The sequence below is a fragment of the Undibacterium pigrum genome (genome assembly GCF_003201815.1).
GTDB classification, from domain to species: Bacteria; Pseudomonadota; Gammaproteobacteria; order Burkholderiales; family Burkholderiaceae_D; genus Undibacterium; species Undibacterium pigrum.
On sequence record NZ_QJKB01000001.1, the window covers coordinates 1 to 57,671 of the forward strand.

Annotated in this window: 51 protein-coding genes and 3 tRNA genes (1 of these 54 running past the window's edge); 42 read left to right on the forward strand and 12 right to left on the reverse strand. The window is 49.9% G+C overall.

Annotated features, from left to right (window positions below; genetic code table 11):
* Together DFR42_RS29465 and DFR42_RS00010 are read left to right on the forward strand one after the other, a co-directional pair.
* Positions 1-222: hypothetical protein (locus tag DFR42_RS29465; RefSeq protein WP_211324096.1), on the forward strand; the 222-nt coding region annotated here is incomplete at its 5' end.
* A 683-nt stretch (positions 223-905) separates the two neighbouring features.
* A complete protein-coding gene (locus DFR42_RS00010) occupies positions 906-1,340 on the forward strand; it encodes a VOC family protein (RefSeq protein WP_110252927.1) in 435 nt (144 codons plus the stop codon).
* Positions 1,341-1,424: 84 nt separating this feature from the next.
* Here the strand turns inward: DFR42_RS00010 and paaX are convergent, their stop codons facing one another.
* Positions 1,425-2,345 (reverse strand): phenylacetic acid degradation operon negative regulatory protein PaaX, encoded by a 921-nt coding sequence (paaX, locus tag DFR42_RS00015; RefSeq protein WP_110252928.1) that lies wholly within the window; start codon positions 2,343-2,345, stop codon positions 1,425-1,427.
* 197 nt (positions 2,346-2,542) lie between these two features.
* Here paaX and paaA point away from each other — a divergent pair, with 197 nt between their 5' ends.
* The 15 genes from paaA (at position 2,543) to DFR42_RS00090 (ending at position 18,514) form a co-directional block, all read left to right on the forward strand.
* Positions 2,543-3,532, forward strand: a complete 990-nt coding sequence (gene paaA, locus DFR42_RS00020; RefSeq protein ID WP_110252929.1) for a 1,2-phenylacetyl-CoA epoxidase subunit PaaA — start codon at positions 2,543-2,545, stop codon at positions 3,530-3,532.
* A gap of 28 nt (positions 3,533-3,560) precedes the next feature.
* Positions 3,561-3,845: a 1,2-phenylacetyl-CoA epoxidase subunit PaaB gene (paaB, locus tag DFR42_RS00025; RefSeq protein WP_110252930.1), complete on the forward strand. Its 285-nt coding sequence runs from the start codon at positions 3,561-3,563 to the stop codon at positions 3,843-3,845.
* A 47-nt stretch (positions 3,846-3,892) separates the two neighbouring features.
* A complete protein-coding gene (gene paaC, locus DFR42_RS00030) occupies positions 3,893-4,648 on the forward strand; it encodes a 1,2-phenylacetyl-CoA epoxidase subunit PaaC (protein ID WP_110252931.1) in 756 nt (251 codons plus the stop codon).
* Entirely contained in the window at positions 4,642-5,172 is a 531-nt protein-coding gene (gene paaD / locus DFR42_RS00035; protein ID WP_245936770.1) for a 1,2-phenylacetyl-CoA epoxidase subunit PaaD, read from the forward strand. The genes paaC and paaD overlap by 7 nt, the downstream gene beginning before the upstream one ends.
* 34 nt (positions 5,173-5,206) lie before the next feature.
* Complete coding sequence (paaE, locus tag DFR42_RS00040; protein WP_110252932.1) at positions 5,207-6,283, forward strand: 1,2-phenylacetyl-CoA epoxidase subunit PaaE; 1,077 nt, start codon at positions 5,207-5,209, stop codon at positions 6,281-6,283.
* Entirely contained in the window at positions 6,284-7,087 is an 804-nt protein-coding gene (gene paaG, locus DFR42_RS00045) for a 2-(1,2-epoxy-1,2-dihydrophenyl)acetyl-CoA isomerase PaaG (RefSeq protein WP_110252933.1), read from the forward strand. It begins immediately after the preceding gene.
* Positions 7,088-7,123: 36 nt separating this feature from the next.
* Positions 7,124-7,618, forward strand: a complete 495-nt coding sequence (gene paaI / locus DFR42_RS00050; protein ID WP_110252934.1) for a hydroxyphenylacetyl-CoA thioesterase PaaI — start codon at positions 7,124-7,126, stop codon at positions 7,616-7,618.
* Between the two features lie 60 nt (positions 7,619-7,678).
* Entirely contained in the window at positions 7,679-9,019 is a 1,341-nt protein-coding gene (gene paaK, locus DFR42_RS00055; RefSeq protein ID WP_110252935.1) for a phenylacetate--CoA ligase PaaK, read from the forward strand.
* A 37-nt stretch (positions 9,020-9,056) separates the two neighbouring features.
* On the forward strand, positions 9,057-10,259 hold the full coding sequence (pcaF, locus tag DFR42_RS00060; protein WP_110252936.1) for a 3-oxoadipyl-CoA thiolase: 1,203 nt from the start codon (positions 9,057-9,059) through the stop codon (positions 10,257-10,259).
* A gap of 15 nt (positions 10,260-10,274) precedes the next feature.
* Positions 10,275-10,874 carry a phenylacetic acid degradation protein PaaY gene (locus DFR42_RS00065; RefSeq protein WP_110252937.1) on the forward strand — a complete coding sequence of 200 codons (600 nt, stop codon included), beginning with the start codon at positions 10,275-10,277 and terminating at the stop codon, positions 10,872-10,874.
* Positions 10,875-10,923: 49 nt separating this feature from the next.
* Positions 10,924-12,969, forward strand: coding sequence for a phenylacetic acid degradation bifunctional protein PaaZ (gene paaZ / locus DFR42_RS00070; protein ID WP_110252938.1), 2,046 nt, complete (start codon positions 10,924-10,926; stop codon positions 12,967-12,969).
* Positions 12,970-13,212: 243 nt separating this feature from the next.
* The gene (locus DFR42_RS00075) at positions 13,213-16,047 is read left to right on the forward strand and encodes an ATP-binding protein (protein WP_110252939.1); all 2,835 of its coding nucleotides are present in this window, start codon (positions 13,213-13,215) and stop codon (positions 16,045-16,047) included.
* Between the two features lie 191 nt (positions 16,048-16,238).
* A complete protein-coding gene (locus tag DFR42_RS00080; protein WP_110252940.1) occupies positions 16,239-18,116 on the forward strand; it encodes a potassium transporter Kup in 1,878 nt (625 codons plus the stop codon).
* 57 nt (positions 18,117-18,173) lie between these two features.
* Positions 18,174-18,250, forward strand: a tRNA-Arg gene (locus DFR42_RS00085).
* A gap of 187 nt (positions 18,251-18,437) precedes the next feature.
* Positions 18,438-18,514: transfer RNA gene (locus tag DFR42_RS00090), tRNA-Arg, on the forward strand.
* Positions 18,515-18,624: 110 nt separating this feature from the next.
* On the opposite strand, the gene DFR42_RS00095 is transcribed toward DFR42_RS00090, so the two are convergent.
* On the reverse strand, positions 18,625-19,023 hold the full coding sequence (locus DFR42_RS00095; RefSeq protein WP_245936771.1) for a thioredoxin family protein: 399 nt from the start codon (positions 19,021-19,023) through the stop codon (positions 18,625-18,627).
* A gap of 146 nt (positions 19,024-19,169) precedes the next feature.
* Between DFR42_RS00095 and tsaB the strand changes: the two genes are divergently transcribed.
* From tsaB to DFR42_RS00115, 4 genes are read left to right on the forward strand one after another with little or no spacing between them, the layout of a single operon-like run.
* Complete coding sequence (gene tsaB / locus DFR42_RS00100; RefSeq protein WP_110252942.1) at positions 19,170-19,877, forward strand: tRNA (adenosine(37)-N6)-threonylcarbamoyltransferase complex dimerization subunit type 1 TsaB; 708 nt, start codon at positions 19,170-19,172, stop codon at positions 19,875-19,877.
* Between the two features lie 10 nt (positions 19,878-19,887).
* Positions 19,888-20,352 carry a ribosomal protein S18-alanine N-acetyltransferase gene (rimI, locus tag DFR42_RS00105; protein WP_110252943.1) on the forward strand — a complete coding sequence of 155 codons (465 nt, stop codon included), beginning with the start codon at positions 19,888-19,890 and terminating at the stop codon, positions 20,350-20,352.
* Positions 20,346-21,308: a uracil-DNA glycosylase gene (locus DFR42_RS00110; RefSeq protein ID WP_110252944.1), complete on the forward strand. Its 963-nt coding sequence runs from the start codon at positions 20,346-20,348 to the stop codon at positions 21,306-21,308. The genes rimI and DFR42_RS00110 overlap by 7 nt, the downstream gene beginning before the upstream one ends.
* Positions 21,309-21,313: 5 nt before the next feature.
* Entirely contained in the window at positions 21,314-22,291 is a 978-nt protein-coding gene (locus DFR42_RS00115) for a DUF1853 family protein (RefSeq protein ID WP_110252945.1), read from the forward strand.
* A gap of 85 nt (positions 22,292-22,376) precedes the next feature.
* On the opposite strand, the gene lplT is transcribed toward DFR42_RS00115, so the two are convergent.
* Positions 22,377-23,639, reverse strand: a complete 1,263-nt coding sequence (gene lplT, locus DFR42_RS00120) for a lysophospholipid transporter LplT (RefSeq protein WP_110252946.1) — start codon at positions 23,637-23,639, stop codon at positions 22,377-22,379.
* 189 nt (positions 23,640-23,828) lie between these two features.
* On the opposite strand from lplT, the gene radA reads away from it, so the two are divergent.
* Positions 23,829-25,214 (forward strand): DNA repair protein RadA, encoded by a 1,386-nt coding sequence (gene radA / locus DFR42_RS00125; protein WP_110252947.1) that lies wholly within the window; start codon positions 23,829-23,831, stop codon positions 25,212-25,214.
* Here the strand turns inward: radA and hpnE are convergent.
* Positions 25,211-26,581, reverse strand: coding sequence for a hydroxysqualene dehydroxylase HpnE (gene hpnE, locus DFR42_RS00130; protein ID WP_110252948.1), 1,371 nt, complete (start codon positions 26,579-26,581; stop codon positions 25,211-25,213). The two genes, radA and hpnE, sit on opposite strands and share 4 nt — an antisense overlap.
* Positions 26,574-27,407, reverse strand: a complete 834-nt coding sequence (gene hpnD, locus DFR42_RS00135) for a presqualene diphosphate synthase HpnD (RefSeq protein ID WP_110252949.1) — start codon at positions 27,405-27,407, stop codon at positions 26,574-26,576. The genes hpnE and hpnD overlap by 8 nt, the downstream gene beginning before the upstream one ends.
* 378 nt (positions 27,408-27,785) lie before the next feature.
* Between hpnD and DFR42_RS00140 the strand changes: the two genes are divergently transcribed.
* Positions 27,786-28,634, forward strand: coding sequence for a hypothetical protein (locus tag DFR42_RS00140; protein ID WP_110252950.1), 849 nt, complete (start codon positions 27,786-27,788; stop codon positions 28,632-28,634).
* 101 nt (positions 28,635-28,735) lie between these two features.
* On the opposite strand, the gene DFR42_RS00145 is transcribed toward DFR42_RS00140, so the two are convergent.
* From DFR42_RS00145 to hpnC, 3 genes are all read right to left on the reverse strand, one after another.
* Entirely contained in the window at positions 28,736-29,440 is a 705-nt protein-coding gene (locus DFR42_RS00145) for a M24 family metallopeptidase (RefSeq protein ID WP_211324098.1), read from the reverse strand.
* Positions 29,441-29,474: 34 nt separating this feature from the next.
* A complete protein-coding gene (locus tag DFR42_RS00150; RefSeq protein ID WP_170133377.1) occupies positions 29,475-29,687 on the reverse strand; it encodes a hypothetical protein in 213 nt (70 codons plus the stop codon).
* A 306-nt stretch (positions 29,688-29,993) separates the two neighbouring features.
* Complete coding sequence (gene hpnC, locus DFR42_RS00155) at positions 29,994-30,803, reverse strand: squalene synthase HpnC (RefSeq protein ID WP_110254158.1); 810 nt, start codon at positions 30,801-30,803, stop codon at positions 29,994-29,996.
* Positions 30,804-31,019: 216 nt separating this feature from the next.
* Between hpnC and DFR42_RS00160 the strand changes: the two genes are divergently transcribed.
* The 7 genes from DFR42_RS00160 to lon all read left to right on the forward strand — a co-directional run bounded on the left by DFR42_RS00160 (position 31,020) and on the right by lon (position 41,917).
* The gene (locus tag DFR42_RS00160) at positions 31,020-32,231 is read left to right on the forward strand and encodes an efflux RND transporter periplasmic adaptor subunit (RefSeq protein WP_245936772.1); all 1,212 of its coding nucleotides are present in this window, start codon (positions 31,020-31,022) and stop codon (positions 32,229-32,231) included.
* On the forward strand, positions 32,228-35,326 hold the full coding sequence (locus tag DFR42_RS00165) for an efflux RND transporter permease subunit (protein WP_110252952.1): 3,099 nt from the start codon (positions 32,228-32,230) through the stop codon (positions 35,324-35,326). Before DFR42_RS00160 ends, DFR42_RS00165 begins: the two co-directional genes overlap by 4 nt.
* A gap of 288 nt (positions 35,327-35,614) precedes the next feature.
* A tRNA-Leu gene (locus DFR42_RS00170) sits at positions 35,615-35,701 on the forward strand.
* 28 nt (positions 35,702-35,729) lie between these two features.
* Positions 35,730-37,079, forward strand: a complete 1,350-nt coding sequence (gene tig, locus DFR42_RS00175) for a trigger factor (RefSeq protein ID WP_110252953.1) — start codon at positions 35,730-35,732, stop codon at positions 37,077-37,079.
* Positions 37,080-37,096: 17 nt separating this feature from the next.
* On the forward strand, positions 37,097-37,723 hold the full coding sequence (clpP, locus tag DFR42_RS00180; RefSeq protein ID WP_110252954.1) for an ATP-dependent Clp endopeptidase proteolytic subunit ClpP: 627 nt from the start codon (positions 37,097-37,099) through the stop codon (positions 37,721-37,723).
* A gap of 270 nt (positions 37,724-37,993) precedes the next feature.
* Positions 37,994-39,259: an ATP-dependent Clp protease ATP-binding subunit ClpX gene (gene clpX, locus DFR42_RS00185; RefSeq protein ID WP_110252955.1), complete on the forward strand. Its 1,266-nt coding sequence runs from the start codon at positions 37,994-37,996 to the stop codon at positions 39,257-39,259.
* 237 nt (positions 39,260-39,496) lie between these two features.
* A complete protein-coding gene (lon, locus tag DFR42_RS00190) occupies positions 39,497-41,917 on the forward strand; it encodes an endopeptidase La (RefSeq protein ID WP_110252956.1) in 2,421 nt (806 codons plus the stop codon).
* 199 nt (positions 41,918-42,116) lie between these two features.
* Here lon and lexA read toward each other — a convergent pair whose 3' ends face one another.
* The gene (gene lexA, locus DFR42_RS00195; protein ID WP_110252957.1) at positions 42,117-42,773 is read right to left on the reverse strand and encodes a transcriptional repressor LexA; all 657 of its coding nucleotides are present in this window, start codon (positions 42,771-42,773) and stop codon (positions 42,117-42,119) included.
* Positions 42,774-43,036: 263 nt separating this feature from the next.
* On the opposite strand from lexA, the gene rpsF reads away from it, so the two are divergent.
* The 7 genes from rpsF (at position 43,037) to DFR42_RS00230 (ending at position 47,927) form a co-directional block, all read left to right on the forward strand.
* Entirely contained in the window at positions 43,037-43,405 is a 369-nt protein-coding gene (rpsF, locus tag DFR42_RS00200) for a 30S ribosomal protein S6 (RefSeq protein WP_110252958.1), read from the forward strand.
* Positions 43,406-43,433: 28 nt separating this feature from the next.
* Positions 43,434-43,733, forward strand: a complete 300-nt coding sequence (gene priB / locus DFR42_RS00205) for a primosomal replication protein N (RefSeq protein WP_110252959.1) — start codon at positions 43,434-43,436, stop codon at positions 43,731-43,733.
* A gap of 9 nt (positions 43,734-43,742) precedes the next feature.
* Complete coding sequence (rpsR, locus tag DFR42_RS00210; protein WP_110252960.1) at positions 43,743-44,027, forward strand: 30S ribosomal protein S18; 285 nt, start codon at positions 43,743-43,745, stop codon at positions 44,025-44,027.
* 26 nt (positions 44,028-44,053) lie between these two features.
* The gene (rplI, locus tag DFR42_RS00215) at positions 44,054-44,506 is read left to right on the forward strand and encodes a 50S ribosomal protein L9 (RefSeq protein WP_110252961.1); all 453 of its coding nucleotides are present in this window, start codon (positions 44,054-44,056) and stop codon (positions 44,504-44,506) included.
* Positions 44,507-44,673: 167 nt separating this feature from the next.
* Positions 44,674-46,062: a replicative DNA helicase gene (locus DFR42_RS00220; RefSeq protein ID WP_110254160.1), complete on the forward strand. Its 1,389-nt coding sequence runs from the start codon at positions 44,674-44,676 to the stop codon at positions 46,060-46,062.
* 143 nt (positions 46,063-46,205) lie between these two features.
* Positions 46,206-46,832: a DUF47 domain-containing protein gene (locus DFR42_RS00225; protein ID WP_110252962.1), complete on the forward strand. Its 627-nt coding sequence runs from the start codon at positions 46,206-46,208 to the stop codon at positions 46,830-46,832.
* 84 nt (positions 46,833-46,916) lie between these two features.
* Entirely contained in the window at positions 46,917-47,927 is a 1,011-nt protein-coding gene (locus DFR42_RS00230; protein ID WP_110252963.1) for an inorganic phosphate transporter, read from the forward strand.
* A 77-nt stretch (positions 47,928-48,004) separates the two neighbouring features.
* Here the strand turns inward: DFR42_RS00230 and DFR42_RS00235 are convergent, their stop codons facing one another.
* From DFR42_RS00235 to DFR42_RS00245, 3 genes are all read right to left on the reverse strand, one after another.
* Positions 48,005-48,763 carry a LytR/AlgR family response regulator transcription factor gene (locus DFR42_RS00235; protein WP_110252964.1) on the reverse strand — a complete coding sequence of 253 codons (759 nt, stop codon included), beginning with the start codon at positions 48,761-48,763 and terminating at the stop codon, positions 48,005-48,007.
* Between the two features lie 18 nt (positions 48,764-48,781).
* Complete coding sequence (locus DFR42_RS00240) at positions 48,782-50,107, reverse strand: sensor histidine kinase (RefSeq protein WP_110252965.1); 1,326 nt, start codon at positions 50,105-50,107, stop codon at positions 48,782-48,784.
* A gap of 258 nt (positions 50,108-50,365) precedes the next feature.
* Positions 50,366-52,606: a GGDEF/EAL domain-containing response regulator gene (locus DFR42_RS00245; RefSeq protein ID WP_110252966.1), complete on the reverse strand. Its 2,241-nt coding sequence runs from the start codon at positions 52,604-52,606 to the stop codon at positions 50,366-50,368.
* A 288-nt stretch (positions 52,607-52,894) separates the two neighbouring features.
* On the opposite strand from DFR42_RS00245, the gene aroC reads away from it, so the two are divergent.
* From aroC to leuB, 5 genes are all read left to right on the forward strand, one after another.
* On the forward strand, positions 52,895-53,977 hold the full coding sequence (gene aroC / locus DFR42_RS00250) for a chorismate synthase (RefSeq protein ID WP_110252967.1): 1,083 nt from the start codon (positions 52,895-52,897) through the stop codon (positions 53,975-53,977).
* Positions 53,978-54,352: 375 nt separating this feature from the next.
* The gene (gene leuC, locus DFR42_RS00260) at positions 54,353-55,756 is read left to right on the forward strand and encodes a 3-isopropylmalate dehydratase large subunit (protein ID WP_110252969.1); all 1,404 of its coding nucleotides are present in this window, start codon (positions 54,353-54,355) and stop codon (positions 55,754-55,756) included.
* Positions 55,757-55,774: 18 nt separating this feature from the next.
* Positions 55,775-55,897 (forward strand): entericidin A/B family lipoprotein, encoded by a 123-nt coding sequence (locus DFR42_RS00265; RefSeq protein ID WP_110252970.1) that lies wholly within the window; start codon positions 55,775-55,777, stop codon positions 55,895-55,897.
* A gap of 8 nt (positions 55,898-55,905) precedes the next feature.
* Positions 55,906-56,553 carry a 3-isopropylmalate dehydratase small subunit gene (leuD, locus tag DFR42_RS00270; RefSeq protein WP_110252971.1) on the forward strand — a complete coding sequence of 216 codons (648 nt, stop codon included), beginning with the start codon at positions 55,906-55,908 and terminating at the stop codon, positions 56,551-56,553.
* 57 nt (positions 56,554-56,610) lie between these two features.
* Positions 56,611-57,671, forward strand: partial view of a 3-isopropylmalate dehydrogenase gene (gene leuB / locus DFR42_RS00275; protein ID WP_110252972.1) — the 5' portion only. The gene runs 10 nt beyond the window's last position; only the first 1,061 of its 1,071 coding nucleotides appear in the window; it begins with the start codon at positions 56,611-56,613; the stop codon falls past the right edge of the window.

Sequence of the window (57,671 nt, forward strand, 5' to 3'; positions counted from 1 at the left end):
CTTCCCATCCCGAACAGGACCGTGAAACGATTACGCGCCAATGATAGTGCTGCAACCAGTGTGAAAGTAGGTTATCGTCAGGCTTTTATTCCGCAGACCCCCATTCAAGTAATTGAGTGGGGGTTTTGCTTTTGCGCGAACAGAAATAACAAACAAAAACAAGATCAAAAACAAGGTCAAGACCTCTCAACACTGAGGCACAGAGACACAGAGGGGCACTGAGAAAGGCGAGAATAGCAAAAAACAAAGAGAAATCTCTGCTTTTACTCGGGGGCTCAGGTTCTCTATTTTCCCATTGCTGAAACGTTCTCTTCCTCTCCGCACGGCCCGTCAACCAACGACACTGGGCTCCAGCCTTCGCTGGAGCGACGAATTTGAGGGCAACTCTCTTGCAACCTGTGCGGCTCGCTGCCAGAATCGCTACCATTGTTGAAGCTGTCGTTCAAATCTTTCCGTCCGCATGCTCATATCTTTGTTCTCCCAAAAAGCTTTGGCAAAATTCTTTGCACACTAATATTCATCGTTGGATAATTGGCCTCGAAATCGTCGCTCCTGCGCAGGCAGGAGCCCAGCGGCTTTCGTGGATAAATAGAGATGTTCGCTCGAATATTTGCATCTATCTCATCACTTAATTCATGCATATTGGAGGCATTCTTTTGAGTAACTGCTACTTGAGTATCATTTTCTCTTCGGCACGACCCTCCTGTATCGATTTACCCTCAATGCAAATCAATATGATTATTGAGCAATTTGATTCAGATAACATTCGCAAACGACAGGTCTGGAAAGACCCCATACAATTTTCATGATAACTTCTGTATGACGATGAATCTCCCGGATTGAAACTCGTCATATATCAAGTGTAGTGAACATGTGCATCAACAATTAAATGAGGACGCAAGCCTATGGCAATTAAACGTATGGACAACATCCTCATCGTTGTTGATGATCTGGAAGCCGTCAAAGCCTTCTTCATTGCGCTTGGCCTTACGCTTGAAGGAGAAACAACCGTTGAAGGTCCGCAAATAGGTAGCTTGATCGGTCTCAAGGATGTGCGCGCTACCCTTGCAATGATGCGGACTCCCGATGGGCAGGGAATTGAGCTGGATAAATTCCATACACCGGAAGCGATCAGGTTCGGGCCTGTGGATGCGCCGGTGAATACGCTGGGCTTGCGTCGCATCATGTTTGCCGTCGATGGTATTCACGATATTGTGGCCCGCATGCTTGAACATGGGGCAGAGCTGATTGGCGAAATGCAGTATGAGAATACGTATAAGCTTGCTTATATCCGTGGACCGGAGGGCATCATTGTTGCGCTCGCCGAGCAACTGCCCTGAGGCGTTACTATAAGCAGTTGCTTCAACAAACGCATCGCTTTCAATATGACATAAGGCAAAAGGACATAAAGCAAATTCATGGCTTTAAAAAAGCCCGCCAAACCTTTCCTGCAGACTCAAACCGCCATCCTGTCTATGTTCAGGATCCAGTGCCTGGCTCAATAAATATTCTGCTGGACGGAAACAAGCCCTGTATAAATCGCGGCATAACCGGTACGCCTCATCACCTAGCCAACCTTCGGGACGCAAACTGCTCGGCAAATTGGGATCGTGCAACTGGGTACGGCGGAAGCTATGTATCAACAGACTGCGGATGACAAAGGCCGCGTGCTCAGGCAGATGCTGTCCTTGTACCAGTTTTTTCAGTGGCGAGAATGCTTCAATAAAATTCTTGTAGGCGATATTCACTTCATCGAGTTGCCAGTGGCTGGCAATCAGTGATGGTAGCGGGCGGGCATTGGGCAAGTTCAAATCACTGCTGCGGCATACTGTACATAATCCGGCGAAGCCGTTACGTCCGAGCACATTTTGCAAGGCTGCAGTATCTGCCTGGGGATGGGCAAACACCCCGGCATTAATCATGCGAAAACCTTCCCACAGCAATTCTTTTTTCAGGCTGGCTTTATTGCCGGTTGATGTATCGTCGCCACTCATGATGACCAGCGTCCAGTAGTGATCCCATTTGCCAGTTTGTGGCACATACACGCGTTTGTACGCATGCTGGAACCTGGCATAGCTTGCGGTTGCCAACTGGTAAGTGCTGCGCCGGCCATCCCGTTTGGCTTCCAGCCAGCCTTCTTCGGCTAGTCTGAACACGCTGGTGCGTACTAATCTGTCATTAATGCCAAAATGACTCATTAATGAGATTAAACTACCAAGCCATATCGTACCGCCATGCGGGGCAATGGCATCTCCAAAGACCGTCATTACCAGGGATTTTGCCCTGGGCGGATTATTGGTAAGTTGCTGGTCTATCCAGGTTTGGATGGCAGTGCTGGTCTGCATGCGGCTGTGTAAGTGATGGTAGGTAAGTATTGGTTGTTGTCCAGATTTTACCTATGGTGTAGCTGATAAGGCGTAAATCTATCAAAAAATTAAAATGATACAAAAAAACTTCAACATCAATAAAAACTGTATCATATAATTGTTTGACGCAGATCAATCTTCCATGTTCGCATCCTCAGGGTGCCAAGGAGTGTTTCATGTATGCACAATTAGTCGAGACCGGCTTGAGCAAGCTCAAAACTGCAGAAGAGTTGAGTGATGCCGAGCGTGCTTTCCAGGAGCGCATCGATGCCGGTATCCGTATTGAAGCCAAAGACTGGATGCCAGATGCCTACAGAAAAACCCTGATACGGCAAATCTCTCAGCATGCGCATTCCGAAATCGTTGGTCAACTGCCAGAAGGCAACTGGGTTACCCGCGCTCCCACCTTAAAACGCAAAGCCATCTTGCTGGCCAAAATCCAGGATGAGGCTGGGCATGGTCTTTACCTTTACAGTGCTGCTGAAACTCTGGGAGTATCACGTGATGAGTTGCTGGCCGACCTGCATTCAGGTAAAGCCAAGTATTCTAGCATCTTCAATTACCCGACCCTGAGTTGGGCTGATATGGGGGCGATAGGCTGGCTGGTTGATGGCTCAGCCATCATCAATCAGATTCCCTTGTGCCGCTGTTCTTACGGCCCGTATTCACGCGCCATGATACGTGTATGCAAGGAAGAGTCCTTCCATGCGCGTCAGGGTTACGACATCATGATGACCTTGTGCCGTGGCACAGCAGAACAAAAAGCCATGGCGCAAGATGCATTGAATCGTTACTGGTGGCCAGCGCTGATGATGTTTGGACCCTCTGATGCGGCATCGGTGAACAGCGCTCAATCTGCGCAATGGCGTATCAAGCTTTTTTCCAATGATGAATTGCGTCAGCGCATGGTGGACCAGACCGTGCCACAGATTGAATACCTGGGACTCGAACTGCCTGACCCTGCTATCAAATGGAATGGAGAGCGCGGGCATTATGACTTTGGTGAAATCAACTGGGATGAGTTTTACCAGGTCTTGAAAGGCAATGGACCCTGTAACCGCGAACGCCTGCGTACCCGCGTCAAGGCTTATGACGATGGCGCGTGGTTCCGTGATGCCTTGCAGGCCCATGCAGACAAGCAGCAAGAAAATAAAAAAAGCGCTTAAAAGTATATAAGAGAGCAGGAGACATAGCATGAGCAAAGAATGGCCCTTGTGGGAAGTATTCATCCGTAGCCAGCACGGCCTGGCGCATAAACATGTAGGCAGCCTGCATGCACCTGATGCAGAAATGGCGATCAACCATGCGCGTGATGTCTACACACGACGAAATGAAGGTGTCAGCATCTGGGTGGCAAGGGCAGGCGATATTTTTGCCAGCAGCCCAGGCGACAAAGAAGCCTTGTTTGAGCCATCAAATAGCAAGGTATACCGTCATCCGACCTTCTTCCCCATGCCGGATGAAGTTAAGAATCTGTGATTGAACAAATCTACACATCATAGCCAACTAATTTCTGGAGAACTGAGATGTCAGAGAATAAGTTCAATCATGTTTTGCGTCTGGCAGACCATGCCATGATACTCAGCCAGCGTCTGTCGCAATGGTGTGGCAAAGGCCCTGCGCTGGAAGAAGACATGGCATTGACCAATGTGGCGCTGGATCTGATAGGCCAGGCCAGGCTCTGGTATGCCTATGCCGCAGAGCTGGAAGGCAAGGGACGTACAGAAGATGATCTGGCATTCTTGCGGGATGCACACCATTTTCATAATTTCTTATTGCTCGAACAGCCAAACGGCACTTATGCCGATACCCTGATGCGGCAATTCCTGTTTGACACCTGGCATTACCATTATCTGCAAGCACTGAAGCAATCTACCGATCAGCAGATTGCCGCCATCGCAGAAAAATCACTGAAAGAAGTCACTTACCATTTGCGTCGTAGCAGCGACCTGGTGGTACGTCTGGGTGATGGTACTGAATTGAGTCAGAAAATGATGCAAACAGCTCTCGAAGAATTGTGGCGCTTCACTGGCGAAATGTTTATGAATGATGAGATTGATGTCGCCATGCATGCGGCAGACATAGCTCCATTGCCTTCAGATTTGAAAGGCGCCTGGGATGCCCATCTGGCTGATGTCATGCATGCCGCCACTTTGCGCCTGCCTGATGCCAATAGCTGGATGCAAAAGGGCGGCAAGCAAGGTGTGCATACTGAACATATGGGTTATCTGCTGGCAGAAATGCAGTTCTTGCAGCGTGCCTATCCGGGGGCGCAATGGTAGCTTCTGCCATGGGCTATATGCAAAATCCACCTGTCAGTGCAGGGCAGATCTGGCAATGGCTGGGTGAAGTCAGTGACCCTGAAATTCCGGTTATTTCGGTGACGGACCTGGGCATTATCCGCGCAGTGGAATGGCAGGGGGGCGAGTGTGTCATCACGATTACCCCCACTTATTCTGGTTGCCCGGCCATGGATGTGATTGCTGAAGAAATATCCAAGGCTTTGCAGGCGCATGGTATCAAGCCACCCAGCATTGTTTACCAATTGTCCCCCGCCTGGAGTACCGACTGGATGACAGAAGCCGGCAAGCAAAAACTCAGTGGCTATGGAATCGCGCCGCCACAGCAACAGGTAGTGGATATCTCCTCCATACAACGTTATCGCGAAGTACAGCCAGCCATCGCTTGCCCGCAATGCGGCTCTGTCGATACCCAACTGGTCAGCCAGTTTGGATCAACTGCCTGCAAGGCGCTGTATAAATGCAAGGCTTGCCTGGAACCTTTTGATTACTTCAAACCGCATTGAGCGAATAATAAAAATAAAAAGGAGACAACAATACATGAGCAAATTTTACCCACTGACAGTCAGCCAGATACGGCCAGAAACCCGTGATGCCGTAGTCTTGAGCTTTGCCGTGCCTGCCGATCTGCAGCCGCAGTTTGCCTATCGTGAAGGGCAGCACCTGACCTTGCGCGCCAAGATCGCAGGCGAAGATGTGCGGCGCTCGTACTCTATTTGTTCTGCCGTACAGGATGGGCAATTACGGGTTGCCATCAAGCGCGTGCAGGGTGGCGCATTTTCCAACTGGGTACATGACAGCCTGCGTGCAGGAATGACTATCGAAGTCATGCCCGCCATGGGACATTTCAATCTGCCGCTGGCAGCGGAACATGAAAAGCATTATCTGGCATTTGCAGCGGGTAGTGGCATCACTCCCTTGTTGTCCATTATTAAGACTACGTTGCAGACAGAACCGCAAAGCAAATTTACCCTGGTGTATGGCAATCGCGCATCATCGACTGTCATGTTCAAGGAGGAACTGGCAGCGCTGAAAGACAGTTATTTGCAACGCCTGAACCTGATCTATATCATGAGCCGCGAGCAGCAGGATATAGATTTGTTTAATGGTCGCATCACCGCTGAAAAATGCCTGAATCTGTTTGATCAATGGATACGCATAGACGACATGGATGCTGCCTTCATCTGCGGGCCAGAAGAAATGATGCACGCAGTCAGCAATGCCCTGCAGCAGCGCGGTATGCCCAAGGAGCAGATCAAGGTAGAGTTGTTTGCCGCCAGCATACCGGCGCACCGGCATGTCGCCAGCGCCAAGCCTTTGCCCGGTAAATCATCCTGTGCCGTGACGATTATCATGGATGGTCATCACACCCATTTCGACATGGAAAAAGACAAGGAGTCTGTGCTGGATGCCGCCCTGAAGCTGGGACATGATATGCGTTATTCCTGCAAGGGCGGTGTGTGTTCTACCTGTCGTTCCAAAGTCGTGGAAGGTAAGGTCGATATGGACAGGAATTACGCCCTTGAAGATTATGAAGTTGCACGTGGATTTGTGCTGACCTGCCAGAGCTTCCCGGTCAGCGATACCCTGACCCTGGATTTTGATAGCGAGAATTGAATGGACTATTCCCATATTCTGTTTCACATCAGCGACGGCATTGCCCACCTGACCCTGAACCGCCCTGAAAAACTAAATAGTTTTAACGTTGCCATGCATCTGGAAATCCAGGATGCACTAGAAAAATTGCGGGCTGATGCTTCGGTGCGCGTCATGGTATTGACCGGTGCCGGGCGCGGCTTTTGTGCGGGTCAGGATTTATCTGACCGTAGCGTGAAGGGAGACAATGCGGCCGACGGTGCACCTCCAGATCTGGGTGAGTCAGTAGAAAAATATTATGCGCCGCTGGTACTGGCCTTGCGTGCTTTACCCATCCCGGTTATTTGCGCAGTGAATGGTGTAGCAGCCGGTGCTGGTGCAAACCTGCCGCTCGCCTGCGACATCGTATTGGCGGCACGTTCTGCCAGTTTTGTTGAAGTATTTTGCAAGCTGGGTCTGATACCCGATACTGGCGGCACTTATTTCCTGCCACGTGCCCTTGGTACTGCCAGGGCTATGGGCGCAGCCATGCTGGGTGGCAAAATCAGTGCGGAACAGGCAGAGCAATGGGGCCTGATCTGGAAGTGTGTGGATGATGATCAGTTGCAGACCGAAGCCATGGCTTTGGCCACGCATTTTGCATCTGCTCCCACCAAGGGCCTTGCTTTCACCAAGCAGGCAATCTATGCCAGCCCGCAGCATACTCTGGAACAGCAATTGATACTGGAAACCAATATGATGCGTGAACTGGGGCAAAGCGAAGACTATCGTGAAGGTGTCGCAGCGTTTGTAGAGAAGCGTGCACCCAAGTTTGTTGGCAAGTAAGTTCTATAAGTTTGATCTGCCCAAGGAAAAGTATAGATGAGCACAGAGATCAGTCAAGTAAGTAAGCAATTTGCCAAAAACAGCCAGCACATGGCAGAACTCACTGCCGCCGCCATGTTCGCCAGCGATGCCGCAACACGCGGACTGAATATGCAGATAACTCATGTGGCTGAAGGTACTGCAACACTCAGCATGTTGATCAGGCATGACATGCTGAACGGACACAAAACCTGCCACGGCGGTTACCTGTTTACCCTGGCTGACAGCGCATTTGCCTTTGCCTGCAATAGCCGTAACCAGGTGACCGTTGCTGCTGGATGTAGCATAGAATATTTGTCACCGGGAAGGGAGGGTGATCTCATAACCGCGACTGCGACAGAGCAATCACTGACTGGCCGCACCGGCATCTACGATGCACGTCTGATTAATCAGCATGGCCAATTGATCGCGCTGTTCCGTGGCAAGTCGCATAAGCTGAATGCGGAAGTTGTACCGGGTCTGGTATTGCAAGAAAACGCAATTCCAGATTGAATTTGTGTTTAGCCATCAATCATAGAAACGAAATCAGGATAAGTGAGCGGGAGACAAAACATGGCAGACAACACAGACAGAAAAACAGACGTAAAAAAAACTGCAGGTCTGGACGCGATAGAAACAGCAAGCAAGGACGAACTTCAGGCCCTGCAATTGCAGCGACTGAAATGGACCTTGCAACACGTGTATGACAACGTCCCGCATTACCGCGCCAGTTTTGATGCCGCGGGCGTACACCCTGATGATTTGAAAGCACTTTCTGACCTGGCGAAGTTTCCTTTCACAGGCAAGAAGGATTTGCGCGACAATTATCCCTTCGGTATGTTTGCAGTCCCACGTGAAAAAGTGGTGAGGGTACATGCATCCAGTGGCACTACCGGCAAGCCAACGGTGGTTGGTTACACGCAAAAAGATATTGATAACTGGGCAGACCTGGTAGCGCGTTCTATCCGAGCTGCCGGTGGCCGTGCAGGCGATATCGTCCAAGTCTCTTACGGCTATGGCCTGTTCACTGGTGGTCTGGGTGCGCATTATGGCGCAGAGCGCCTCGGCTGTACCGTCATCCCCATGTCTGGTGGACAGACAGAAAAACAGGTGCAACTGATACAGGATTTCCAGCCATCCATCATCATGGTCACGCCTTCTTATATGCTCAATATCATAGAAGAAATGACGCGTCAGGGCATAGATGCTGCCAACACTTCGCTGCGTATAGGCATCTTCGGTGCGGAGCCCTGGACCGATGCCATGCGCAGTGAAATCGAAACGCGGGCAGGTATTGATGCCGTTGATATCTATGGCTTGTCAGAAGTCATGGGCCCGGGTGTAGCCAGTGAATGTATAGAGAGCAAAGATGGCCCGGTGATCTGGGAAGATCATTTTTATCCAGAGATTATCAATCCTGAAACTGGCGAAGTCTTGCCTGATGGTGAAGAGGGCGAGCTGGTGTTTACTTCACTGAGCAAGGAAGCTTTCCCCGTCATACGCTATCGCACTCGCGACCTGACACGCTTACTGCCACCGACTTCAAGATCAATGCGTCGCATGGGCAAGATTACTGGTCGCTCTGACGACATGCTGATTATTCGTGGCGTGAATTTATTCCCTACGCAGGTAGAAGAGCTGATACTCAAACACCCGCAACTGGCACCGCAATATCAACTGGTAGTGACGCGTGAAGGACATATGGACAAGCTAGCTATCGTGGCAGAACTGCGGCCTGAAGTATCAGGCACTTTGTCTGAGCAGGATGTGAAACAATTGCACCAGCAGCTTGAGCATCATATCAAGACCTTTATCGGCGTCAGTTGCCATGTCAGCATACTGCCCGCCAACAGCATAGAACGCACCATGGTCGGCAAGGCCAGGCGCGTTGTGGACAATCGCAAGAAGGCTTGAGCATTCAAAGCAAATAAAATAAAAGGAAGACAAAAATATGGAAGCATGGATATGCGACGCTGTCAGGACCCCATTCGCCCGTTACGGTGGTGCCATGGCCAGTATACGTACAGATGATCTGGCAGCCTTGCCTATCAAGGCATTGATGGAACGTAATGCTGGCGTAGACTGGAAAATGGTAGATGACGTGTACTACGGTTGCGCTAACCAGGCCGGTGAAGATAACCGCAATGTTGGCCGCATGGCCGCACTGCTGGCAGGCTTGCCGGTAGATGTGCCAGCCAATACCATCAATCGCCTGTGCGGTTCCAGCCTGGATGCCATAGGCATAGGCGGGCGTGCCATTAAATCGGGTGAAGCATCACTGATTATTGCTGGTGGTGTGGAGAGCATGACGCGCGCTCCCTTTGTCATGGCCAAGGCCGACAGCGCTTTTTCGCGTGCAGCAAAGATAGAAGATACGACTATAGGCTGGCGTTTTGTGAATGCCTTGATGAAGGCAAAATATGGCATAGATTCCATGCCCGAAACTGCAGAAAACGTCGCCGAACAATTTGGCATTAACCGTGCTGACCAGGATGCCTTTGCTTTGCGCAGCCAGCAACGCTGGGCAGCAGCCCAAGCCGCTGGTTTTTTTGCCGGAGAAATTATTCCCGTCAGCATCCCGCAAAAAAAGGGCGACGCCATTCTGTTCACTACTGATGAACATCCACGTCCAGACACTGATATCGCCATGCTGTCCCGCCTGAAAGGTGTGGTCAAACCAGACGGCACAGTCACTGCTGGCAATGCATCTGGCGTCAATGATGGTGCCTGCGCTTTATTGCTGGCTTCAGATGCTGCAGTAAAGCAGCATGGCCTGACACCACGTGCCCGTATCGTCGGTATGGCGACAGCGGGTCTGGCACCACGCATCATGGGTTTTGGACCATCTCCAGCAACCCGTAAATTGCTGGCGCAGACAGGATTGAGCCTGGCGCAGATGGATGTCATCGAACTTAATGAAGCATTTGCGGCACAAGGTCTGGCAGTCACGCGTGATCTTGGCCTGGCTGATGATGCTACACATGTCAATCCAAATGGGGGCGCAATAGCGATAGGCCATCCACTGGGTGCATCGGGCGCACGTCTGGTAACTACGGCACTGAATCAGCTGGAGCGTATCAATGGCCGTTATGCTCTTTGCACCATGTGTATAGGCGTGGGGCAGGGGATCGCCCTCATCATAGAACGTGCCTGAAGCCAAGGAAGCGGCATGACTATATATGCAATCGATGGCTTGATACCAGTAGTGCATCCCACAGCGTATGTACACCCCAGTGCCACGCTGATAGGCGATGTGATCGTCGGGCCTGGCTGCTATATAGGCCCGTCTGCCAGCCTGCGCGGTGATTTTGGTCGCATAGTTCTGGAAGAAGGCGCGAATGTGCAGGATACATGCGTTATCCATGGTTTCCCTGATAGCGATACCGTAGTGGAGCAGGACGGGCATATCGGCCATGGCGCAGTATTGCATGGCTGTCGCATAGGAAAAAACGCCATGGTGGGCATGAATGCTGTGGTCATGGACAAGGCCGTCGTTGGTGAGTCATCCATCGTCGCTGCCATGTCCTTTGTCAAAGCTGGTATGGATGTGCCGCCACGCAGCCTGGTCATGGGCGCACCGGCGCGCATTGCACGCGTTTTGCGCGATGAAGAAATCGCCTGGAAGACTGAAGGCACGGCGCAATATCATGCCCTGACACGGCGCTCACTCGCCAGCATGCAGGAAGTGGAAGCGCTGACTGCCGTCGAAGAAAATCGCCCGCGCATTGCGCTGGCGGCAGGCTTGCCAACATATAGTACCAAGACCTGATGGTACCAAGACCTGATTCTGAATATCTGATTATTTAAGAGAGTAATCCATGAAAATTTTGCAAAGCTGGATAGCTGGTGTATGGACTGGTACAGAAGCGCAACAAGTCTTGCATAGCGCCATCGATGGCAGTGCGATTTATGCCAGCCATGCCGAAGCCCTGGACTTTGGCGCAGCGTTGACTTATGCAAGACAGACTGGCCTGAAAAACTTGCTGGCGCTGGACTTCCAGCAACGTGCAGCCATCTTGCGCACTCTGGCCAAATACCTGACTGAACACAAGGAAGAACTGTACGCCATTTCATCCCACACCGGCGCAACGCGTAGCGACAGCTGGATAGATATAGAAGGTGGTGCAGGTACCGTATTTGCCTATGCCAGCATAGGCACGAATGAATTCCCGTCCGGGAATGTGGTGCATGAAGGTCCTGCTATGCCACTAGGCAAACAGGGACATTTTTCTGGCACGCACATTCTTGTTCCGCGCCAGGGAGTGGCAGTGCATATCAATGCCTTCAATTTCCCGGTATGGGGCTTGCTGGAAAAATTTGCGCCCAGCTTTTTGGCAGGGATGCCTTGCATAGTCAAACCGGCGACAGCGACTTCATATCTGACCGAGGCGCTGGTCAGACAAATTCATGCCAGTGGCTTGCTGCCTGAAGGTAGTTTGCAACTGGTCATAGGCTCTACTGGTAACTTGCTCGATTTGCTGGAAGAAACCGATGTCGTCACCTTTACCGGTTCTGCGGCCACGGCAGCGCAATTGAAGGTGCATCCAAATATCGTGCGCCGTTCTATCCCCTTCAATGCTGAAGCTGATTCACTGAATTGCGCGATACTCGGGCCGGATATTGAAGCAGGTGATGAGGAACTGGATTTGTATGTCAAAGAAGTTGTGCGTGAAATGACAGCCAAGGCCGGGCAGAAATGCACGGCCATACGCAGGGCCATGGTGCCCGCTGCGCAACTGGATGCCGTAGCAGAAAAAATACGCTCCAGGCTGGAAAAAACCATCGTCGGTGATCCACGTCTTGATGGTGTACGCATGGGGCCGCTGGCCAGCCGCGCCCAGCAGCATGATGTACTCGCCAGTATTGAGCAACTGGCAGCAGGCAATCAAATCATCTGTGGCGGCACAGTGCCTGCGCAAATGCAGGGTGAAGGGCTGGAGCAGGGCGCTTTTGTTTCACCGACTCTGATCGTCTGTCGCCAGCCTATGGAAAATTCAGCAGTGCACGAGATAGAAGCCTTCGGCCCGGTAACGACCCTGATGCCTTATCAGGACATGCAGGAAGCTCTGGTGCTTGCTGCAAAAGGCTGCGGCAGTCTGGTAGCTACCCTGGTCACCAAAGACCCGCATATCGCCGCCATGGCGATACCGCACATTGCGGCACGACATGGTCGCCTGATGATCTTGAATGCCGAGTCAGCACCAGAATCAACTGGTCATGGTTCGCCCTTGCCACAATTGAAGCATGGCGGCCCTGGCCGTGCCGGTGGTGGTGAAGAACTGGGTGGCAGCCGCGCCGTCAAACATTATCTGCAAAGAGCTGCCGTGCAGGGTTCTCCTACCATGCTGGCGGCAGTGACGGCAGAGCATGTGCGTGGTGCTGCCTTACTGGAGTCTGACATTCATCCTTTCCGGCGTTATTTTGAAGACTTGCAGATAGGTATGTCTTTGCTGACCCACAGACGCACCGTCAGCGAAGCTGATATCGTCGCTTTCGGCGGTTTGTCGGGCGATTTTTTCTATATGCATTTTGATGAGATTGCTGCCAAAGAAAGCCCTTTCGGCAAGCGTATTGCGCACGGTTATTTTGTGCTGTCGGCGGCGGCTGGTTTATTCGTGTCTCCTGCACCTGGCCCTGTACTGGCCAACTACGGCCTCGACACCCTGCGTTTCATCAAACCGGTGGGCATAGGCGACACCATCCGTGCCCGCCTGACCTGCAAGCGCAAGATAGACAGGCAAAAGAAAGATGCCAAGGGTGTGGGGCAGGGAGTGGTAGCCTGGGATGTGGAAGTGACTAATCAGGATAATGAACTGGTGGCGTCCTATGATATTTTGACTCTGGTCGCAAAAAAGCAGGCATGAGGGGCATGAGGTTGATGTCTAAAGTTTAATTTCTTTGTGTTGTCGTATGCTGATTGCCCCGTGCCTCTGGATAAGATGCGCGGTTTTTTTTATTCTGGCGACAGCATAGTTTGTAAATATTGTTCAAAAGAGGTCAAAAATAGGGCCTAGCTGATGGATAAACTTCAAATTTCCCAGTGATCTGATACTATTTCTCTAATATCCGAAATCTGAAGATAATCCAACCTCAACCCTGTTCATCCCATGGAAATGTTCGTTACGAATGACGAAGTTAAGCAATGGGAATGCGAACGGCCTGGTTTGCAGGGCATGGAATTGTTGGAAATGCAATTGTGCCTGGCCTGGCATTTGCGACAGCGTGATACTTCACGCGCGCTAGAACTGGCCGATGCTGCAGACCAGTTGCTGAATACATTATTTCCTGATTATCCAGTTACAGATCCCGGCAATGAGCAATTGAAGTTGAAGCAGGCCAGGCTGTTACTGGTCAGGGCAGAGGCAGCATGGTTATACGGTGAGTTTGATAAATCAGAGCAATTATCAAAATCGGCATTGCAACTGGCTGCTGACAGTGAAGCTCAGGATGCGGCCAGAAACCTGGCTGACGCTCATTATTTACTGGCCTGCATAGGTCTGCAAAAAGGCGAAATACCGGTAGTCGAAACTGAAATTGGTCTGGCCATGCAGTTTGCGCGCCAGGCTGGAGATGGCACGCGGGAGATAGCAGCAGAATCCTTGCTGGCCAATCAACAGGTGTTACGCAATTTACCCCTGGCACAGGAGCGCTGGGGAGCAATCCGTAATCCACATAACCAGACTACTGACCCTGTCCTGCGCAGTTATATCAATGAATTCCTGATTTACACCTACTCGCTGACCAGTGATTTTGGACAGTCTGCCACGCGCGGCATACAAGTTTTTGAATTTGCAAAAAACTATGGGCAAAAGCGCCGCATGATCAGCGTTGCCAGCAATATAGGTGATGCTTTTAACAGTCTGAGTGATCACCAGTCTGCCTTGCAGTGGATACAGGAAGGCCTGGATCTGGCCAGGGCAGCAGGCTGGCCCAACAGCACCGCCAGCGGCCTCATACAAATGTCCGAAACCTTGCGACGCCTGGGGCGGCTGGAAGCAGCCAAAGAGATGCTGGAAAAAGCTTTGCCCATATTGGCCAATGTCGTTGGCTCACGTTCGCATTTGCTGGCGCTGCGTTATTTTGGCGACTTATCCCTCGACATGGGGGATTATGCGATGGCACAGAGAAGTTTTCATGAACTGATCTCCTGGGCCGATAAAAAAAATCATCTGGATTTTCGTATAGGTTCTCGCCGTGGTTATGCAAACGCCTTGTCCATGCAAGGGCAGGCAAAGGCCGCCCTGGATGCCGCACTCGATGCACTGGCCCTGGCGCGTCAAAGCACGGACAGTTACCGTCACATAGAAGTATTACGAGTACTTGCTGCACTGTATATGCGACACAGCTTGCCAGACCCGGCAGAGATGCAGGCACTGAGCGCCCCTTTGCATTATTTGCGACAGGCGCTGGATATTGCAGGCACCATCAGTAACTTTAATGTCCCAGCAGAATTGTATGAAGAAGTTGCAGATGCCTATGCAGCAGCAAAAGATTTTCATCAGGCCTTTGAATTTGCCCGACTTGCCCTGGCAGCACGCGAGAAAAACCATAACCGCGAAGCTGCGAATCGCCTGAATGCCATGCAGTTGAGCCAGCAAACCGAGCGCATGAAGGCTGAGAGTGAGCATTTGCGGCAACTGGCTGCTGCCGAAGCGCAGCGTGCCGAGGTCTTGCAGCAGACCAGTGTGGTATTGGAAAAACTCGGCACCATAGGCCAGGAGATCACAGCCAGCCTTGATGCGCCTGCTGTATTCGAAGCATTAAACCGGCATGTCCACGATTTATTGCATGTAACTGCCTTCGTCATTTATTTGATGGATGACGATCAGCAAAGCATGACTTCAGCCTACGGCGTGGAAAACGGCATACCGATAGAACCAGATACGGTATACATGGCCAGTGCTGTTTCCAACTCGGTACGCTGCGTCAGAGAACGTCGTGAAATTGCCATCGAACTCGCATCTGAAGATGAGCTATTGCCGACCCTTATTCCTGGTACGGAAATGGTACAGAGCATGCTGTTTGCGCCGCTGATTATCGGTGACAGAATACTGGGGGCGATGACCATACAATCCTCGCGCCAGCATGTGTATGGTGACAGGGAGAAGATGATTTTCCGCTCGCTATGTGCCTATGGTGCGATTGCACTGGGTAATGCTGACGCCTATTTACGCTTGCAAAAAACCCAGGAGCATTTGCTGGCACAAGAAAAACTGGCGGCGCTGGGTTCTCTGGTTGCCGGTGTCGCCCATGAACTCAATACTCCCATAGGCAATTGCCTGCTGGTTGCCAGTACTTTGCAGGATGGCAGTCGTTACCTGAGCAGCAAGCTGGCGGGACAAACCCTGCGCCGCTCTGATCTGAGTAATTTTTGTGACGAGGTCAAAACTTCGTCAGAAATACTGATGCGTGGATTGAGTAGTGCCGCAACCCTGGTCAGCAGCTTTAAACAGGTGGCAGTTGACCGTACCTCTGAACACAGGCGCAGCTTTGACTTGCGCCAGGTCTTGCACGACATTATCGCCACTCTGAATATACGCATTACCCAGACTGGACACAGCATAGAAGTGAACGTGCCTTATAACATCCATATGGATAGTTATCCGGGATCTCTGGGGCAAGTCATCAGTAACCTGGTGGAGAATGCCATTCTCCATGCTTTTGACAAAAGGCAGGCTGGGCATATGAGTATCAATGTCACCCTGGTGGAAGGGCAGCGGGTATTGATCGCGTTTAGCGATGACGGTGCTGGCATACCTGAAGAAAATCAAAAGCGTATCTTCGATCCTTTCTTTACCACCAAACTGGGCCAGGGGGGCAGTGGTTTGGGTTTGAATATTTGCTACAACATTACGACTTCCATTCTGCACGGACAACTCAGTGTAAAAAGCAGCTTGGGAGCAGGGACCAGTTTTTATCTGGATTTACCTCTGGTTGTATGAGCACATCATATGTGCTCAGTATTTTTATAAAATAACAATAATTGCAGAAAATTGCTTGGACAGTGGGATTTCCAGAAAAAGCAGCCGCCTGAATTTGATGCTTGTCAAGCGTCGTTTTTTTGTTGTGCTTACTTGAAAATCTGATCGAATTCACCTATTGTGCAATGCACCAATAATAACAAGGTACACAATTGGCTAATCAACACACTAAAAGCAGCCTTGCTGGCTTGACTCTGGCTGCTGTCGGGATCGTCTACGGCGATATCGGTACCAGCCCTCTCTATACGATGAAAGAGGTGTTTTCAAAAGAACATGGCCTCCCGCTCAATGAAGCGAACATTTTTGGCATTGTTTCTTTGATTGTCTGGGGGCTTATCATCATCGTCTCCCTCAAGTACGTCACCCTGGTATTAAGGGCAGACAATCGTGGTGAAGGCGGTATCATGGCCCTGACTGCACTTGCACTGGAATCCGTCAGCAAAAACTCCCGCCTGTATTTCCCGCTTACTGTACTCGGCCTGTTTGGCGCGTCGCTGTTTTATGGTGATGGCGTGATTACTCCGGCCATGTCGGTCTTGTCTGCGATGGAAGGTATAGAGGTAGCAACGCCCAGTTTCAAACCTGTGGTCGTGCCGATTACCCTGATCGTCCTGATCTGCCTGTATGCAGTGCAAAGCAAGGGTACTGCCGGCATAGGTAAATTATTTGGCCCCATCATGATATTGTGGTTCAGTGTACTGGCAATCATGGGCCTGTATAACATCCTGCGCATGCCCGCCATATTGGGTGCATTCAATCCCTGGCATGCACTGGTGTTTTTGAATGAGCATCGCTGGATTGCCTTCATTGCCTTGGGAGCGGTCGTGCTGGCCTTCACGGGTTCTGAAGCCCTGTATGCCGACATGGGCCATTTTGGTTCCAAGCCCATACGTTCAGCCTGGTTCTTCATTGTTTTTCCTTCGCTGACCCTGAATTATCTAGGGCAGGGTGCTTTGCTGGTCATGAATCCTGCTGCTGTAGAAAATCCCTTTTATAATCAGTTGGGAGCATGGAGTATTTACCCTCTGGTGATTTTGTCTACTATAGCTGCGGTAATCGCTTCGCAATCGACGATATCCGGCACATTCTCCATGACCAAGCAGGCAATTTCTCTTGGCTTCCTGCCCAGGATGGAAATTGTGCACACCTCATCCAAAGAAATCGGTCAGATTTATATTCCTGTCGTTAACTGGATGCAGCTTGCAGTCGTTGTCGGTGCCGTAATAGGATTTGGTTCTTCCTCTAACCTGGCATCAGCCTATGGTATTGCCAATACCGGCACCATGCTTGTGACTTCGCTGCTGACCTTCTTTGTCATACGCTATGGCTGGAAATACAATCTTTATCTTTGTATCCTCGCGACCGGTTTCTTCCTGACGATAGATATTTCACTGTTCTCAGCAAATGCGCTGAAGTTCTTCCATGGCGGCTATTTCCCTATCTTGCTGGGCCTGGTGATCTTTACTGTCATGCTGACCTGGAAACGTGGTCGTGAACTGGTGTTCGATAATCTGAAGAGACATGCGATTCCACTTGAAGACTTTCTGGAATCCCTGTTTGTTTCGCCACCAGTGCGCGTTGCTGGTACGGCCGTTTTCCTGCGTGGCGAGGCTGATGGTGTGCCACATGCGCTCTTGCATAATCTTTCCCACAATAAGATATTGCATGAAAGAGTGATTTTCCTGACCCTGCATAATCGCGATATTCCCTGGGTGCCCTTCTCTGAGAGAATCAAGGTCATCGATCTGGGTAATGCCTGTTATCAAATTGATGTTTATTATGGTTTCAAGAATGAGCCGGATATTCCGAATGCCCTGGCACTGTGCGCTCCATATGGTCTGACGTTTGAACCCATGGAGACTTCTTACTTCATTTCTCGCCAGACCATCATCTCCAGCCCCGGTAGTGGCATGGCAGCCTGGCGTGAGAGTGTTTTTGTCGCTATGTCCCGTATTGCCCGTGACGCTGCTGACTTTTATCAGATACCGAGTAACCGGGTGATTGAAGTGGGTTCGCAAGTGGAAATCTAAAAACTTGGCACAGGCGCTTATCAAATCAAAATGCCTGTGCTATACTCTCGGTCTTTCGCGGCTGTAGCTCAGCTGGATAGAGTACTTGGCTACGAACCAAGGGGTCGTGGGTTCGATTCCTGCCAGCCGCACCAGATTTAAAGGGACTAGATGCAAATCTAGTCCCTTTTGTCTTTTCTGCGATGGATTTCGATGAATGTTGATGTGCGGGCTGATTGCCTGATCTGCACCGTGCTAAAAGTGCATTTTTCCTTGAGGTAAAAATAATCTGAGCTTTGGGGCTTTTCATTTTCTCTCAGTCCGGCTATAATCTTGTTTTTCGCGGCTGTAGCTCAGCTGGATAGAGTACTTGGCTACGAACCAAGGGGTCGTGGGTTCGATTCCTGCCAGCCGCACCAGATTCAAGGGACTAGATGAAAATCTAGTCCCTTTTGTCTTTTTTGCGATAGAAACAAGCTGGCTTGATCTGCAGCATTGCTGCAGATCACTGACATATGCTTGGAGGTGCTTAGCTTGCGAGTATCAATTCCCGTATGTTCCAGTCTTCCGGGGCTTCCTGGTTCAGGGCGCTGCGTTTGACTTGCTGGGTGGGCGTTTCTTCTGCCATGGAGAGAATCAGGCGTTGCAACTGGGCTGCGTCCGGCAATACGGTGCCAAAAAAAATCACCTGATCTCGATGCTGTATCAGGATAGTGGGGAAGTTTTCTATATCCACCGCATCAACCAGGTGTGCCTGATCTTCTATATCTATCCAGGCAAAGCATTTGTCGGGATGCTTGCTCATCAACTCGTCAAAAGACGCTCGGTAAAAATTGCAGGTATCGCACCAGGCGGCACACAGGCAGGCAATTAACCAGTCTTTATTTGCCAGGTCAGCCTTTATTTCGGAAATATCTTCGGTATTCATGATGGTATTCATCACGTAATTTTAAACCATGTCATGAACTGAGGCATGAAGAAGGAAGCAATAAGGTATGACCAAGGCATGAGCTAGGTATGAGCTTTTGGCAAACAGCCAGTCTTGAAACTGGTGGAACACGGTAAAATACGCGCATGACCAGAATTTTAGCAATTGAAACCTCTACCGAGCTCGCCACAGCAGCCATATTGACTGATGGTGACATATTTATCCGCGAACTGAGCGGTGTTCAGACACATTCCCAGGGTATTTTGCCTGCCATACAGGCTTTACTTGCCGAGGCAGGTATACGCTTGCAGGATTGCGATGCCATTGCCTTTGGCTGTGGTCCTGGCGCATTTACCGGCATACGTACCGCTTGCGGCATAGTCCAGGGGCTTGCCTATGGTGCTGACCTGCCTGTGGTGCCAGTTGTGAGCCTGCTGGCGATGGCTGAAGCAGCGCGCGAGCAGGCAACCTCCAATGAATTTGTCTGCATCCTTGATGCACGTATGAATGAAGTGTACTGGGCGCAATATCGTTTTGAAGATACGGGCTGGACAGAAGTAAGTGCCCCAGCTTTGACGGGCCTTGATGCTGCACTGGCTGCCATCACCCTGGAAAATCCACAACTGGTGCTGGGTAATGGCCTGACTCTGCCTGAACCTGTGCAAACGCGATATCCGGGCTTGTTATGCATGCCGCATGCAAAACAGGTTGGCTTACTGGGGCTTAATGATTTTGCTGCAGGCCTTGGTTTGCCAGCAGAGCAGGCTCAACCACTGTATCTACGCAATAAAATCGCCCTGACTACGGCTGAGCGTGAGCAAGCCAAACTCCAGGCAACTAAAGCGCCAGCGTAATGGAGTGACTATGGATTTGACATTGATCACACCGCACTATGGCAGACTGGGGTTTGCTGATGTTGATAGCATCCTCACCATAGAAGAACGGGTATATGCCCACCCCTGGACGCGTGGCAATTTTACAGACTCTTTTTCCAGTGGCTATGAAGCATTTGGTTTCAGGGGCGCAGAGCAGGATTTGTTTGCCTATTTTGTGGTCATGCACATCTTGGATGAATTGCATTTGCTGAATTTTGCAGTTGACCTGCCATATCAGGGTCAGGGCTATGCGAAACTGTTAATGGATAAATTATTTACCTATGCTCAGGAGCATGCCAGTGCGTCGATTTTGCTGGAAGTAAGGCGTAGCAATGTACGCGCCATATCTGTTTATGAGGGAGCTGGATTCGCGGCCATTGGTGTACGTAAGGGCTATTATCCCGCGCATGATAATCAGCGCGAAGATGCAATCGTAATGCGGAGGATATGTTGATGCAGACTTTTGATGCGCATAGCAGGCAAAGAGCCTTGCATGAACTTGGCCTGGGTCCATTGTGGTTGCTAAGGGATGCAGAGCCAGTCGCACCAGTTGCGCTTGCGCCGGTCGTGGAGGTTCAAGCTGATACCAGGACTGATTCAGAGCCAGGGCCTGTTGTTGCGAAAGTTCCTGAACCAGTCATAGTAGTTGCCGCTCCTGTTGCAGATGCCGCCTGGGCGGAGCCTGAGCTTGTGCAGCCAAAGCAGTTGCCGGAGACGCAGTCTTTGGAGCAAGCTTTTGCAAGCGTGCCGGAAGCAGATGACTGGATGCCACAAGAAGTGTTTCCTGTCTCGCCTTCAGATGATGAGCGGGCTATGGTGCAGGAATCTGCAATTGCTACTTTATCCTGGGATGAATTGCAGCCCATGGTGGAGAGTTGCCGTCAGTGCGGCCTATGTCAGGGCAGGAAAAAAGCTGTATTTGGCACAGGTGACAAACAGGCTAAATGGCTATTTGTAGGCGAAGGCCCGGGTTATAACGAGAACCTGCAAGGCTTGCCCTTTGTTGGGGCTGCCGGTCAGTTGCTCGACAATATGCTCAAGTCGCTTGGCGTACCTCGCGGCGAGCAAAGCTATATCGCCAATATCGTCAAATGCCGCCCGACGGATGAGCAAGGCAAGGACAGACCGCCGACTGCCGATGAGATCGCTGCCTGCCTGCCATATCTGCACAGGCAGATAGACTTGATCAAACCACAAATCATCGTGGCGCTTGGCAAGACTGCCGCTGTGTCTCTGCTGGGTATGGATCTGGAAACTCCGGTAGGGCAATTGCGCGGCAAGGTGCATCGCTTCAAGGACATCCCTGTGGTAGCAACTTACCATCCCGCTTATCTCTTGCGTAAGCCAGCAGACAAGGCCAAGGCCTGGGCAGATTTATGCCTGGCCATTAAAGCTTTGCCCGTAAGTTGAAGCACATGGAGAGCGCACAAGCTGCATTTCACCGTCAGTGGCAGCATCTCCATAATCCCCATGTACGGGCGCTGGCCTGGATGCTGACTGCGCCGGGTTTGCTGGATAAGCATGAGCCTTTCTGGCAGGGCAGCTTGCTTGATGCTTCTTTTACAGACGCGGACATTTTGTCGCAATGGCTGACCGGCCTTGACCGTGATCCTGCCCCTTTGCTGGACTTGCTGCAACGACATCCATCGCGTCGTCTTGGTCTGTATGCAGAGCGGCTATATGAATTCTATCTGAGTGCTCATGGTTTCTTGCATGCACATGGTTTGCAAGTGCATGACAAGGGTGCTGGCACCATAGGCGAGTTCGATTTTCTATTGCAGACCAATGCGGGTTTGCAGCATCTGGAGCTGGCAACAAAATTCTATCTGTATCATGCCGATGCGAAGGCAGCGCCTGACTTGTATGCCTATCTCGGCCCCAACCTGGCAGACAGTCTGGGTGCCAAATTGCACAAAATCGTGGATCAGCAATTGAAATTGTCGCAGCATCCATTGGCACAGCGAGTCTTGTCGCAGCCTGTGCAAAATGCGCAGGCGCTGATCCTGGGCTGGTTGTTCTACCGTGATGAAAAACTAGTTGATACCTTCATTGCTGAGCATGGCCATATGGCGGGCCTAGCAAGGGATCATTATCGCGGTGCCATCTGGACGCAATCAGAAGTGCTGGCGCTGGATTTTGAATATGCCTTGCTGTTGGACAGGCTGGACTGGCTGGCACCTGCTCAGGTTGGCAAGGGAAGGGCGCAGGACAAGAATACTATACTGACCAGTATGCAAACTTATTTTGCCACTGCAAATACGCCGTTGATGCTGGCATTGCTACAGGATAGTCAGGATGGTTTGGATGTGATGCAGGAATATCGTCGTGGCATGGTCGTGCCGGATGACTGGTTTGAGCAGGCCGATGCCGTCCGACTGAAGCGCGCACCGTAGTAGTTGTCGCACACCTTCCCCTGGATGTGAAAATGCGCCTGAGTCACTTCATTATCAGGCGCATTTTTTTGTGTGCTTCGTTTGATCAATGCTTGTGTTCACCTATCAATGCCAGCGAATCATGCTCGCGCTGATTGGCTGCATGTTTGCGCATGACGCCATAGATGGTGCTGGATACAAACAAGCCAAACAACACGATGATGACCATGATGTCCATCTTCATCGAGTTAAGCAGTGTGTACAACGCCAGCATGGTCAGAACTGACAGGTTCTCATTGAAGTTCTGAACAGAGATGGAATGTCCGGCACTCATCAATACGTGACCGCGGTGCTGTAACAAGGCATTCATGGGTACTACGAAGAAGCCAGCCAGTGCACCCACCAGTATCAGCAATGGATAAGCAATCCAGATGGAGTGTACAAAAATCATGGTGATTACCACCAGACCCATGGCAACACCCATAGGCATCACATTCAGGGATTTTTTCAATGGCACAAAACGAGCCGCTGCTACTGCACCCAGAGCCACGCCTATGGCGACCACGCCTTGCAGAATGGCAGCTTTGTCCAGTGTCATATGCAGGGATTTTTCAGCCCATTTCAATACGATGAATTGCAGTGTGGCCGCCGTGCCCCATAACAGGGTGGTGACACCCAAAGTGATTTGTCCCAGCTTGTCTTTCCACAGGATAGTCACGCATTCTGCAAATTCAGTGACCAGTTTGATGGGATTGCGTTGCTGGTGTTTGTAACGCGCGCCTGTATCCGGGATGCGCATATTGAATAGTGCCGCCGCCGCATAGCAGGCAGTGACTACGCAAAGAGCAGCCTCGGAGGGAGTAGTGATATTGAAATCGATCAGCGGGAAGTCAAAGCTGATCAGTGCTGCAGACACTTTGCTATTTACCAGTGCGCCACCTAATACGGTGCCAAAAATGATGGACGAGACTGTCAGGCCTTCTATCCAGCCATTGGCAGCAACCAGCTTTTCTGGTGGCAGTAGCTCAGTGAGGATGCCATATTTGGCAGGCGAGTAAGCAGCAGCGCCAAAGCCAACGACAGCATAGGCAATCAGAGGATGCACATGAAAGAACATTAGCGCGCAGCCACCAACTTTAATCATGTTCGTGATGAGCATGACCTTACCCTTGGGCAGGGAGTCAGCAAAGGCGCCAACAAAAGGGGCCAGCAAGACGTAAGATAAAACAAAAAACAACTTTAACAGTGGCGGCATCCAATCGGGAGATTGCATGGTCGTCAACAGTGCCATTGCGGCTATCAGTAAGGCATTGTCGGCCAGCGAAGAAAAAAACTGCGCCGCCATGATCGTATAAAAACCGCTCTTCATGCTTTATTCATGCTTTATGTCTACCTGCTACAAAATGTCTCTGGCAGCTTTATACCATGAAAATTGTGGCGAATTAGTGAAATAAGGCAAGCTATTTGCTGAATACTGGTTAAAATATCAGTGTTTTTCTGGTCTGCATGTAGATGCGAACAGAAGTTGTAAACCCCGCAAATTTCCTCTGGTCTGAAGATGGCAAAAGCAAAAACCAATTATACCTGCACCGAATGTGGTGGTATTGTCAACAAGTGGGCCGGGCAGTGTCCAGCCTGCGGGCAGTGGAACACTCTGGTTGAAACCATCGTCGAATCTGTCGGCAACCGGTTCAGCACCAAGCCACAGGGGCTGGCACAGTCTGCGCCAGTATTAAACCTGGCTGAGATTGAAGCACTCGATATGCCACGTTTTGGGACCGATATCGATGAATTCGACCGTGTGCTGGGCGGTGGGCTGGTAGCAGGCGGCGTCGTATTGATAGGTGGTGACCCAGGCATAGGTAAATCTACCTTGCTGCTGCAGGCACTGGCTAACCTGGCTCAGAAAAAAAAGGTCTTGTATGTCAGCGGTGAAGAGTCCGGGGCGCAAATCGCATTGAGGGCCAAGCGCTTGTCGCTGGATGCAAAGGACTTGCAATTACAGGCCGAGATACAGCTGGAAAAAATTCTCAATACCCTGGCTGAACATAAGCCCCAGGTGGTGGTCATTGATTCTATCCAGACCATGTATTCAGATGCCCTGAGTTCTGCGCCAGGCTCGGTCGCACAGGTGCGCGAATGCGCAGCCCAGTTAACACGTGTTGCCAAGACCATGGATATCACCATGATACTGGTTGGCCATGTCACCAAGGAAGGCGCACTGGCCGGACCACGTGTGCTCGAGCATATCGTCGATACGGTTTTGTATTTTGAAGGTGATACCCATTCCAGCTTCCGTCTGGTGCGTGCCATCAAAAACCGTTTTGGCGCCGTCAATGAGCTGGGTGTGTTTGCCATGACAGAAAAAGGTTTGAAAGGGGTGTCCAATCCCTCTGCCTTATTCCTGTCGCAACATGATACCCAGGTGGCGGGTTCTTGCGTCATGGTCACGCAAGAGGGCACGCGGCCCTTGCTGGTGGAGATACAGGCGCTGGTTGATAGTTCACATGCACCGAATGCACGCCGTTTGTCAGTCGGTCTGGAGCAAAATCGGCTGGCCATGTTGCTGGCAGTGTTGCACAGACATGCTGGTGTGGCGGCTTTTGATCAGGATGTGTTTATCAATGCGGTGGGGGGTGTCAAAATCGCCGAGCCTGCGGCCGATCTGGCTGTGCTGCTGGCAATTAACTCCTCCATGCGCAATAAACCGCTGCCGCGTGGCTTGGTAGTGTTTGGTGAGGTCGGGCTGGCGGGTGAGATACGCCCAGCGCCACGCGGGCAGGAGCGCTTGCGCGAAGCGGCAAAGCTGGGCTTTTCCATCGCCATGATCCCCAAATCAAATGCACCCAAGCAAAAAATCGAGGGCCTCACTATTATAGGGGTGGACAGGATAGAAGAAGCCCTGTCCAGAATCCGCGATGTGGATAGCGAAATCCCCGATTAGTTTTTTGCTGCCTTGAAGTCTTTTGCGATAGCCTGGCTGGCAGCTATGCCACTGCGTACCGCACCTTCCAGCGTGGCAGGGTAGTCGCCTTTGGTATAGTCACCAGCCAGATACAAGCCAGGCCACGCAGTATGATTGACTGGCCGGTTCAAACCAGGTGCACAACTGAAGGTGGCGCGCTTTTCCGAAATGCATTGATGCCAGATAGGCTGCGCTAGTTCTGGCATACCCAGGCTTTGTGCCAGTTGGGCGGCAATATCCATCGCCAGTTCATGCCTGTCAATTTCTGTGGCAGCTTGCGAAACACTCACCACCACCGCCAGCAAGCCCGCCTGATCTGGCTGCAACTGACCACGGTCAAATACATATTGCCCCCATTTTTTCAGATCCGTATCGTCAAGCAAAGCCAGCATGGGGCGTGGCAGCCTGACGTTTGATGCATATTGCAGATAGCAGGTTGTGATGGGCTCGTAAGTTATAGCTGGCAAGGCTGTTGCCTGATCTTTGACTGGCAATGTGGCTAATAGCCTGTCTGTATTGGCAAAATCGCAGGCAAGTATGACTGCATCATAGAGCGGCAGTTGTGCTTGGTCCTGCTTCAGTTGAATTTGCCATTTACCTTCTTCGTTTGGCACCAGGCCTGTTGCAGTATGGGCTGCTAAAACTTGCCCGCCATGCGCACGTACGTAGTCAGCCGCTTTTTCCGGGAAGACCTTGCTCAGATCCAGTCGGGGTATCAGCATGTCAGAAGCTGCGCGTTTTGCCCCAAGGCTATCCCGCAGCACATTTAAAAATACCTGGGCCGAGGCGCGTTCTGGTGGTGTATTCAGGGCTGCGATGCAAAGTGGTATCCACATCAAGCGGCATAGCCGCGGTGTCTGATCAAATCGTTCCAGTAATTCCAGGACGCTGCAATCTTCATTCAGACGCCAGTCCATCCAGCGTGCGGTGGACGAAAACCTGGCCAGCGCCATTTTGTCAGCGAAGCTCAGGCCACTGGATTTGAGCAGCGCCAGTAATAAGTGTAGCGGGGCAGGCAAGCGTGGAGCGATAAAGGACATGCCATCTTCCAGCGCTGGATACACCATTTGCAGTGGCAAGTTCAATAGTGCAGTTTCGGTATCTACACCAACCAGTTGCATCAGGCGTAAACTCTGGGTATAGGCGCCTAGCAAAATATGCTGGCCATTGTCCAGTTCATGCCCATGCACTGTGACACCACGGGCACGTCCACCCAGATTGCGGCTGGATTCGAATAGTGTGACAGTGGCACCTTGTTGTGCCAGTTCGCAGGCAGCTGCGCAACCAGCCCAGCCAGCGCCAATGACGGCGACAGACTTGTTTTTCAGCGCATCTTTTTTAGCCACGGACGTAGGTTTTCCAGGCCAGCCAGAGTTTGCGTATCGGTGTCAGCGAAATGCGTTGATTGAGAACATGGAAGCCGTCACGCTGTATCTCCACCAGAAGGGCGCGATAAATCGCCGCCATGATGAGGCCAGTTCTTTGTGCCTTGCGGTCTTCCGGCGGCAGCAGAGCAAAGGCTTCTTCATACAGTTTTTGCGCACGCTCATACTGGAATTGCATCAGGGTTTCAAATTGCGTGCTGTGGCGGGCATTCAAAATATCAGCTGCAGTGACATTAAATTGCTGCAATTCATTGACAGGCAGGTAAATCCTGCCTTTGCGCGCATCTTCACCCACATCGCGGATGATATTGGTCATCTGGAAAGCCAGGCCCAGTTTTTCAGCAAACTCACGGGTTTGCGGATTGGTGATGCCAAAAATACTGGCCGACAAAATGCCGACAACGCCAGCGACGTGCCAGCAATATTTTTGCAGGGCATTGAAGTCGAGGTAGCGGGTCTGGTTCAAATCCATTTCCATGCCATCGATGATCGCCAGCAGGTGTGCGCCATCCAGCTGATACTCAGCCATATGGGGCAGTAGCGCCTTGGTGACCGGATGGGTAGGCTGGTTTGCCAGCATGGCCTGGACTTCCTTGCGCCACCAGCCCAGCTTGCTGCGGGCCACCATATCGTCGGTGCTTTCATCGACGACGTCGTCGACTTCACGGCAAAATGCATACAGGGCAGTAATCGCCCGCCTTCTGGCCTGGGGCAGGAACAGGAAGCTATAGTAAAAACTGGAGCCACTTTGTGCAGCTTTTTGCTGGCAGTATTCGTCTGGAGACATGCTTGGTTTTGTAATAAGTGGCGGCAGTGAAAGCCAAAAAAGTAGCTATGTTAACAAACTGTGGCAAAGCTCACAAATGTCGTGCGCAGTTTTAACGCCAAGATGGGCTGCTTCAGGTGGATTTTTGTCGCAGTCTACATGGAAAATACATGGAAAATGTGAAATCTATATTAACTGATACAGTTGAATGACAAACTCGCCCGCATTTTCAGCTAAATTTGAGGCGGTCAGCTGATATTGATTTTGTCGTAACATATTGTAATCGAAACGAAGAACTGCCTTCTTCATCATGACTGAACGTATAATAGGCGGCGCGTTATAGTGTGCCTTATTAAATGAGCACGGCTTTTGAGAAAATTAACAATCCGGATAAATATCTTGAATACTTCGAAATTTGCAGCAGTTGTAGTTAGCGTTGGCATAGTTCTCGCCGGATGTGGCGGTTTTGTCTATACCACCATAGGTGGTACTGTCACTGGCCTGGGTTCTGGCGATACAGTCATATTGCGTAATGAATCTAACTACACCCAAACATTGAGCGCCGATGGTTCTTTTCAGTTCAATGTAGCCAGTAATGGCAATTACGCGATTACGGTTGCGCAACAACCAAATACAGTTAATTGCACAGTCGTTAATGGCACAGGCAAAATGACTGGCGAAGCATCCGTCAAAAATATCGTAGTGACTTGCACGCCGAATGTTCCTCTGGGCGGCACTGTGGCGGGCTTGATTGATGGCGGTTCCCTGATCTTGCTTAATAATGCAACTTACAAGGCTACGGTCACGACGAATGGCAGTTATAAATTTACAGATTTTGCAGTAAATGGCGCCAGTTATGCAATTACAGTTGGCTTGCCGCCAGTATCTCAGTACTGTACGGTAGCAAATGGCACAGGTGTAGCCAGCAATACCAATTTGCCAGCGGCCTTGACATCAGTCGTCACTTGCGTGCCTGCCGTACCAGTCAAGTTTACAGTCAATGGCCTGACCGCCGGTACGATTTTGACTTTGGTGAATACAGTTGATGGCTATGCTGATAAATATGCAGTGAGCGCACCAGGTAATTATCTGTTTGGCTGGAGCTGGCTGACTGGCAAGCCTTTCAATGTCACTGTAGATACTCAGCCTACAGGCCAGACTTGTAAGGTGACAGGTGGCACAGGTGTTGTTGATGCTGCCAACCCTGCTGCTTCTGCAAATATCGTGATTGATTGCGCGAAGAGCTAAATAGTATTCAGTAGTAAATTGAAATAAGTAAAAGCTGGGCAGATATTTATCTGTCCAGCTTTTTTATTATTAAAACAAACACTGGAATTATTGCGGTGGGCTCACAATTCCTCCAGCCGGCCATGTTCATTGAAGTAAAAAATACCCTCGTGTTTGAAGCCCCATTTGCCGCCTTTCAGACGGATGAAGGGTTCAAAGCTGAAAAAGGAAATTTCACCTAGTTCAAGCTTGTTATCAGAATGGATGTATTGCCTGTCGTCACGATCAGTGACTATGCTATGGCCTACATTGTTACGATAATCCAGGTTGACGAAGCCATTTTGCCGTATGCGCAAATTGGCCCAGTCAAATAATTGGCCAAAAGTGGTTTTCGGTGTGACGGTTTCCAGCATTTGCGCATGCAGGTGCTGCTGGAAGCAAAGTCCGTTGCGAAATTCCAGTAATTGTGGGGTAGTGGTTACCCGGCCATTTTCTACCGCGAAAGAGCGGGCGCAGTCGCCCCAGTATTCTTGATGACTGGGACTTAAATCCACACTGATCAAATTGGCTTTGCCTACTACCTCATCTCCAGGCTGGTAATCACTGCCAGAAATAGAGACACAACTGCGTGAGCCTAACAAGACCAGTGCAGGGCATTGGTGATACCAGGTGTCGGCATAGCCAGATTCGCATAGCATGGCATAGGCTTTGTCTGCGATACTTTGCTCGCTGTCATCGGCTGTGATCATGCTTGCCAGGCGCGCCAGCACTGTCTTGGCTGCGTTTTGCACTTCCCTGTGTTTGGCAATTTGTGATGCTGTTGGCATGATATTTAATCGGCTGTCAGGCAAAAGGTATTACTTATGTGCTGGAATTGTTGCTGTGATCGTTGCTTGAATTGTTATCTGAGTCGTCGTTGTCTTGTTTGTCACTATCATTGGTGTCATCGTTGCCATCATTATCGCTGCTGGTGACAGCGCGCACGCCAGCGCGGGTGACATCTACTGCAGTTCCGACTACAGCACTACCAACTTTGACGGTTGTTGAGACAGCTGCATCCGCTATCGCAATCACGGTGCAGCCGTTCAGTGACAATAGAGATAGTAGGAAAGCGCATCGATATATACAAGTTCGCAAGTCTGGCTCCAGAGTAGTGCAGGCCCGGCGGCTCATTAAAGAGATGCCTGAGCCTGATTGTTTAGTGTGATTGATAGTTTGATTTTAAGTTCATTCCTGTATATCTCCTATTGCTATTGGACAAAAACAGGAAGGATTTATATGCGCAGACTATTTTTTGATACAGCAGAATATTAGCAATCGTTTGCTGCGGCTTTGTTATTGTTATGTGCTGATTTGTACTGCTTTGTAATGGCATGTGTTTTACATATTCTTTGCCCGCCAGGCCAGCTTTAGCCAGTCCGTCTTACCTAATTTTGGTCTGTGCTGGAATACATTGAAATCAACAGCTTCAATTTTTTCCAGTATGCGCAAGCCACCTTGCACCACCAGGCGCAATTCCCAGCCCAACCTGCCGGGCAGGCGGGTGGCAAGAGCACTGCCGGACAACATCAGATTTCTGGCGCGCGCCACCTCGAAGCGCATCATGTTGCGCCAGTCCTCATTTTGCATGCCGCTGGCGATGTGTTGCTCAGTGATACCAAACCGGCTCAGGTCATCAAGTGGCAGGTAAATTCTTTGTTTTTGCCAGTCTATGGCAACATCTTGCCAAAAATTGATCAATTGCAGGGCGCTGCAAATCGCATCCGAGTCCCGCAAATTCTCCTGGCTGGCTTCGCCATACAGATGCAGCATCAGTGTGCCAACCGGGTTGGCAGAGCGTGCGCAGTAGTCCAGCAGGCAAGTGAAATCAGCATATCTGGTGGTGACAACATCTTGTTTGAATGCAGACAGCAAATCGCGAAAAGGCTGCAAAGGCAGTGCATATTCGCGGATAACGCCTGCCAATGCCTTGAATAGTTGTGATTCGCTGCTAGTATTTTTTTCTATGCAGTCAAGTTCTTGCTCGTATTCAGCTAATTGTCTGAGTCTTTGTTCTGGGTTAGCGTCACCTTCATCGGCAATATCGTCTGCACTGCGGGCAAATGCATAAATGATTTTTACTGCTGGCCTGAGTCTGGCAGGGAGCAAGAGGGAGGCAACAGGGAAGTTTTCGTAATGGTTAACTGACATTTGCGACATTTATTGAGCTAAATTCCATGAAAAGTCTTAATGACTGAAAAGTCATTGGCAAAAACAAGATGCTTAACTATAATTACTAACCGCAAAGTCAGTTATTTGATAGTAGCATGCAGTATATATAAAAAAGCAATAAGAAATTAATTCATATTTTAGCTCTTACCCGTTTTGTTCCGGCCCGGAAAGCCTGCATAGTAAAGGAAAATTCCTGTGTTAATACCAGAAACTATTATCCATCCTCAAGCGAGGCAGTTTGCTGGAAGGCGCGCTGTCCCATTTGCCTTCGTCCTCGCTTCTGCGACACTATTGCTGGCTTGCTCCAAGCCTGCTGAGAAAACTGAAGATATACGTCCGGTCAGAACTATTACGCTTGCAAGTAGTAATATTGATATCAATGCTGAATTGCCGGGCGAAGTGCGTCCCCGCGTTGAGTCACGTTTAGGTTTTCGTGTTCCTGGCAAAATTGTTGCACGCAAGGTTGATACCGGTACCCTGGTGAAACGAGGGCAGGTGCTGATGCAACTGGACCCACAAGATCTTGCGCTGGCACAGGTTCAGGCCAAGGCGGGTTTGTCGGCAGCAGAGAGTAATCGCGATCTGGCAAGGGCAGAGCTGAAACGCTATCAAGAGTTGCGCTCCAAAAATTTCGTTGCTGCCGCAGTGCTGGATGGCAAGGAAGTGGCTGCGAAGTCAGCGCAATCTTCCTACGAGCAGGCGCTGGCAGCTTATAAAAACCAGTCCAACCAGTCTTCTTACACCAGTCTGGTGGCGGATGTAGATGGTGTGGTGACCGGTATAGATGCCGAGGTTGGTCAGGTGGTTGCCGCTGGTACACCAGTAGTGCGTGTGGCGCAATTGGGTGCGATGGATGTGGTTGTTGGCATACCTGAAGACAAGGTCAATTCCATTCGCCAGATGACGGATGTGAGCGTGCGCTTGTGGGCCAACCCTGGTCAGTCCATGCCTGGCAAATTGCGCGAACTGTCACCCATGGCAGACGCTGTGACGCGCACTTATACCGCCAAGGTCAGCCTTGATGGCGACAATAAAAATGTGCAACTTGGCATGACTGCTTATGTCAGCTTCAATGCAAAGAACCCTAATAACGCCATCAAAGTGCCTTTGACTGCCTTGTTCCAGGAAAAAAATGCATCGTCAGTGTGGGTAGTGGAGTCTGGCGTAGTCAGGCTGGTGCCTGTGCAAGTTGCCGGTTCATCCGGCGAAGAAGCTTTGCTGGCCGGTGGCGTCAAGCCAGGGCAGGTGGTGGTCACGGCAGGTGCCAATTTGCTTAAAAATGGCCAGAAAGTGACCATTCTTGGTGTTGAGGCAGCGCCAACTCCTGCCAAGACCGTTGCTGCCGCTAATAATGCAGCATCGGCAAATTCAGCAGCAGCGCCGGCAGCCGCAGGAGCTGCCAAATGAGTGATTCCTCACGTGGTTTCAATTTATCCAGATGGGCGCTGGAGCATATTCCGCTAACGCGCTATCTGATGGTCGTGCTGCTGCTGGGTGGCATACTCAGCTACGGCAAGCTGGGACAGGATGAAGATCCGCCGTTTACATTCCGTGCCATGGTTGTACGGGCTATCTGGCCCGGTGCCACTGCCTTGCAAATGGCTGATCAGGTGACTGACAAGCTGGAGAAAAAGCTGCAAGAGACACCCTATATAGACAAGATACGCAGCTACTCCAAGCCAGGTGAAACTTTAATCATCCTGCAATTGCGTGAATCTACGCCACCCAAAGATACGGCGCAATCCTGGTATCAGGTGCGCAAGAAGATAGGCGACATCCGTGCTACTTTGCCGCCAGGTGTACTTGGCCCTTTCTTCAATGATGAATTCGGTGATACCTACGGTTCCATCTTTGCCTTGTCTGGCGATGGTTTCAAGTATGAAGAAGTCAAGGAATATGCAGACTTTGTACGTCAGCAATTCTTGCGCATTCCATCCGTATCCAAGGTTGAATTGTTTGGTGTGCAGGACGAGAAAATCAATATTGAATTCTCGCAAAAGAAATTCTCGCAACTGGGCGTACCTTTTGATGCCATTGTAGGGCAAATCAATTCGCAAAATGGTGTTGAAGCCACAGGTGTTCTGACGACTTCCACGGACAATTTGCAAGTGCGTGTTTCCGGCGCCTTGATGACTGTGAAAGAGCTGGAAAACCTGCAGCTGCGCGCCAATGGCACGACTTTCCGTCTCGGTGATTTTGCAACCGTCAAGCGCGAATATAAAAATCCGCCGCAAGACAAGATGCGCTTCAACGGCAAAGAAGTTGTCGGCCTGGGTATTTCCATGGAAAAGGGTGGCAATATCATCGAGCTGGGCAAGCATTTGCAGCACGATGTTGCTGAAATCAAGGCCAAACTGCCAGTCGGTATTACCCTGGAACAGGTAACCAATCAGCCTGATGCCGTCAAATCATCTGTCGGTGAATTTATCCGTACTTTGATTGAAGCGGTGATTATTGTGCTGGCAGTCAGTTTCCTGGCCCTGGGTTTGCATACCAAACCCTTCCGTCTGGATATCTGGCCTGGCCTGGTAGTTGGTTTGACGATACCACTGGTGCTGGCGATTACTTTCTTGTTCATGCGCATACTGGATATCGATTTACACAAGATATCGCTGGGTGCCTTGATTATCGCTCTGGGTTTGCTGGTAGATGATGCCATTATCGCTGTAGAAATGATGGTCCGGAAAATGGAAGAGGGTTTCTCGCGCTTTGATGCAGCGACCTTTGCCTATACGTCCACGGCCATGCCCATGTTGACGGGTACGCTGATTACGGCTGCAGGTTTCCTGCCTATCGGCCTGGCAAAATCGGCTGCGGGTGAATATACCTTCTCCATGTTCTCGGTAAATGCCCTGGCTTTGCTGATTTCCTGGCTGGCTGCAGTTATCTTTACGCCATACCTTGGTTATCTGCTACTGAAGGTCAAACCGCATGCAGGTGGCGGTGGCAGTGAGCATGAAATTTTTGATACACCGTTTTATACCCGTTTCCGTGCGCTGGTAAACTGGTGCGTGACCTGGCGCAAGACCACCATCGTCATTACCCTGGGTGTATTCATGCTGGGCGTGTATGGTTTCAAATTCATTGAACAGCAATTCTTCCCGGACTCCAGTCGTCCTGAGCTGATGGTCGAATTGTGGTTGCCTGAAGGTTCTTCCTTCAAGGCGACTGAGGCGCAAGCCAAGAAGTTTGAAGCCTTCATGCAAAAGCAGGAGGGTGTAGAAAGTGTGACCAGTTATGTGGGTACGGGTAGTCCTCGTTTCTACCTGCCGCTGGACCAGATTTTCCCGCAAACCAACGTTTCGCAAATCGTTGTCTTGCCCAAGGATTTGAAGGCACGTTCCGCATTGCGCCTGAAAATTATTGAAGCCTTCAAGACAGATTTTCCTGAAGTGCGTGGCCGCGTGAAACTCTTGCCTAATGGTCCGCCAGTTCCTTATCCTGTGCAGTTCCGTGTGACAGGCCTGGAAGTAAACAAGGTCAGGGAAGTTGCTGACCGCGTCAAGGAAGTCATGCGCGCCAATCCAAATACGGTGGGTGTGAATGACAACTGGAATGAGTCAGTCAAGGTAGTGCGTATCGATCTGGATCAGGATAAATTGCGCGCTCTGGGTATTACTTCGCAAGCCGTCATGCGGGCAGCGAACACCATCCTGACAGGTTCTACCGTAGGGCAGTTCCGTGATGGCAACAAGCTGATAGATATCGTCGTGCGTCAGCCTGTGGATGAGCGTTCTACTATCGATGCACTGGGTAATGCTAATGTGCCAACGGGCAGCGGCAAATATGTGCCTTTGTCGCAAGTGGCGCGTATCAACCTCGTGTGGGAACCTGGCGTAGTCTGGCGTGAAGGTCGTGAATGGGCTGTGACTGTGCAATCCGATGTGGTGGATGGCATACAGGGTCCAACAGTATCGAGCCAGATTTCGCCTAAGCTGGATGAAATCAGGGCGAGTCTCTTGCCTGGCTATAAGATAGAACTGGCAGGTGCGGCAGCCGATAGTGGCAAGGCGCAGGAATCGATTGCAGCAAACGTGCCTCTGGTGATTTTTATCATCTTCACTTTGCTGATGCTGCAATTGCATAGCTTCTCCAGGGCCTTGCTGGTATTCCTGACCGGTCCTCTGGGTGTAGCGGGTGCGGCAATGGCCTTGTTGATACTGCAACGTCCTTTTGGTTTCGTGGCACAACTTGGTGTGATTGCGCTGTTCGGTATGATTATCCGTAACTCGGTGATCTTGATCGACCAGATCGAGCATGACATAGGCGAGGGTGTGGCGCCCTGGGATGCGATCGTGGAATCTGCAGTGCGTCGCTTCCGCCCCATTATCCTGACAGCGGCGGCAGCCGTGCTGGCGATGATACCTTTGTCACGCTCCGTGTTCTGGGGGCCGATGGCGGTTGCCATCATGGGTGGTTTGATTATTGCAACAGCCTTGACCTTGCTGTTCTTGCCAGCGCTATACGCTGCCTGGTTCAGAGTCAAGAAAACCAGTATTTAAGCGTGTTTTGATTTCTCCCTGCCTGCTCCTATATATGCGGGCAGGGGGGAAAAGCGGTTTAAATCCGGCAATCGTGCCTGTATCGAGGGTAAAAAGAGCCAGGATTGGCTTTGTATTTAAAAAAATAAGGCACATGCTGGTAAAAATCCAGTAGAATATCGGGCTGGAGTTGTAATGCCACATACATCAGTTTTGGGCGACGCTTGAATTTCGGGTCGCCCTTTGCTTTTGTGACGGCCGTGCAGAACGTGTGGCGGCATTGCGCCGGTGAACATAAACATACATCCCGCGAGGATGGCGAAATTGGTAGACGCACCAGGTTTAGGTCCTGACGCCAGCAATGGTGTGGGGGTTCGAGTCCCCCTCCTCGCACCACAGAATTTTTACTATTTGGACGATTTTCATGGCAACTGCAGTCGAAACTTTAGATAAATTGGAACGCCGCTTGACGATTTCCTTCCCGATCGCCGATGTGCAATCAGAAGTTGAAAAGCGTTTGAAACAGCGTGCACGCACAGCAAAAGCGCCTGGTTTCCGTCCTGGTAAAGTACCTATGAAAATGGTAGCTGCGCAATACGGCTATCAAGTAGAAACAGAAGTGCTGAACGACAAAGTCGGTCAGGCTTTTGCTGCTGCTGCAAATGAAAACAAACTGCGCGTTGCTGGTTACCCAAGCATAGAGCCAAAGTCTGGATCAGACGTGGCTGAAGGCAGCTTGGCATTCGATGCAACTTTCGAAGTGTATCCAGAAATTACAGTCGGTGATTTGGCTGCCGCTGAAGTAGAGCAAGTTAAATCTGACGTAACTGATGCTGAAATCGATAAAACTATCGATATCTTGCGCAAGCAACGCGTGCATTTTCACGTTAAAGGCGAGCAGGGCGCGCACGGCGACGGCGGTGCAGATCAATCTGCACAAAATGGCGACCGCGCTACTGTAGACTTTGTTGGCAAAATCGACGGCGTCGAATTTGCTGGTGGTAAAGCTGACGGTTTCGCATTCGTGTTGGGCGAAGGCCGCATGTTGCCTGAGTTTGAAACAGCAACTATCGGTTTGAAAGTCGGCGAGTCCAAGACTTTCCCATTGGCTTTCCCTGAAGACTACCATGGCAAAGATGTTGCCGGTAAAACTGCAGAATTCACCATCACTCTGACAAAACTGGAATGGGCACACATGCCTGAAGTGGATTCCGAATTTGCCAAGATGCTGGGTGTAGAAGATGGCGATCTGGTCAAGATGCGCACTGACATCAAAGAAAACCTGGAACGTGAAGTACGTGGCCGTGTTAAAGCCAAGACTAAAGAAAGCGTTATGGACGCGCTGGTCAAGGTAGTTGAGTTCGACGTACCTAAGACTCTGGTTGCACAAGATGGCGAGCGTCTGGCAGAAATGACACGTCAGGACATGGCACAGCGCGGTATGAACGTAAAAGACGTTCCTTTCCCTGCTGACTTGTTCAATGCACAAGCTGAGCGTCGCGTTCGTCTGGGTTTGATCCTGGCTGAACTGGTCAAGGCAAACAATTTGCAAGCAACAACTGAGCAAATCAAGGCGCAAGTTGAAGATTTCGCACAAAGCTACGAAGATCCGCAGCAAGTCGTTAAGTATTATTTCAGCGACCGCAATCGTCTGGCTGAAGTTGAAGCCCTTGTATTAGAAGAAAACGTCGTTAACTATGTGTTGGGTAAAGCGAAAGTAACAGACAAGGTTCTGCCTTTCGACGAATTGATGGGTAACAACGCACAAGCGTAACAAATAAAGGAAAACACATGACAGGCATCATCCGTAATTCGGCACTGGACACAAACATGCTGGGCATGGTGCCTATGGTGATTGAGCAAAGCGGCAGAGGTGAACGTGCTTACGACATCTATTCCCGCTTGCTCAAGGAACGTGTGATTTTCCTGGTTGGCCCGGTCAATGACCACGCTGCCAACCTTATCGTTGCACAATTGCTGTTTTTGGAAAGCGAAAATCCTGATAAGGATATTTCTCTCTACATCAACTCACCAGGTGGTTCAGTATCTGCTGGTATGGCGATTTTTGACACCATGCAGTTTATCAAACCAGATGTGTCAACCTTATGTACTGGCCTGGCGGCATCCATGGGTGCCTTCTTGCTGGCTGCTGGCGCGAAAGGTAAGCGTTTCTCACTGCCAAATTCCCGTATCATGATTCACCAACCTCTGGGCGGCGCTCAAGGCCAGGCGGCTGATATTGAAATCCAGGCGCGTGAAATCCTGTATTTGCGCGAACGTCTGAACGGCATACTGGCCGAAAAAACTGGCCGTAGCCTGGAACAGATTGCTAAAGACACAGATCGTGATAATTTCATGTCAGCAGATGCTGCTGCAGAATATGGCCTGATCGATAAGGTACTGGCGCATCGCGCTTAAGTTCACTTAGCAACATCGCTTATCAAAAGAAAAACGCCTGTTCCATGACGGTCCGGGCGTTTTTTTATTCTGTTCTATAATGTCTCATTGCTCCCCATAGCTGCGTATTGATGTCATGACGAAAGACGTTTTTGCAGGTAATATGCAAGTCAAAGAAGCTGAGGAAAATTGTGTTGAGTTTTGTGCTGGCAAGCGCCAATTGAAAACTTGCCTGATCACAGCTTAATCACCAGTTTTATAGATTAATTTTGTTTATTTTATATACGTATCATGCCCGATAAAAAATCCTCCAGCGGAGAAAAGTTGCTCTATTGCTCGTTTTGCGGCAAGAGTCAGCATGAGGTTAAGAAATTAATTGCAGGGCCATCCGTATTCATCTGCGACGAGTGCATCGATTTGTGCAATGACATCATTCGTGACGAAGTGTCCGAAATTGATAATATTGCCAGCGCGAAAACTGAACTGCCTACGCCGCAAGAAATCACTGACTTGCTGGACCAGTACGTCATCGGCCAGATTGGTGCCAAACGTATTCTGGCAGTAGCGGTATATAACCATTACAAGCGCCTCAAACATCTGGGTAAAAAAGATGATGTTGAACTGGCAAAGAGTAACATTTTGCTGGTTGGTCCAACTGGTTCAGGTAAAACCCTGCTGGCGCAAACACTTGCCCGCATGTTGAATGTGCCTTTCGTCATCGCTGATGCAACTACCCTGACTGAAGCTGGTTATGTGGGTGAAGACGTAGAAAACATCATTCAAAAATTGCTGCAAAATTGCAATTATGAAGTCGAGCGCGCGCAAAAAGGTATCGTTTATATCGATGAAATCGACAAGATTTCCCGTAAATCTGATAACCCTTCGATTACCCGCGACGTTTCTGGTGAAGGCGTACAGCAAGCTTTGCTGAAACTGGTTGAAGGTACGATGGCATCTGTGCCGCCTCAAGGTGGTCGCAAGCATCCTAATCAGGATTTCATCCAGATCGATACCACCAACATCATGTTCATCTGCGGTGGCGCGTTTGATGGTCTGGCCAAGATCATTTCTGACCGTTCTGAGCGCAGCGGCATAGGTTTTTCTGCCAGCGTCAAGAGCCAGGCAGAAAAGAGCGCCAGCGAAGTCATGCAAGACGCTGAGCCGCAAGATTTGATCAAGTTCGGTCTCATCCCAGAGCTGGTTGGTCGTTTGCCTGTGATTGCCACTTTGAATGAGCTGGACGAGGCTGCCTTGATCCAGATTCTGGTCGAGCCTAAGAATGCCCTGATCAAGCAATATGCAAAATTGCTGGAGATGGAAGGCACTGAGCTGGAGATTCGTCCGGCCGCCCTGCAGGCTATCGCCAAGAAAGCGATTATGCGTAAAACCGGTGCCCGTGGTTTGCGCTCCATCCTTGAGCATGCCTTGCTTGACATCATGTATGACTTGCCTAGCCACCAGAATGTGGAGAAGGTTGTTATTGATGAAAGTACGATCACGAATGGTGCAAAACCATTGCTGATTTACCATGAGCAGCCAAAAGTCTCCGGTGCCTGATGGCATTGTTTGCTGCGAAGTAACAAAAATGGGGACTTAGGTCCCCATTTTTATTTATTTTGCCTCGTTTTAATTTGATTCGAAGTACAATGGATTAACAAAACGATTCTGGCTTCAATCGTAAAGCTACCCGGAGAAGCTCTCTGAGTGGCTTTTTTTATTGTTTTTTTCCAGAATGGGCTTGTGTTTCCGCCCAGTGCGCCAACATTGTTAACCAGTATTTATGAAAGGTGCGCCATGACGACTACTCTGATTACCGAACAAACCCAATTGCCGTTGTTGCCACTGCGTGATGTCGTTGTATTCCCGCACATGGTAATCCCCCTGTTTGTGGGCCGCCCTAAATCCATTAAAGCCCTCGAAGCTGCCATGGATCAAGGCAAGAGCATCATGCTTGCTGCCCAAAAAGCTGCTGCCAAGGACGAGCCTTCGGCAGATGATATTTATGAAATTGGTTGTATTGCCAATATTCTGCAAATGCTGAAATTGCCCGACGGCACTGTCAAGGTGCTGGTCGAAGGTGCGCAACGTGCGCGCATCAGCAAGATCCATGATTCTGAATCGCATTTCTTTGCCGATCTGACACCTATCGCCGTTGACGAAGGTGACGAGTCGGAAGTCGAGGCTATGCGCCGTACTATCGTTCAGCAATTTGACCAATACGTCAAACTGAACAAAAAAATCCCACCAGAAATCCTGGCATCCCTGTCCGGCATTGATGATGCTGGTCGCCTGGCTGATACCATCGCCGCGCACCTGCCTTTGAAGCTGGAACAAAAACAAGTCATCCTGGAAATTTTCAGTGTGGCAAAACGTCTTGAACACTTGCTGGGCCAGCTCGAAGGTGAGCTCGATATCCTGCAAGTTGAGAAACGTATCCGTGGTCGCGTCAAGCGTCAGATGGAAAAATCCCAGCGCGAGTATTACCTGAACGAACAAGTCAAGGCGATACAAAAAGAGCTGGGCGAGGGTGAAGAAGGCGCTGATATTGATGAGCTGGAGAAAAAAATCCTGGCCGCCAAGATGCCTAAAGAAGCCCGTGACAAAGCACAGAATGAGTTGAAGAAACTCAAAATGATGTCACCGATGTCGGCAGAAGCTACTGTCGTGCGTAATTACATCGATACCATCGTTAATTTGCCGTGGAAGAAAAAATCCAAGGTCAATAATGATTTGACGAATGCTGAAAAAGTATTGGAAGACGAACACTTTGGCCTCGATAAGGTTAAAGAACGCATCCTGGAATATCTTGCAGTACAACAGCGCGTCGACAAGCTGAAAGCGCCTATCCTGTGTCTGGTAGGTCCTCCAGGTGTGGGTAAAACCTCGCTGGGGCAATCCATCGCCCGCGCTACGAACCGCAAGTTTGTGCGTATGGCTCTGGGTGGCGTGCGTGATGAAGCCGAAATTCGTGGGCATCGCCGTACTTACATAGGCTCCATGCCAGGCAAAATCTTGCAAAGCCTGTCCAAGGTCGGTGTACGTAATCCATTATTCCTGCTGGATGAAGTGGACAAGATGGGTGCGGATTTCCGTGGCGACCCTTCGTCTGCTTTACTGGAGGTATTGGACCCAGAGCAAAATCACACTTTCTCGGATCACTATATCGAAGTCGATTTCGATTTGTCTGATGTGATGTTTGTAGCGACGTCCAATTCCTACAATATCCCGCCAGCATTGCTGGACAGGATGGAAGTTATTCGTCTGTCAGGTTATACCGAAGATGAAAAGACCAGCATTGCCCAGCGTTATCTGTTGCCTAAACAAATCAAGAACAATGGTTTGAAAGAGGGCGAAATCACCGTGGCGGAAAGTGCTATACGCGACATTATTCGCTATTACACCCGTGAAGCTGGTGTGCGTTCGCTGGAAAGGGAAATCTCCAAGATTTGCCGCAAGGTCGTGAAAATGCTCTTGTTGAAAAAGACCGAGAAAAAAGCCGCGGTTAATTCAAAAAATCTGGATAAATACCTGGGTGTACGTCGCTATGACTTTGGCGTTGCAGTTAAAGATAACCAGATTGGTCAGGTAGTCGGTCTGGCCTGGACTGAAGTGGGTGGCGATTTGCTGACCATAGAAGCCGTAGCCATGCCGGGTAAAGGCGGTGTCATCCGCACAGGTACACTGGGTGATGTCATGAAGGAATCTATCGAAGCAGCTCGCACGGTGGTACGCAGCCGCGCCAAGCGTTTGGGTATCAAGGCAGATGTGTTCGAGAAGAGCGACATCCATATCCACGTACCTGAAGGTGCAACACCGAAAGATGGTCCATCTGCTGGTATCGCCATGACGACTGCTCTGGTGTCAGTGTTTACTGGCATTCCAGTCCGTGCTGATGTTGCCATGACAGGTGAGATCACCTTGCGTGGTGAAGTATTGCCTATCGGTGGCTTGAAAGAGAAATTGCTGGCTGCTCACCGTGGTGGCATCAAGACAGTCTTGATACCTGAGGAAAATGCCAAGGATCTGGCTGAGATCCCGGACAATGTCAAAAACAAACTGGAAATCATCCCGGTCAGGTGGATCGACAAGGTCCTGGAAATCGCGCTGGAAACCCAGCCCGTGCCTTTGGTGGATGAGCCTGTTTCTGTTGCTGCAGCAACACCGGCCGCAGCAGCGACTGAAACCCCTGCAGATACGACAGTTGTTAAGCACTAAGCTTCTGTAGAATCAGGTTCTTGCCCTGAAATGAAAAACGTCCGGAAAATCCGGACGTTTTTTTATGTCTGTCGCTTTGAGTAGTAGAAGGATTAGTCAATTGCAGACTGTTGTCAGCAGAAAGAAACAAATAAATAAGCTTGAGATGCTGCCCAGGCGTTGATGTAAACGAGAGGGTAAAATCACGCCCGGGCTGACCTCAAACCCAGTTGCGCATGAGGCCGACAGCCAGGCCTTCCAGCGCAAAGTCTTCTTCAGTGTCGCCAATTTTAATCACAGGATAATCCGGGTTTTCCGGCATCAGTTCTATCAGGCTGCCAGTTTTTTTATAGCGCTTGACGGTCACATCATCACCCAGGCGGGCGACAACTATCTGGCCATTGCGGGCGCTGTCGGCTTTTTTGACTGCCAGCAAGTCACCATCAAGTATGCCTGCATCACGCATGGACATGCCGCGTACCTTGAGTAAAAAATCAGGCTTGGCAGAGAACAGGGCGGGGTCTACATGGTAAGTGGATTCTATATGTTCACTTGCCAGTATCGGCGAGCCAGCGGCAACACGGCCAACCAGTGGCAGGGCAAGTTGCAATAGGGCAGGGTGGGGCAGGGCCAGCTGCTTGCCTGTGATATGGCTGGACAACTCTGACTCCAGCAGGCGTATGCCGCGTGAGGTGCCTGCAGCAATTTCGATGACGCCTTTGCGTGCCAGGGCTTGCAGATGTTCTTCTGCCGCATTGGTGGAGCGGAACCTCAGTTCTGTCGCAATCTCGGCGCGGGTAGGAGGAAAGCCCGTGTTTTGAATGGCGTCTTTAATCAGGTTCAGGATTTGTTCCTGGCGGGCAGTGAGTTTGAGCATGGCGTTTTCTAGTGTTAAGGTGCTGTATATACAAGCAGTCTGTATTTTTATACAGTAAAGCTGAATATGCAAGTCAAAATCCCTGAGATCGCCAGTAAATGTGAAAAAATACCTCACTTTCCAGCAAAAAATGATCTATAAATCAGCTAAGTCACTGATCCAATTGATCAATATGAAAAACTGGGTTATTATTATCGGCTTTCCTCTTCCCGCACTCGTCTTGACGCCGAGGCGGGCTATTTTATTGTCCACAAGGAGAATATATGCGTCATTATGAAATCGTATTTATCGTACATCCAGATCAGAGCGAGCAAGTTCCTGCAATGATCGAGCGCTACAAGGCAAGTGTTGTAGCCCGTGGTGGTCAAATCCACCGCGTTGAAGACTGGGGCCGTCGTCAATTGGCTTACATGATTCAAAAACTGGCAAAAGCACACTATGTTTGCTTGAACATCGAATGCGATGCTGAAACTCTGCTCGAGTTGGAAACAGCATTCAAATTCAATGATGCTGTTTTGCGTCACCTGACAGTCAAATTGAAAAAAGCAGAAACAACACCTTCTCCTATGATGAAAGCTGTTCAGAAAGAAGATGCTGCAAAAGCGCAACGTGTTGAAGCGCCTGCTGCTTAATAATTGACAAAGGTCGCGTAAAAAAATAGTGAATCAGCTGAAGCTTGTAGCCCGGATTGTGGAAAAAAGCGCATTGCGCTACACCCCGGCCGGTATCCCGATAGCTTCTGCTACCTTGATGCATAGTTCAGAGACTCGTGAGGCGAACACAGTTCGGCAGGTCGAGTTTGAGATTTCTGCAATGGCTGCTGGTGAAATATCCCAGCGTTTTACAGAAATTGCCCTGGAACAGCCCATGGAATTCATCGGTTTTTTAGCGCGCAAAAATCGCAATAGCAAAAGTCTCGTTTTTCACGTCACTGAATTCGGGACACATTTACTAGATTAGGAGCCAAAAATGGCATTCGGTAAAAAATTCGACAAAAGCAAATTGAAGCAAAAGCGTCAACAACAAAACCCTTTGTTCAAGCGCAAAAAATTCTGCCGCTTCACAGCAGCACATGTAGAAAAAGTTGACTACAAAGACATCGACACACTGAAAGATTTCGTGCAAGAAAACGGCAAAATCATGCCAGCACGTTTGACCGGTACAAAAGCGCTGTATCAACGTCAAGTTGACACTGCAATCAAACGTGCACGTTACCTCGCGTTGCTGCCATACACTGATTTGCACACAGCGTAATTGACGACAAGGTAAAGGAGAAAAATATGCAAGTTATTCTGTTGGATAAAGTCGTTAATCTCGGCAATCTGGGTGATGTAGTTCGCGTTAAAGACGGCTATGCACGTAACTTTTTGATTCCACAACGTATGGCTCGTCGTGCTACGACAGCTGCAGTTGCTGAATTCGAAGCAAAACGCGCTGAACTGGAAAAAGCAGCAGCCGCCAAACTGGCAGCAGCTCAAGCTCAAGGCGAAAAACTGTCCGGTCTGACCGTACAAATCACACAAAAATCTGGTGTAGATGGCCGTTTGTTTGGTTCCGTCACTAATGCTGATATCGCTGAAGCCCTGACTAAACAAGGTTTCGCAGTAGAAAAAGCACAAGTACGTTTGCCACAAGGTCCGTTGAAGATCGCTGGTGAGCACAGTGTTTCCGTTGCTTTGCACACTGACGTTGTTGTTGACGTTAATGTTGCAGTAGTAGGCGAACACGCTTAATTTGCTTTTTGCAAATTGCTGGAAAAAAGCCGGGGAGACCCGGCTTTTTTCATGTTTGAGAGAAATTTTTCACTATTTATCCGTTTGTCACAAACTTGTCACAAACTCGCTAACTTCTCGTACTTTGAACGCTCTGGTCATTTGATTTAACGGTTATAATGCGCGCCATGAAAGCTGGTTCTGATCCTCAAATTGACGCTCTGCGCGTCCCTCCCCACTCCATAGAAGCAGAGCAATCTGTTCTGGGTGGCCTATTGCTGGATAACGCAGCCTGGGACCGTATTGCCGATTTTATTGGTGAAGAAGATTTCTATCGTTATGACCACAGGATTATTTTCCAGTGCATGGTCAAACTGATCAATAGTTCTCGCCCAGCCGACGTTATCACTGTTTTTGAGGCGCTGACGAGTACAGGTAAGGCAGAAGATGCCGGTGGCCTGACTTATCTGAATGCCCTCGCACAAAATACTCCTTCAGCTGCCAACATCCGTCGCTACGCAGAAATCGTCCGCGACCGTGGCGTGTTGCGCAAGCTGATTACCGTAGCAGATGAAATCTCCGGTAACGCCTTTAACCCTCAGGGTAAAGAAGTCAAGCAAATGCTGGACGAGGCTGAATCCAAGATTTTTGCGATTGCCGAAGAAGGCGCTCGTGGTGCCCAGGGTTTCCAGGCTATCCAGCCCTTGCTGACGCAGGTGGTTGAGCGTATTGATGAGCTGTATAACCGCGATAATCAAAATGATATTACCGGTGTGCCTACCGGTTTTGCTGATCTGGATAAAATGACTTCAGGCTTGCAGCCTGGTGATCTGGTTATTGTTGCGGGTCGTCCATCCATGGGTAAGACCGCCTTCTCCCTGAACATCGGTGAGAATGTCGCCATAGACAGCGGCTTGCCAGTCGCTGTGTTCTCCATGGAGATGGGTGGCGCGCAGTTGGCCATGCGTATGCTGGGCTCTGTAGGGCGTCTGGATCAAAGCCGTCTGCGCGTTGGTAAGTTGACCGATGAAGATTGGCCACGCCTGACGCATGCCATTCAAAAGATGAATGAAGCGCAACTGTATATTGATGAAACGCCGGCGCTGAGTTCGATAGAATTGCGCGCGCGCTCCCGTCGTCTGGCGCGTCAATGCGGCAAGCTGGGACTGGTGATTGTCGATTACTTGCAACTGATGTCAGCCAACTCTGCCGGTGAGAACCGGGCGACCGAGATTTCCGAGATTTCCCGAAACTTGAAGGGCTTGGCAAAAGAACTGCATTGCCCAGTGATTGCCTTGTCCCAGTTGAACCGCTCCCTGGAGCAAAGACCAAATAAACGCCCAGTCATGTCTGACTTGCGCGAATCTGGTGCGATTGAGCAGGATGCTGACGTCATCATGTTTATTTATCGTGATCAGGTATATAACCCGGATTCCCCTGATAAGGGCACGGCAGAAATCATTATTGGTAAGCAACGTAATGGTCCTATTGGCAGTGTGCGCCTGACTTTCCTGGGCGAATATACCAAGTTTGACAACTATGTTGGTTCCTTGTCGATTTACGGTGATAGTGAATAATTCAAAGCAAAATGCTGGTGTTGGTGGGTAGACGCAAAGTAGTAAATCAAGACTTAAAAAGTAGAACAGTGTTGCCAGGCATGCTTGATTGCATGCGCTTGCCTGGACAATTCTAGAAATCTTATATTTTCAGTGAGAATAAAATGTTTGGACGCTTGATGCCCACCGAGGGCAAATTTTTTGAACTCTTCAATCAACATGCAGAGTTATGTGTCAAAGGTTCCAAGGAAATGGTTGCCTTGATGACAAACTTTGATGATTTGGAGATCCGTGTTCACGCGATAGAGAGCATAGAAAAACAGGCAGATACTGTTACCTACAATACGATAGAGTTGCTGCACAAGACTTTCATCACGCCGCTGGACCGTGATGACATCCATAAACTGATCACACGCATGGATGATATTCTGGATTTGCTGGAAGATGCCGGCCAGACTATCTCTCTGTACGATATCCGCGAAATCACGCCTGAAGCAAAACGCCTGGCAGAGCTTTGCCTGGGGTGTGCTGAAAAAGTGAAAGCAGCCGTTGCCTTGTTGCACAACATGGATAATTCCCGTGAAATTCTGGCCCTGTGCGAAGAAATCGATCGCCTGGAATCGGATGCTGATCATGTCATGCGCGCAGCCATGTCCAAACTGTTCCGCGACGAACCTGATGTTCGCAATCTGATCAAATTGAAAGCGATCTACGAAATACTGGAAACCGTCACGGATCGTTGTGAAGATGTTGCCAATATCATAGAAGGCATTATTGTTGAGAACGCTTAAGCGTCTGACTTTTTTATTTTGACGCTTAATTGACGCTTAACAGTTCTCTGTCAATACAGAGAGCGAACAAGGGAATTCACTTTTATGCAATCCATGCAAATGAGCCTGTATGTCATCATCTTGTTGGTGGTACTGGCATTGTTATTCGATTTCATGAACGGCTTCCATGATGCCGCGAATGCAATCGCCACCGTTGTTTCAACGGGGGTATTGAAGCCCAGTCAGGCCGTCGCCATGGCTGCTTTATTCAATGTACTGGCATTCTTCGTTTTTAATCTGTCTGTCGCCAAAACCATAGGTAAGGGAACGATAGACCCTACCATTGTCGATCACTATGTCATCTTTGGTGCGCTGGTGGGGGCTATATTCTGGAATCTGGTGACTTGGTACTTTGGTATCCCGTCTTCATCCTCGCATGCACTGATTGGTGGTTTGATTGGTGCTGCCGTGGCGAAAGAAGGTACTGGAGCCTTGATTGCTGCTGGTCTCTACAAAATCATTTTGTTTATCGTTTTGTCGCCATTGCTGGGTTTTGCGCTGGGTTCTGTGATGATGCTGATCGTGTCCTGGTTGTTTGTTAAGTCGACACCGCGAAAAGTCGATAAATGGTTCCGCCGTCTGCAACTGGTATCGGCTTCTGTATTTAGTCTGGGTCATGGCGGTAATGATGCGCAAAAAACCATGGGTATTATCTGGATGCTGTTGATTGCTGCTGGTTACTCCAGCGAGGCTGATAAAGGTCCTCCAAGCTGGGTAGTGTATTCCTGCTATGCAGCTATTGGTCTGGGTACTTTGTTTGGTGGCTGGCGTATCGTGAAAACCATGGGCCAGAAAATCACCAAACTCAAGCCTGTAGGCGGCTTCTGTGCAGAAACCGGTGGTGCTATCACCCTGATCATGGCAACTGTGCTGGGTATTCCTGTGTCAACGACGCATACCATTACTGGTGCGATTGTTGGTGTGGGCTCAGCGCAGAAAATGTCTGCGGTGCGTTGGGGTGTTGCAGGTAACATCGTCTGGGCCTGGATTTTGACAATACCAGCTTCTGCTTTTGTAGCAGCGATAGCCTGGTGGATAGGCAGACATATTCTTTAAATCAGCATAATGATTTGTCAGAAAAAAAGCCTCGCTTCATGATGAAGCGAGGCTTTTTTATTGGAGAGGCGCAAGGTTTACATCTGCTTGAACAAATGCACAAAGCTGCGGCTGACTTCGAGTTTCTCAGTCAGACCCTTGATCTGCACCAGGTGGCGGCCACGCAGGTCGCGTACTACGCCAGAAATGGCTTTAGCGTTCACCAGGGTGGATCTGTGGATTTGCCAGAACAGAGCGGGGTCGAGTTCATCTGCCAGATCGCGCACAGGCTTGCGTATCAGGGCTTCGTAGGTAGCGGTTTGCACCCGTGTGTATTTTTCATCGGATTGAAAAAACAGAATTTCTTCCACAGGTATCAGGCGTAATTCCTGGCCTATGGAAGCCTGTATCCATTGCAGATAATTTGGCTTGGCAGCGATACCCATCTGCTTTGCCAGTTGTGAGAGCATGCTGCTCATATCGTTGGGCTGGCTCTGGGCCGTTAATCTGGCTTTGAGCCTCTCTACTGTGCGCGTCAGTCTTTCCACATCTGCCGGCTTCAATACATAATCAACTGCGCCATGGTCAAAAGCCTGTATGGCATATTGATCGTAAGCTGTAATGAAGACGATATGCGCCTTATTACCGATTTCCTTGGCTGCTTCGAGGCCGGTCTTGACTGGCATGCGTATATCCAGGAAAGCCAGATCTGGTTTATGTGTTTCCACCAAAGCGACAGCTTCTTCGCCGTTTTTGGCTTCATCCAGAATTTCAAGTTCAGGCCAGACCTGTTCCAGGCGCGACTTTAACTGGTCGCGCATCAGTCTTTCATCATCAGCAATTATGGCAGTAGGCATGGTCAGCGTAATTGAAATCTAGTTGGCTAATTCGTAAGGGATTTCTATAGTAACGCAAACTCCGCTAGGTTGATTAGGGGTAATGATCATTTGTCCCTTTTCTTTATAAATCAATTTCAGGCGTTCCCTTATGTTTTGCAAGCCCAGGCCAGTTCCGTTGCTGGGCATGGCACCAAAACCCAGGCCATCATCCGTCACTGAGACACGTAACTTGTTGTGCGCAACCTCTGCGTGAAAGCGTATGGTGCCGCCTTCTGCTTTACACTCAAGGCCATGCTTGATCGCATTCTCGACCAGGGATTGCAGCATCATTGGTGGGAAGGATGCGCTACGCAAGCCTTCAGGCATGATGAAGTCAACGTTCAATCTTTCTTCCATGCGCATTTTCAACAATTCCAGATATGACTTGACCATGTCTGCTTCTCTGCCCAAATTGGTCACACTGGCATTTTCACGCATTTGTGGCAAGACAGCACGCAGATAAGCAATCAGGCTGCGCTGCATGGCGGCTGCCCGCGGCGGATCAGTTTCTATCAGATGTTCGACCGAGGCCAGGGTATTGAACAGGAAATGCGGTTCTACTTGTGCCTGCATCATTTGCATCTGTGCTTCGCTGACCTGGCGTAACAGGGATTCGCGTTCTGCTGTCATGCCAGCTTCCTTGGCTTTTTCCTCTGCCTTGACTTTGCCACTCATCAGGGCTTTCATGCCAAACAGACCAATTACCAGCAAGACGACGAAATTAGCAAACCATTTTGAGGACGTGCGCTTATAGCTGCGTACTTCTTCATCTGCAGCATCAGCAACAGCGTTGTTGATTTCCTCGCTGATTTCTTTTGCCAGTTCAGCTGGCAATTTGATGTGGATATCATCCGATTCCGAAATGGTGGGCGGAGCAGGAGGCGCTGGTGGGGCAGGTATTGCAGTTGCGCCTGAGGCATTTTCCGGGGCAACAGGAGGCACTGGTGGCGCTACTCGGTCGTCCTTGCGTATGCGTATGCCATTTTCATCGATCTCAATTTGTTTGCCTTTGCCGTCGACATTGTTTTTGCGTATACGCAGGCCGGTATCATCTATTTCTATGCTGGTGTCACCATCGGCGATCTTGCTGGTTTTTTTTGTTTTTTTCGGCGAACTGCTTTTGGTGACAACGACGTTCTCTTCTGACGTAAATAGCAAGTCTTGCAGCATGCTGCCTGCGGTGATGGTGATAATGGCAAATAAAAAGAATTTCCACCAGGATAATTTAGTCACCCAGGCGGCTGTCACATCAAAACTTTTACTCAACCAGGCCATCAGGTCGGTAAGGAGTTGCTTGAAGGTTTCTGCATTATTTTTATTCATGATGCTTCTCTTTTAACGGTTATCCCAGACATGCCAGCTTGAGTATCATGTGCTGGCAGCTTGCGACTTTTCAGTCCATGTTGATACTGTAGGGAAATCGTCCGTGCTTGAATAGCGACTTGCGACAGTCTGCAAAAAATGCAGGACAGAATGAAAATTGCCTCATTTAATATGCATGATTGTTGCGGCTGCAGAGTGGGGAAAGGGCGGAGTTGCAGCGCGCATCAGAGCAAATATGCCCTGATGCGTACTTTTGAATTACCTGCTGGCCAGCCAGGCATGCAAATCGTCGCGGGTCAGTGGTTTTGAGTACAGATAGCCTTGCGCTATATGGCAATCGTAAGAAAGCAGGGTATTGGCCTGCATCTCACTTTCCACGCCTTCGGCAATGATGGACAAGCCCAGATTTTGGCCAAGTTGAACGATCATTTTGGCGATACTGCCTTCACTGGGGTTTTTCTGTATTTCGTTGACAAAAGCGCGGTCAATTTTCAATTTGTCTACATCCAGCTTTTGCAAGTGGCTGAGCGATGAAAAACCGGTGCCAAAGTCATCAATGGAGATGCTCATGCCCAGCTGCTTGATCTGATGCAAGGTCTTAATCAACAATTCCGGGTCTTTCATGGCCATGGACTCGGTAATTTCCAGTTCTACAAATTGCGGCGGCACCTTGGTGTCCGTTAATGCCTTATTCAGCGATTGCATGAACAGTGGATGCGAGAACTGCACTTGCGAGACATTGATGGCCATCTGGAAATTGGTATAACCCAGACTACGCAGATGCACGAGCTCCATGCAGGCTGTGCGCAAAACCCATTCACCTATATCAACAATCAGGCCAGAATATTCGGCAATGGGAATAAACTTGTCTGGTGGTATGAACTTGCCTTCATCTGTTTTCCAGCGCAGCAAAGCTTCCGCTCCGAGGACGCGGCCATCGCGCATATCTATCTGCGGCTGAAATACCAGGAATAATTTTTTCTGCTCAAAAGCTGCTCTCAAAGCATGCATGAGCAAAACGCGCTCACGTATCTCTACGCCCATATTGCGGGTGAAATACTCATAGCCGCCGCGACGGTTCATCTTGGCGCGCTTCAGTGCAATATTGGTATCTTTCAGTGCTTCTGAGCCATCGCTGTCATAGTCATCAAGCTTGATCAAGCCTATGGTTGCCGATAGCTGTACTTCTTGTTGATCCACATCGAAAGGCGCGTTGAACAGGGCTAGAATTTTATCTGGGCATACGAGGCCCTCATCACCCAATAAAGCGAAGGTGTCACTGCCTACTCTGGCCAACTGGCAATGCTCGCCGAAATTGGCGAGCAGCCTTTGTGCGACTGAATACAGGAGCTGGTCACCAAATTGATGACCAAGTGCATCATTGGTTTCTGCAAAATGGTCGATGTCTATGAGAGACAATGAGCTATGGTTCTTCAACGAGGTAAGCAGTGTCTCGTTGAGTGTTTGCAAAAGTTTAAGGCGATTTGCCAGACCTGTCAGCGGATCGTAGAAAGCATAGTTATGCAGGCGTGATGTCAGCATGACATTATCGAGGCCTACCGAGACATTGCCGCAGAACACGCCCAGCAGACGCTTGTCCATTTCATTCAAATGCAGGCCGGTATTCAGATAGAGCGTGAAGTCTTTTTGCGCGACATTATTGAAGTACAGGGCAGTCGACTCTGCTTCAAAGACGCTTTGATGTGCTTCCAGCGAGCGTTTGACGATGTCACTGGCAGCGTGATTGTTCAGTTTTTCGAGTGGCTTGTTGAGGCTGCCCAGATAATTGTTGGTGGCTGCAATGATGTATAAATCATCACTGTCATCCTGCAATTCAACTGGTACTTGTCTTGCGCAGACAAATCCTTCCGTGTTAAGGCCAAGCAAACCAGCAATTTGTACCAGCACACCTGCTGCAAAATTTTGCAAGCCTTGCAGCGCCATCAATTCAGTGCTGGCATGGATGATCATTTCCAGGCCACGACGGCTGGCACTGATGGCGCAAATTTGCTCGTAAGAACGTATGGCAGAGGTGACCGCTGTATACAGCTTGGTACGGGTTAGTTCGGATTTGGTTTTATAGTCATTGATGTCGTAATCACGAATCGCATCAATTTCAGGCGCATAGCCTGGTTGCCCGGTGCGCAGAATGATGCGCACGTCAGTCAGTCCCAGGGTTTTGCGTATATGGCTGACCAGTTGCAAGCCGGCGTCTTCCTGTTCCATGACCACATCCAGCAGGATGATGGCGATATCGGTTTCATTTTTCAGGATGTCGCGTGCCTCTGCCGCAGAGTAGGCATGCAAAAAACTCAGGGCGCGATGCTGGATCTCCAGGCTGCCCAACGCAAAAGTCGTGGCCGAATGGACATCCGGATCATCATCAATAATCATGATCCGCCAAGTCTGCGCGGGCCGTGAGGCCGCCGCAGTTTCATCGCTGTCTGGTTCATCCAGGAAAACCAGATCATCTTCAGAAGAGTGGATCGTTGAATTCATCTGTAATGCGGCTCCATGCTTGGCATATCGTATGGTAAGGGCACTGCAAAATTGGTTCCTTGCGGAACTATGACACTAAAAGTATCAGGAGCCAAGCTTCAAATATTTATCATTGGTAAGAATAAAACAAGATTCGCTTTATAGGGTGGAAAAAAGCCAGTAATTTGGCGTGAATGTGCGAAAAATAGTGAAATCTTTCCATTCTTAAGGTGGAAGCGAAATTCTGTGTGGCACGCTTCACTGGTAAAATGGGTTTCATTCTGTCTAACCTCTCATTTTTGAAATATTATGTCCGGTAATACTTTTGGCACCTTGTTTACTGTTACAACCTTTGGTGAATCGCATGGCCCAGCCATAGGTTGCGTGATTGATGGCTGCCCTCCGGGCATGGAATTGTCTGAGGCTGACATACAGCCAGAGCTGGACCGCCGCCGCCCCGGCACGTCCCGCCATGTGACCCAGCGCCAGGAGCCTGATACGGTGGAAATCCTGTCCGGTGTGTACCAGGGTAAAACCACAGGCACGCCTATAGGTTTACTGATTCGCAATCAGGATCAGCGCAGCAAGGACTATGGCAACATCACTGAAACCTTCCGTCCTGGTCATGCTGACTTCACTTACTGGAATAAATACGGTATCCGCGACCCGCGCGGTGGTGGCCGTTCTTCTGCCCGTCTGACTGCGCCCGTTGTCGGTGCTGCAGCTATCGCCAAGAAGTGGCTTAATCAGCAATACGGGACAGTGTTTCATGGCGGCATGAGCCAGCTGGGTGAAATTGTCATTCCTTTCCAGGCCTGGGGGCATGCAGCAGGCAACCCCTTCTTTGCGCCCACTACAGATGCAGCACTGATACAGCAGCTGGAAGACTATATGGATGCCTTGCGCAAGGATGGTGATTCCATAGGTGCGAAGATAGATGTGGTCGCTTCCAATGTGCCTGTCGGTCTGGGCGAGCCTATTTACGACAAGCTTGACGCTGAAATTGCCTATGCCATGATGGGTATCAATGCAGTCAAGGGTGTGGAAATCGGAGCGGGCTTTCGCTCAGTCGCGCAGCGCGGCTCTGAGCATGGTGACGAACTGACACCGGATGGTTTTGTTGGTAATAATGCCGGTGGCATACTGGGTGGTATTTCTACTGGTCAGGATATTACGGTTTCCATCGCCATCAAACCTACCTCTTCGATACGCACACCAAGAAGATCGGTGGACAAGGATGGTAATCCTGTCATGGTGGAAACCTTTGGCCGTCATGACCCTTGTGTTGGCATACGTGCCACGCCGATTGCTGAAGCCATGCTAGCCCTGGTTTTGATGGACCATGCCTTGCGTCACAGAGCACAATGCGGCGACGTCAAACCGGGTAACTGATACTCTTCATTTTTCTGCTATCTGCATACCACTGTTCCTGCCTCTTCAAAGAGGTGGGAACATGCTACACTGGCTGCGCACCATTCGTGTGCCGGGCGAAGCGATCAGGCTTTAGCTGCCTTTCTGCATCATCCATCGCTGCAATGTCCCATCATTTGCACCAGAATATTCACTGGCAATTTTCCAGATTTGCCTCAAAAACCAGATGAAAATTTGGCGTTTTTCATCAAACTCAAGCATTTGTACTGAAATTTCATGCACCAATTTGGCGTGAGGGTTGGTTTTGCGTTGCACAATTGTGGCATAATCAAATGCGAAAAAAAGATGCAGTACAGGATGTAGTAGAACCAATGACTTATTTCCAGGTTTCAGATTATGCTTAAGACGCTTTACGATAAATTATGGGAATCCCATGTGGTCCATTCAGAAGATGATGGCACTGCAATTCTCTATATAGACCGCCATTTGTTGCATGAAGTCACCAGCCCGCAAGCCTTTGATGGCTTGAAACTGGCTGGACGCCAACCCTGGCGACTATCCGCCAATCTGGTGGTGGCGGATCATAATGTGCCAACCACGAACCGCATCAACGGTATTGATGACCCTATCTCCCGTCTGCAAGTAGAAACTCTGGATGCCAACGCCAAAGAATATGGTTTAACCTATTTCGGCATGGCTGATAAACGTCAGGGCATTGTTCACGTCATCGGGCCTGAGCAAGGTGCGACCTTGCCCGGCATGACGGTGGTTTGCGGTGATTCGCATACGTCTACACATGGTGCGTTTGCCTGCCTGGCGCATGGCATTGGTACATCTGAAGTTGAGCATGTGCTGGCGACCCAAACCCTGATCGCAAAAAAATCCAAATCCATGCTGGTGCAGGTCGATGGTGCCATGCCTGTGGGCGTGACCGCAAAAGACATCGTTCTCGCTGTGATTGGCAAGATAGGTACGGCAGGTGGTACCGGTTATGCGATTGAGTTTGCCGGTTCGACTATTCGCAGCCTGTCCATGGAAGGCCGCATGACCGTCTGCAATATGGCGATTGAAGCTGGTGCGCGCGCTGGCATGGTGGCAGTAGATCAAACTACCATCGATTATGTTAAAGGCCGTCCCTTGTCGCCAGTTGGTCCGCACTGGGACAGAGCCGTCGAATACTGGAGTACCTTGCATACTGATGCAGGTGCCAAATTCGATATGGTCGTGACTTTGAATGCCGCTGAAATCAAGCCTCAAGTCACCTGGGGTACATCTCCTGAAATGGTGGTGGCCATAGACAGCCGCGTACCTGATCCTGAACAGGAAAAAGATGCCGTCAAGCGTGATGCCATAGAAAAAGCCTTGATCTATATGGCTTTGCAGCCAAACACTGCTATTTCTGATATCCGAATTGATAAAGTCTTTATCGGTTCCTGCACCAATTCACGCATAGAAGATTTGCGTGCCGCTGCTGCGGTTGTGCGCGGCAAATATCGTGCATCAAACGTCAAACTGGCGATGGTGGTGCCAGGTTCTGGCCTGGTCAAAGAACAGGCTGAACGTGAAGGTCTGGATCAGATATTCAAGGCTGCTGGTTTTGAATGGCGTGAGCCAGGTTGCTCCATGTGCCTGGCCATGAATGCCGACAGGCTGGAACCGGGTGAGCGTTGTGCTTCCACTTCCAATCGTAACTTTGAAGGTCGTCAGGGGCAGGGCGGTCGTACCCATCTGGTGTCACCCGCAATGGCGGCTGCGGCTGGTGTTGCAGGGCATTTTGTAGATGTACGTGGCTTATCTTAATTTGGACGGAGAGATGACATGAAAAAGATATTTTTACTGGCAATGTGTGCATTGGTGCTGACTGCCTGCAATACCGTTCAGGGTTTGGGGAAAGACGTTAAAAAGGCTGGCGAAGCAGTCGAAAATGCAGGCAAAAAATAAGTAGCGACATGGAAAAATTTACTTTACTCGATGGTTTGGTTGCGCCCATGGACAGGGCCAATGTAGATACTGATGCCATCATTCCCAAGCAGTTTTTGAAATCCATCAAACGCAGTGGCTTTGGTCCTAATCTGTTTGATGAATGGCGTTATCTCGATCATGGCGAACCTGGCATGGACAATAGCAAGCGCCCTGTCAATCCTGATTTTGTCCTGAATCAGGCGCGTTACCAGGGCGCTTCCATCTTGCTGGCTCGTAAAAATTTTGGTTGTGGTTCTTCACGTGAACATGCGCCCTGGGCGCTTGAGCAATTTGGTTTTCGCGCGATTATCGCACCAAGTTTCGCAGATATTTTCTTCAATAACTGCTATAAAAACGGCGTACTGCCTATCGTCCTTGGCGAAGCGCAAGTGGATGCACTGTTCAATGAAGTCAAAGCCTTCCCGGGTTATCGTCTGATCGTTGACCTGGAGCAGCAAGTCGTGCGCACCAGCAATGGAAGTGTCAGCTATGCTTTCGATATCGATAGCTTCCGCAAATACTGCATGCTTAATGGCCTGGATGATATTGGTCTGACACTGCGTCAAGCCGACAAGATACGCGCCTTTGAAGAGCGCCATATTGCCGCGCAGCCCTGGCTTGCCAATACAATTTAAGCGATCCAGGCCAACTGAATCAGCTATCCAGATTATCTATACTAATTTCTTGAGAATATGAAAATTGCTATTTTGCCGGGTGACGGCATAGGTCCTGAAATCGTTGAACAGGCCGTCAAGGTATTGAATGCGCTTGATGAACCTTTTGAAATGGAAACTGCACCTGTTGGCGGTGCTGGCTATGAAGCATCTGGCCATCCCCTGCCTGAAGCAACACTGAAGCTGGCACTGGAAGCGGATGCCGTCTTGTTTGGCGCCGTAGGTGACTGGAAGTATGACACGCTGGATCGCCCATTGCGTCCTGAACAAGCTATCCTGGGCTTGCGTAAAAATCTCAAGCTGTTCGCCAATCTGCGGCCGGCCATCATGTATCCGGAACTGGCAGGTGCATCGACCCTTAAACCGGAAGTGGTTTCTGGTCTTGATATCCTGATCATTCGCGAATTGACAGGCGATATTTATTTTGGTCAGCCACGCGGTGTGCGTGTATGCCCTGATGGCCCATTCAAAGGTGAGCGCGAAGGTTTCGATACCATGCGTTATGCTGAATCTGAAATCCGTCGTATTGCCCACGTTGCTTTCCAGGCTGCACAAAAGCGTGACAAGCGTCTGACCAGCGTCGATAAAGCCAATGTGCTGGAAACTTTCCAGTTCTGGAAGGATATCGTCACTGAAGTGCATAAAGAATATCCTGACGTTGCGCTGGACCATATGTATGTCGACAACGCAGCTATGCAACTGGTGCGCGCACCGAAGAAATTTGACGTTATCGTTACTGGCAATATGTTTGGCGATATCTTGTCTGATCAGGCGTCCATGTTGACAGGTTCCATCGGTATGTTGCCATCGGCGTCGCTGGATGCAAATAACAAAGGACTGTATGAGCCTTCACATGGTTCAGCACCTGATATCGCAGGCAAAGGTGTAGCTAATCCGCTGGCAACCATTTTGTCCGCTGCCATGATGTTGCGTTATTCGCTGAATAAAGCAGAGCAGGCTGATCGTATTGAAAACGCCGTCAAGAAAGTATTGGCGCAAGGTTTGCGTACTCCTGATATTTATGAGGCAGGCACGACCAAGGTCGGCACTGGCGAGATGGGGCAGGCTGTTCTGCAAGC

What these genes read in the sequence shown, in the direction of transcription:
- paaD (WP_245936770.1), top strand. Translation starts at nt 4,642, where the DNA reads ATGGTAGCTTCTGCCATGGGCTATATGCAAAATCCACCTGTCAGTGCA.
- tig (WP_110252953.1), top strand. Translation starts at nt 35,730, where the DNA reads ATGGCAACTGCAGTCGAAACTTTAGATAAATTGGAACGCCGCTTGACG.
- DFR42_RS00240 (WP_110252965.1), bottom strand. Translation starts at nt 50,107, where the DNA reads ATGAATAAAAATAATGCAGAAACCTTCAAGCAACTCCTTACCGACCTG.
- DFR42_RS00095 (WP_245936771.1), bottom strand. Translation starts at nt 19,023, where the DNA reads ATGAATACCGAAGATATTTCCGAAATAAAGGCTGACCTGGCAAATAAA.
- radA (WP_110252947.1), top strand. Translation starts at nt 23,829, where the DNA reads ATGGCAAAAGCAAAAACCAATTATACCTGCACCGAATGTGGTGGTATT.
- paaE (WP_110252932.1), top strand. Translation starts at nt 5,207, where the DNA reads ATGAGCAAATTTTACCCACTGACAGTCAGCCAGATACGGCCAGAAACC.
- lexA (WP_110252957.1), bottom strand. Translation starts at nt 42,773, where the DNA reads ATGCTCAAACTCACTGCCCGCCAGGAACAAATCCTGAACCTGATTAAA.
- tsaB (WP_110252942.1), top strand. Translation starts at nt 19,170, where the DNA reads ATGACCAGAATTTTAGCAATTGAAACCTCTACCGAGCTCGCCACAGCA.
- DFR42_RS00265 (WP_110252970.1), top strand. Translation starts at nt 55,775, where the DNA reads ATGAAAAAGATATTTTTACTGGCAATGTGTGCATTGGTGCTGACTGCC.
- DFR42_RS00245 (WP_110252966.1), bottom strand. Translation starts at nt 52,606, where the DNA reads ATGAATTCAACGATCCACTCTTCTGAAGATGATCTGGTTTTCCTGGAT.
- hpnD (WP_110252949.1), bottom strand. Translation starts at nt 27,407, where the DNA reads ATGTCTCCAGACGAATACTGCCAGCAAAAAGCTGCACAAAGTGGCTCC.
- rplI (WP_110252961.1), top strand. Translation starts at nt 44,054, where the DNA reads ATGCAAGTTATTCTGTTGGATAAAGTCGTTAATCTCGGCAATCTGGGT.
- DFR42_RS00225 (WP_110252962.1), top strand. Translation starts at nt 46,206, where the DNA reads ATGTTTGGACGCTTGATGCCCACCGAGGGCAAATTTTTTGAACTCTTC.
- paaA (WP_110252929.1), top strand. Translation starts at nt 2,543, where the DNA reads ATGTATGCACAATTAGTCGAGACCGGCTTGAGCAAGCTCAAAACTGCA.
- DFR42_RS00220 (WP_110254160.1), top strand. Translation starts at nt 44,674, where the DNA reads ATGAAAGCTGGTTCTGATCCTCAAATTGACGCTCTGCGCGTCCCTCCC.
- rpsR (WP_110252960.1), top strand. Translation starts at nt 43,743, where the DNA reads ATGGCATTCGGTAAAAAATTCGACAAAAGCAAATTGAAGCAAAAGCGT.
- DFR42_RS00235 (WP_110252964.1), bottom strand. Translation starts at nt 48,763, where the DNA reads ATGCCTACTGCCATAATTGCTGATGATGAAAGACTGATGCGCGACCAG.
- aroC (WP_110252967.1), top strand. Translation starts at nt 52,895, where the DNA reads ATGTCCGGTAATACTTTTGGCACCTTGTTTACTGTTACAACCTTTGGT.
- DFR42_RS00010 (WP_110252927.1), top strand. Translation starts at nt 906, where the DNA reads ATGGCAATTAAACGTATGGACAACATCCTCATCGTTGTTGATGATCTG.
- DFR42_RS00230 (WP_110252963.1), top strand. Translation starts at nt 46,917, where the DNA reads ATGCAATCCATGCAAATGAGCCTGTATGTCATCATCTTGTTGGTGGTA.
- DFR42_RS00110 (WP_110252944.1), top strand. Translation starts at nt 20,346, where the DNA reads ATGTTGATGCAGACTTTTGATGCGCATAGCAGGCAAAGAGCCTTGCAT.
- DFR42_RS00145 (WP_211324098.1), bottom strand. Translation starts at nt 29,440, where the DNA reads ATGCCAACAGCATCACAAATTGCCAAACACAGGGAAGTGCAAAACGCA.
- pcaF (WP_110252936.1), top strand. Translation starts at nt 9,057, where the DNA reads ATGGAAGCATGGATATGCGACGCTGTCAGGACCCCATTCGCCCGTTAC.
- clpP (WP_110252954.1), top strand. Translation starts at nt 37,097, where the DNA reads ATGACAGGCATCATCCGTAATTCGGCACTGGACACAAACATGCTGGGC.
- lplT (WP_110252946.1), bottom strand. Translation starts at nt 23,639, where the DNA reads ATGAAGAGCGGTTTTTATACGATCATGGCGGCGCAGTTTTTTTCTTCG.
- clpX (WP_110252955.1), top strand. Translation starts at nt 37,994, where the DNA reads ATGCCCGATAAAAAATCCTCCAGCGGAGAAAAGTTGCTCTATTGCTCG.
- paaB (WP_110252930.1), top strand. Translation starts at nt 3,561, where the DNA reads ATGAGCAAAGAATGGCCCTTGTGGGAAGTATTCATCCGTAGCCAGCAC.
- paaK (WP_110252935.1), top strand. Translation starts at nt 7,679, where the DNA reads ATGGCAGACAACACAGACAGAAAAACAGACGTAAAAAAAACTGCAGGT.
- rpsF (WP_110252958.1), top strand. Translation starts at nt 43,037, where the DNA reads ATGCGTCATTATGAAATCGTATTTATCGTACATCCAGATCAGAGCGAG.
- DFR42_RS00065 (WP_110252937.1), top strand. Translation starts at nt 10,275, where the DNA reads ATGACTATATATGCAATCGATGGCTTGATACCAGTAGTGCATCCCACA.
- DFR42_RS00115 (WP_110252945.1), top strand. Translation starts at nt 21,314, where the DNA reads ATGGAGAGCGCACAAGCTGCATTTCACCGTCAGTGGCAGCATCTCCAT.
- paaI (WP_110252934.1), top strand. Translation starts at nt 7,124, where the DNA reads ATGAGCACAGAGATCAGTCAAGTAAGTAAGCAATTTGCCAAAAACAGC.
- rimI (WP_110252943.1), top strand. Translation starts at nt 19,888, where the DNA reads ATGGATTTGACATTGATCACACCGCACTATGGCAGACTGGGGTTTGCT.
- leuD (WP_110252971.1), top strand. Translation starts at nt 55,906, where the DNA reads ATGGAAAAATTTACTTTACTCGATGGTTTGGTTGCGCCCATGGACAGG.
- hpnC (WP_110254158.1), bottom strand. Translation starts at nt 30,803, where the DNA reads ATGTCAGTTAACCATTACGAAAACTTCCCTGTTGCCTCCCTCTTGCTC.
- leuC (WP_110252969.1), top strand. Translation starts at nt 54,353, where the DNA reads ATGCTTAAGACGCTTTACGATAAATTATGGGAATCCCATGTGGTCCAT.
- paaZ (WP_110252938.1), top strand. Translation starts at nt 10,924, where the DNA reads ATGAAAATTTTGCAAAGCTGGATAGCTGGTGTATGGACTGGTACAGAA.
- DFR42_RS00165 (WP_110252952.1), top strand. Translation starts at nt 32,228, where the DNA reads ATGAGTGATTCCTCACGTGGTTTCAATTTATCCAGATGGGCGCTGGAG.
- paaG (WP_110252933.1), top strand. Translation starts at nt 6,284, where the DNA reads ATGGACTATTCCCATATTCTGTTTCACATCAGCGACGGCATTGCCCAC.
- lon (WP_110252956.1), top strand. Translation starts at nt 39,497, where the DNA reads ATGACGACTACTCTGATTACCGAACAAACCCAATTGCCGTTGTTGCCA.
- DFR42_RS00075 (WP_110252939.1), top strand. Translation starts at nt 13,213, where the DNA reads ATGGAAATGTTCGTTACGAATGACGAAGTTAAGCAATGGGAATGCGAA.
- paaX (WP_110252928.1), bottom strand. Translation starts at nt 2,345, where the DNA reads ATGCAGACCAGCACTGCCATCCAAACCTGGATAGACCAGCAACTTACC.
- paaC (WP_110252931.1), top strand. Translation starts at nt 3,893, where the DNA reads ATGTCAGAGAATAAGTTCAATCATGTTTTGCGTCTGGCAGACCATGCC.